Below are 57671 nucleotides of genomic sequence, written 5' to 3' on the forward strand. Positions count from 1 at the left end.
GGTGAATACCCCATACGAGTGGAATTGCGCAGTGGAGATGAGGTTAAAGCCCGCTTCACCAGTAACATCCATGTTGTGGATAAAACCCAGTGGGTATCTTATTTCGAAAAACTGACTGAATTTGCCCAGTCTGAAAGTCGGCTCTGGGGTAGAAATAACCTGACTTATGGCAGCCCTGAGCTGGAAAACATTCTTTCCCGGATTGAAGCTGACAACGGTCGATTCAACGACCTACATATTTACGACATGGACAGTACAGATGAGCTGTTAAATTACCGGGCATCTGAGAACATCAAAGCCTTTGAAACGGCAGCTAACCGGATTGGCGGTATTGGCCATGCACTCAAAGTTCTGGATACATCAGACAGTCACTACACAGACAAACGGAGTCGTCTGATCAACGCGATCCTTAAATCATTTAATGCCTATGCAACTCTGATTCCTGTGCGTGCATTTGATGATTTCAGTCACGATACATCACCCAACGGCATCAGTTTCAGTGATCGCACCCACCAATGGCGATTCACCGACCCAGTCACTCTGCCACTGATACTGGCATTCGATACCCTGTGGAATAATGCTCAGTCAGGTTCGGTTGAAGCAGAACAGTTTCTCTATAACATCCACAACCTCTTCCAGATTGCCTTTGCCCTCCCCTACAAGCACCGCTTTGATCAGGAGTTTGATCCCGCTACCACGCTTTACACCAAGTATTACCTTGAGAAAGATTTAAGTCAGTCTCCAGGCGCCTGGAGTGATGCAAACCGACATCATCGTATTCGCAGCTGGTCTGCCATGGCGGGTCTGTGGAAAGACTATAACCGTCCACTGACCGATAAAATCTGGTGGTATGATGGTTACCAGCCTTTCGCGGATCAAAACACAACCCTGCTCACTAGCTGGAAACCACAAGGGTCATTAAAAGACCTGAAAGCTTGGGTAGACTCCAACACAACCCGGGCGTATACCATTGGTAATGCGGGTCTGTTGCCCGATGGCACCATTTCACACCATACCGGACTTCGTCAGGATATGGCCATGTACGCCTATGGTTATGAATGGCTTTCTACAACGCCTATGAAAGTAGCAGAGCTGCTGAAGGATACTCGATGGAGTGTGAATGGGCAGTCTATTGATAACTCTGCTGAGTTTATTGTGAAAAGCATCAAGCCTGTCATCTATAAGGGGGGACATGATTACCAGACCACAGGACGTTCATTTCTGTCTGACTCCCTTGGCAATTTTGGCAGCGCGAAAGTTGCAAAAGATATTTCCACCATCCTGTCAGGAAAAACTGAAAATACAGTACTTACCTTTGAGCAGGATTTATTGGATTTCCAGACAGCGCTAACCAGCGGTAGCCATGAACTCTCTGGCAGCTACCCTTTCTGGAACAGTGAATTTATCGTTCATCGCAGGGGTGGAATCAACGATGAAGAACCCTGGTACGCATCTTTCAGTGCCCAGTCCATCAGGGTACGGGGCGCAGAAAGTTTTGACGCTGCCCCGGGGTTTCATAATGGCAGTGGTATTCTTCAGGTCAAAGTGGACGGTGATGAATACGACAAAGCTCGTTTTGACTGGGACTGGCATTTACAGCCGGGCTTGACTGAAGAGTGGCGCACAGATGTCATTCCCATGCAGTCTCAGGATGAGAAGAACGGTTTAAGCGATGAAGTTCTGGCAGGTGTCCTCTCCGATGGAAGAAACTCCATTGGCAGTTTTAAATACTCCACTAAAGCCAGCTATGCTTCTGCCAAAGCGGATAAATCCGCATTCTTCTCAGACGCTGGTGTGTTTGCCATGGGTGCCCAGGTTCGGAGAGACCATAAAGATGGAAATTATGCTTCAAATGGTCAAAATCCTATAGTCACCACGATAGACCAGGCCCTATGGAGTGGCACATTGAGCTATGACTTTGGCTCCGGCATCACATCTCACTCTGTGAACAGTAACCTGGATCTCAGCGTTGAAATTACAAAACCAGTCTGGGTACACCAGAATAATAAAGGCTATCTGATCTGGCCTGATTCTGATGGCAGTACAAAGCTGACCATTGTTGCCGGTTCCGCCGTTAATGATACCTACACCAAAGTTAACCGGAGTATTCCTGTGTACTCACTGGTGATTGATCACGGTATTAATCCGGACAGTAGCAGTGATAGCTATCAATACCTGGTACTGCCTAATGTATCTCAGGCAGAAATGCCCGGATTACTGCAGCAGCTCTCAAACCAAAATAAGTTGGAACGCATACAGGAAGACGGCATTTATGGGGCTCACTGGCTGCTCAATGGAGAACAGCTGATACAGTTGGCTTTCCATCAGCAAGGTATCGTAGTGCTTGATGATGGCAAAACCATCAGTGTCGATAAGCCTGCGCTGGTTCAGCTTCAGGAAACTCAGGATAGCTGGGTTGTATCCGTCAGTGACTTATCTCATCACAGCCAGAATAACGACCCTGATCAAAAATCAGATTTCCGTGTACCACTTAAAGAAGGAGAGAATAGAATCAATGTTGAACTGAACTGGCCATTGCAAACTGGCAGCTATCAATATCTGACCAAAGGGTATCAAAACCTCCACTACCCGGGTCAGGATATGTCAGTCAGCACTTCAGCTGATAACAGTCGTATATCCGTTAACCTGCCTGACAGTACGGATGATCAAACTTATGGATTAAAGGAAGAGCTTTTCTCGGGAATGACTGCGACTGTGTCCATTCCAGCTAACTGATAACAACCCTGTCTTGTTGCTAAACAAGGCAGGATTTTTAATCAATCAAAGTTATAGCAAAACATTAAAAAGCCTCATGGCCTATAAGAGACATGAAGCTTTTCAGTATTTAAAAAAGTGTTACCTCTTCATGACTTCTGATGATATGAAGGTTGAACCAACAGTGACAGTACGATTATGCAACATGGTGCTCAGGTTTGATGTGATTCATGTCTGGTGCGGCAGCTGCCTGCTCATAAACTGGCCCTGGCAGCGCCAGTCATTGGGTAAAAACACTATTTAATTAAAGGCCACAAGTTTGAAACCTATAGAAGGTGTCTTTGGAAACGCCCATGGCTTTGCAGGCATGAAATCCATTTTCCAATTGATCCGTCAACTCAAAAAGGACAAGCTTGTTTTTAATGGCAGGATGGTTATTCTGGTACATTGAGGATTACCTTTGGTGTTGTTTTATTGGTGGTACTTTAAACTTAAACCGGTAACCCTCTTCAGATAAGTTTGATCAGATCACTACTTATTCACACTATTGTAGGCCATCATCCGTTCTCAAAAAACTTCCAATAATTCGAAAGAAATAAGAGCAATCCAATTTTGGAGTGGCTTGCTCATAAATTACTTAGTATCTTAACTGTCAAGAATAGCGGCCAAGCCATCATCAGTAACATTCAATAACGCAGCCCCTCTGACACCCCCAGAATCACCAAAGGCAGCCTTGCGAATTGAAGGTATAGGTCTGTTATTTAATGTATATTTTTTTAGTAACTCCGGTAGTTTGTCATAGATTGCATTAAAATTAGACAGCCCTCCTCCAAACACAACGACTTCTGGATCTAGCACGACAAGGAGGCCCGAAATGGACATTGCCAACAATTCCAGGTATTCATTTATATGTATTTGAGCTTTATGATCTCCTTGATAATACCTTCTGGTAATTTCTTCAGCGCTGATAACGTGATCATCACTACTGCTGTATCTGTGGTTGTACAAATCCGCAAAGCCACGCCCTGATAGGTAATGATCCAGACACCCGGTCTGGCCACACCTGCACTTAACCAGCGAAACCGTATTTCCGAGCAGTTCCTGGGCATCGCATGGCAGTCTCATATGACCGACTTCCAGACTTGCTCCATTATGCCCTTCATATAAATCCCCATTGATAACCAGGCCAGCACCAAACCCCGTCCCAAGAATCAAGGCAAGCACTGAAGAAGAAGTTATAAGACTTTTCTCAAAGGATTCAGACAACGCAAAACAGTTTGCATCATTCGCAATTTTGACTGGTCTACCCACAATCTCTTCAAGATCAGCCTGAAGATAACGACCATCAATGCATGGAATGTTATTACAACGAGTAATGCCACCGTGTATTTGTTGACCAGGTAGCCCTATACCGATAGTACCCAGCTCACCCGATTTCAGATCCTGATTGCCGATAAAGTCAGTAATGACTTTTAAGAAAAGAGCATAATCATTTTTTGGTGTCTCCATTCTTTGCACATGAAGTATTTCCATCTTCTGATTAAAAACCGCAAACTCAATTTTGGTTCCTCCGATATCAAAACCATATAATTGAACCATGCTCATTCCCAATAAATCAAAAATACAAAAAAAGCCTGTCATTAAATAATGCAGGCTTCATCTTTATTAATTAGTTGCAGTTGATACGTTAACTTGAGCAACGCGCGCCTTTCTATCAAGAATCAAATAGCCAATAATCAGAACCGTAAGCCCCCCTGACAGATAGGTCATTCTTCCCCATAGTTCATTAGGAATTAATGCCATAAGGGTAATCATACTCCCAGACAGAATCATTAGCTTTCCAATGATGCTTTTCTGTCTTTTATCAAGATTAGTCTGCTCCTCGGATTCATTAACTACAGGAGTTGCCATGTGTTCAAAGAAAGTCTCAACTTCCTCATGACGCTTTTCCGGGAGAGGCTTATAGAACGCCTTTGTTGATACAAAGAAGCCTGAAGTGATAACAACATGTCCAAATACAGCCGCGATCACCTTGATATCTGACCATTCCCGAGCTGTTAACGTATTCAGGCCAAACCATTGCTCAACATCAGCAGGAGTCAACGAAACACCAACAAAGTATGAAACAACACCACCAACTAATAAGGTTGCCCAACCAGACCAGTCAGGTGTGTTCTTAATAAACATACCCAATAATGGAGCAATAGCTATTGGGAAGGCCACCAGCGAAGCTACGGTCATTGTGATATTAAACAGGTCCATATGCTTCAATGAATGCATAAAGAGTGCTACAGCAATAACAATCAGGCCACAAATAGTCGAAACTATCTTAGAAACGGTCATTAGTTCTTTTTCAGACGCCTCTGGACGTAATATTGGCAGGTAAAAACTCCTGACAAAAATACCTGCACTTTTGTTAAGACCTGTATCCATGGATGACATGGTAGCTGAGAATATTGCCGCAACCATCAGCCCCATCATGCCTGCTGGCATATACTCTTTTACAAAGTAAATATAGGCATAATCAACCGCTTTTTTCTCAAATTCCGGATAAATGCTGTATAGATCGACGCCTTCGCTGGCAATAAACCAACTGGGTGTAAACCACATGAACATTCCCAGACACATCAGTATGCAGGCCAGCAAAGCACCTTTCTTAGCACTCTTAGAGTCTTTAGCTGCAAGGTAGCGGTTTGAGTTTGTGATGTTATTCAGTGACATTGTTTGCTGAAAGAACACAGACACACACCAAATGCTGAAGATACTTAAGTAATTCAAATCATTGCCAGATACAAATGATCCGTTGTCGTCCACAGGGAAGTTAGCAACAATCTCACCAATACCTCCCCCCTGAACGCCTGCTACAATAGCGCAGATAACACATACCACCATAATCACGACCATTTGCATGTAGTCAGATGCAATAACAGCCCAGGACCCACCGGTTACCGACATAACCAAAACAACCAAACCAGTGACTATAATGGTCATTTCCATATCAACATCAAAAACGACAGCAATAACAATAGCCAAACCATTTAACCAGATCCCCCCGGAAAGGAGCTGGTTTGGCATTCCACTCCATGTGTATACTTGTTCACTTGCTTTACCAAAACGCATCCGAACACCTTCCATGACGGTTACAATTCGCATTTGGCGGAATTTTTCAGCAAAGAAAACGTAGGCCATATAATAGCCAATTGCATTACCAATAAACATTAAGGTAATTGGGAACCCATCCACATAAGCCTTGCCAGAGGCTCCTGTAAATGTCCAGGCGCTGAACTGCGTCATAAAGGCCGTGGCACCGACCATCCACCACATGGCACCACCACCAGCTCTGAAGTAATCACTGGTGTTATTGTTAAAGGTTCGGAAAATCCACCCTATTGCGACTAGCAACAGGAAGTATCCAAATATAATTGCGGTATTAATATCCATAATTGCTTCCAGATATACAAACAAAGCTCTAGTTAAGATGTATGTGAATGATTAAAACACTTAAGAAACTAATCAGTATCCTTTAGGGTTAATCCCTTTCAATCGGCTTAGATCGAGACCAGTTTTAATGAATCAATCAACACTTAGAATTGAACTTGATCATGGAAACCCAGATATTTTTTATCCAGGGTTCTTATTCTCATTACGTTCTTTTTAATTGAAGGTTTTGAGAAGCTCCATTTTTGACATTTATCTTAAGAACAGTAGTGCCTGAACGATGATCTACATCAATAAGGTATTGATAAGAATTAGATGGTTGCCATTTTCCTTTCAAGGTAATGCTGGCAATGTAATCATCCTTTGCAGGGCCGTGAACTAGCTCCTCAGGCATTCTGGACATATTGTGGTTCCACTTCTTGAGCCTCAGATCAGGGTCAGCGACGGATAATTCGAGACGATCTGACTTTTCGGAAGTCATGGCCATAAGTGGAGTGTCTGTTGCCAGAAGCAATCCGTGGCCAGTCTCTCCTTTGTCAAACAAGGCATAACCGGTTTTATCCAGACTTTCATGATGAACAATGTGCGCCCGCTCATTCTGCTGGATGACCTGGTAACCTTTATGTTTCAAATGGCTCTGGGCAACCTTATAGCTGGACTGTGGCAGGATCAAATATTCATAACTCTGCTTCTCAGGTTTCTTGCCATGGTTGATATAAGCTTTAACTGCAGGCTTTATATGCTCTGAATACGAATCCTTACCTTTATTTTTGGTCTTCAGTTTCAAAGTCCGCTGGTCATCATTCAGATAGTCTACTTTGTATGAGTCAGGAACAACGTAATGGTTTCCTTGCGGATCACCAAATACCCCCCCTTTGAACGTACTCTTAACCTGCGCATTCAACTTATATGGCTTACCGTTGATTGTTGAGTCTTTGCCTCCGGTAACGCTCTGATACAAGGTTGTAATGGTATCAAACCGTTTATCATCATTCGCAATACCTGAACCTAAAGCTACGATTTCATCGCCAAAGAAAAAGTAAGACTTCTTGAACTCAAACGAATCATCCCACAGTGTTTTCTCATCATCCGGCGTTACCGTATCATGGAAGTCCATGGCAAATATGCCACTATTTTTACCGAAGGTAAGTGATCCCAGGTAAGTGTCTTCAGTAAAGCTGCGATGCTTTCCTTCAATATACTTATCTGTAGGCGCAACAATACCGTTAACATTCTCAATTGGCATGGCTTTGGTGGTTGCCCCAGGGACATAAGACCAGTGGAAGCCATTATTCAGATCCATACCACTATCTTTTAAACTAAGAGGGGTTCCCTGACTAAACAGCATAAGTGAGCCAAATGACATATAGCGACCAAAAGTATTCTGATACTTATTACCACTAGCTTCATAATCCCAAACGTACTTACTGGTACCTCTGGCACTCGCCACCCAGCCATCATGCTTATGAGTCAGCAGGCCACCGTAAGGAAAACTGTAGGTACCATCAGCAACCTTTCTGATTTCATTCTTATGCTTTTGATATTCCTGCTCCAGTAGTGAGAGGACTCCAAAAGAGCCATAATAGCTGAGCCCAGGCAGCATGTTTTTATGCAACTCACTCAGATTAGCCATTTCATAAGCACGAGCATAAGCACTACTAAGAGGAGTCTCTTTATCACCATCAATCATGGTCATAAAAGCAAATGCTGGTAGCATGAACCGATCAATACCAGAATTTTGTAGCGGGAATCTACCTGAAGCAGCAGGATGCAATTCAAAATCCGCTGCAATATTGACCTGTCCCATGAGCGTATCTTTCAAACGCTCAATATTTTCTCTTGGTAACTCGAATTTCGTTCCTTCTGTTAACCAGGAGGCCATAGACATAACCGTGATGGCCTGCACACCATAAGCATTCATGTAGGCGCCACGGTGGTGGAAGAGGGTATAGTCGGGCTTGATACCGCCAGCATAACCTGGTGAAAACTCAGTGATATGGGCAAAGTAATCCTTCATCCATCGCATCTGTTTCACTTTACCAGGACCATCTTCCATAACCAGAACACTGATCAGTTTTGCAATCAATGCGCCTCGAATGGCATCAGGGCTTTCACCTTTGGTCTTGTCCAGCTCCGCCAGGCTGCCTATTCTGGTATACCAGCTCAATGAAGTAGCGTGCCGTTCCAGTCGGCCAGTTTCCTGAAGTTCATCTCGCATCAAAAATACTGCAATTGCGTAACCACTAATACGAATCAAATGGTCAATAGTGCCAAGAGCACTGCCTGCAGCCCACCCCTGATCTTCAAAATAATCGAAAAGGTTCAATACCTTCTCAAGTTTTTCAGGTTTGTCAGCGTCACTGGCTAGCTGATAATCCATGGCCAGATAAAAGAAAATATTTTGTGCTACTTCCTGGAAAGTAAAACGCTCATAGGCTCCCTGCTCATCCCGTGATGAAAACAGCGGAACCCCAGTTATTGCGCCATCTTTACGCTGAATTTTCAAAGAGTCATAAAACTTCTGAGCAATCTTGAGACGCTTCTGAAAAGAAGAAGTAAAATCATCTCCCTGCTTTACCTGATCAAAGTCAGTACTTTTGCTGCCCATAATCAGCTGATCAAGACGCTCTGTCATGAGTTTGATATCTTGTAACTCTTCAGTGGTAACTGGTTCTCCACTCTCGTCTTGAATACCGGCTAAAAACTGGTTCCATGGCATTTTAATTTCGTAAGTGTCAACACGATTCTTGTTTTTATTATTAATAAACTGTTCATCAGAATGACGCTTGGAAGAAACGTAATTTACAAACTGCATGAGATCAAAATAGACCTCCCCTTGTTTCATATCCGATGAAGGCTCAATTACCATCGCTTTCAGATCACCTGAACCGGAATAGCCTTTAACCTTGGCATCTTCTTCAAAATGAACCCAGATTGTACGCCAGCCCGTGAAGTCTTGCTTCATGGTAAACTGATACTGGGGGTTATCTTCAAGCGCTTTTGTATCACTACCCACTTTGAAAGTGAGCATGCCTGTCGGATGGGCTTCTTCACGATAAACCCAGAGCTTCAAGCCACCTCGACGAGCAGGAGTGTAATATGCTGGCTCATAGGATTCAGGGCTGCCGCCGGGATACCCCTTAGCTATTTTTATCAGGCCCTCTATATCATCCATCACCAGCCTGCCGTTGTTCTCCCACTTCCACAACAAAGACTGCCTTCCGTCTTTGAAATGTCTTTCAGAAGTCTGAACTTTGCCATTGTGGACATACCAGTTTTTGTACTCACCAGGACTTTCAAAAGACAGGCGCTGGTTAATAATAGCCTCAGTAAGTACACTTGATCCTGCTAATGCAAGGGGCGCAGATAACAATGATGTTATCATCATTGCTGATCGCAATACTCGATTGTTCATTTCATACAACCTGAAAATAAACGACTATTCATTAAATGCAATTTATCCTTGAAATAGTTATACGGAGCTATTTTTAAAACTGATCTACATCAAAAACTTTTTTAAGTCATGAATAGTAAGGATACAGCGGAATTACCATAAAACTGCTGAGAACCTTTTATGATATGTGTATAAGAATCTTTCAACCTGACAGCAGGTTATAATCACTCATAGCGAATAGATCCATTAAAAGAATCAGCATTACTTCCAATTCCAACTATAGTCAACTTATAAAAATCTTAAAATCCTGCCAAATATTATGACCAATAAAAAAGTATGAGATTTATACCTTCTAAATTTTTCAATACTCATACTCCATATCCCACTCATGATGAAAAAAATTAATCTTGTTGTACACAACGCCAAGCTTAACAGTGATGCCATCCATACTAAAAAAATGATAAGAAGGACAATTTTGACCTTATAACTATTACTCTTAGTAATTTTCACTCACATAAAGAAAGAAAAAATTGGCTGTAAATTTCTATAGATAATTTTCATAATGTATAGCTATTTTTTCCATGATCCAAATCAATAAATGATAAAAAATGAGTGAAATAATATACCGATCATCGCATGAAAATAAAACACATCAAAATCGGGTGTTTTTTAAACAAATACAAGATTGATTTTTGAAAAAAATATTCTCATTACCTGAAATAAATCATAAATTGATATACATCAATAATTATAAAAACTTTCCCGATTTTCTGGCAATTAATTTGTTGTATGATGTTTTTCGCTCAGAAAATTATATTAGGATAACCAGCCGTATAGGAAAGCGAAGATAGACTTCCATATTCTTACTACTGACCCCTTACCCATATATGACCTTTAAAAGAAAAACTCTTTCTAGGATCAAAAGATTGCATAGTGGCTGGGAGTAAGAAATAGGATGAAAAAAACTCAACTATCCAAAACTAAGAACCTTTATATATGCGATTTATTCCTCTTAAAGACAATGATTCCGTTGGACAATGGGCGGCTCGCTATATCGTCCAGCGCATCAAACAATTCAATCCTTCAACTGATAAGCCATTTGTACTAGGCTTGCCAACGGGTGGAACCCCAATTTCAACTTACCAAGAGTTAATAAGGCTTCATCATAAAGGTGAGGTCAGTTTTAGTAACATCATTACATTCAATATGGATGAGTACGTCGGCTTACCCACAAATCACCCAGAGTGTTATCGTGTTTTCATGCAGCGACATTTTTTTGATCATGTGAATATTCCTGAACAAAATATAAACTTTTTGAATGGTAATGCCGAAGATCTTGAAGCCGAATGCCAGCGATATGAAGAGGCTATAAAAGGCTATGGAGGCATAGAGCTATTTATGGGGGGCGTTGGTCATGATGGGCACATAGCATTCAATGAGCCAGGTTCATCACTGGCTTCCAGAACAAGACCCAAAATGTTGACAACTGAAACCAGACAAGCTAATGCACGCTTCTTTGATAATGATGTCAATCTCGTTCCTAAACAAGCACTAACTGTGGGAGTAGGCACACTACTAGATGCCCGTGAGTTAATGATCTTGGCAACAGGTGCTGATAAGTGTCGTGCTGTCCGAGCCTCCGTAGAAGGAGCCATCAATCACATGTGGACAATCTCTGCCCTGCAGCTACATCCTAAGTCCATTATGATCTGCGATGCACCTGCTACCCTTGATCTTAAAGTCAGAACCTTACGCTATTTTCAAGATATCGAGCGGGATAATATATAATTCAACATCGAGCTCACTAACATAAGCCCCAAATAAGCTGAAATGACTTCGTCCTATTTGAGGCTTATGTGAGACATAGACAACATTTACAGGGTTGGAATACAGACCATTATGTTGAATTAGCAATATGCCCCCGTCGCCCTTTCATGGCCAAGCCACTGCAAATGATGGAGGCTAAATCTGTTTCTGAATCTTAGATTTTGTTCATTCCTACACCGAAAAAACCGAAATTAATCAGTTAAATAACCTGCGTCTTTTATATAATATCCAGAGCAAGGCGTGATGCGAACAATAAAAGAAGTCTTCATGCTTTGATGCTATATTCTTGCATTTTCCGCCACCTTCCATATACGAAATGAACTAGCAATCCACAAAAAACACCTTCTAATTATTTCACTATTCATTTACTAATCTAAATTAGATCAAAGAAAAAAAATCAAAACTCGAACATTTATTGTACTTCCCACTTCATTTTGAACATTAATTAGGCTGTCTAGCATTATTTTGGTGTTAAATAGCTACAACAACAATGAAAATAACTTAAATCGCTTAATATTTATACACAAATGAATAATAATGTTTTAAAAACATCATTAAAAGATCGTGTAACACCAAAATATGATTCTTATCAAAGAATGAAATAAAAAAAACTGAATAATGCCAAACTTTGAATACCCTACTTAAGCCTATCTTATGACACAGAATCTAGCTTCACTGCCTCCCTGCCCAAGGGAGTTCAATCAGGAAACGTTTGAAACACAACTTTTAAAAGTTATCGCAGCTATCAAGCGCAATATTCCAAGGATTGGTGATCGCCAACCTATGTGGGGAACTCCGGATTTGAAGTGGCAATATTGTCAAGAATGGAATTGGGTTTCAGGGTTTTGGCCTGGCCAATTATGGCTCGCTCATAAAGTGACTTCTGAACAAGTTTTTAAAAATGCAGCGCGTCTTCAAAACAACTACATGAAAAACACGCTGGCTCTTCGAATGGCTCATGATCATGACTTAGGATTTGTTTTTTCCCTGAGCTGCGTGGCGGACTATAAACTGACAGGCAACACCAAGGCGCGGGAGATGGCACTTACTGCGGCAGATAGCCTATTAGGACGTTTCCGCCGTGGCGGTAAATATTTTGTCGCCTGGAATGAAGACATGGAAGTAACCCCGGGTAACGTAACCGGTCGGGTTATCATCGACTCCCTGCAAAATATGGCGTTAATGTTCTGGGCATCTGAAGAAACCGGCAACCCTGTCTATAGAGAATGCGCCATTGGCCATGCGGATACACTATCAAAAACAGTGGTTCGTGAAGACTACACCGTTTACCACACATTTAACTTTGATCCCTTCACCCAACAACCTATAGGTGGTGAAAACTTCCAGGGTTATGCTGACGAATCCTGCTGGTCCAGGGGAATGGCCTGGGCGTTGCACGGATATGCACAGATCTACGAATACTCAAAAGAAGATCGACATCTGAATATCGCAAAAAATATTGCTCGTGTCGTATGTCATCATCTGGAGCATGACCCGGTTCCTGTTTGGGATTACCGCCTGCCCGAAAATGAAACACCATACCGCGACAGCTCTGCCGGCTCCTGCAGTGCTGCCGGACTCTTTCTGATTGCCAAACATTGTGACAATCCGGACGAAGCCGCGCATTTCAGAAAATGGGGGCAATATCTGCTTGGTGGACTTATTGAACGTTGTGACCTGAGTGATAACCCAAATGCGTGGGGACTGCTTGATGAAGGAGCATCATTTGTTCATCGAGGACGTAACCGAAATATGCTTCCATACGGTGATTATTATTACGTGGAAGCACTGATGCGTGCCTGTGGATATCAGAAGTTTTTCTGGTGAACACATTATCTACTCCCAACGTTTTATAGATCATTCACAAACAGCTCACTAAGTTATTGCTTTCGAAACCGGTCAGCCATGCTTCAACATAGTTGAGATTAAGCATGGCTATTATTCGTGCCAATGCAGTGAGATTAACGAGACCATTCTCATGAGTGTTGTAAAAACTCTTGGCAGCGTCATGTTTGCCAGCTTTTTTATGGTCGGATGTACCGCAAGCTCTGTGCCACTCGCTCAAGTGGAAAAAAATGCTATCGACCATACTCAGCAACCAATTCAGCAAGCATCAGCCAAACAAATTCAGGAATTGGAGACTATTTATCGTCGGTATGTAAACTGGACAGTAGGTACTGGAACACTCAGTAAATCTGACCCGCTAGCGCGCATACAGCATGAAACTATGTTGAGCACATTCAACAATATTGAAGAGCAATTTATGGAAGAAGGTGGGGTAGAAGGGTTGGGTAAAATCAGCTTTGACCGCACCAAAGATAAGCAACCCGTTGCACGGTATGTATTTGATACCATTCTGCCATCATTGAGTATGTCCTATGCATACCCTGGGCTGATGGACAGCCCCAACCCCAGATACAGAAACCCTGAAACCGTAGCGACGATTATTGCCATTCTGGATCATATGCATGCAGCCGGATGGAAAAAAGGGGTAGACACAGGCTTTGATTTTGATGAATTAAGAAAGACTGGATTCACTGGTTTTGGCGGAAGTATCAATAATAATATTTCTGGATATTCAAAATCATTGCTATTGCTGAGAGATGAATTGCATCAGGCAGGACGTCTGGAACGTGAGCTGGAAACCCTCGACTGGGTTACCCGGATTTTTTCTCCGGAGCAGGATGGCCGGGGTATGACCCATTTTCAATTCCCCGGATTTAACTCTGACGGGTTTAAATCCATGGTAAGAAATCGACTTTCATACGTTGTCACGCAGTTGCCTGATGATCCCTCTCGTGTGGAAAACATGCAGTTTCTGACCCGCTTTTATAATAAGGCCTACACCATTGCCCCCGGCTGGGCAGATAAAATCAAACCTGATGGTGTTGGTTACCACCACAAGGGTGTTTATGGCAACAGCTACTCTGAGCAAGGCTTGGAAGCTGCAGCTCGAAGTATTTTCTTGTTGCAGGGTACATCTTTCCAGGTCACCGATGAGTCCATAGCCAATGTTAAACTGGGGCTAAAGACCTTCCGCATATACTCCCAGAAGTACGATATGCACCGGGGCATCGCCGGGCGGTTCCCGCACCAACTGGATTCATTAGTTCACCTTCTACCCGCTTATGCCTATTACGGCATGAGCAGTGGTATCAATGATTTGGAAATGAAAGGTATTTTTTCCCGCTTATGGGAGCGTGACTATTTCGAACAAACCGGAATATTGAGCGAAACATTTGACGGTAAGGGACTTGGAGCATTCGGTGAAATAGAAGCCATGCTGGCTCTTGAAAGTGAAAATATTGAACCTGAACCGGCTTTATCCGGGCACTGGGTTTACCCTTACGGAGCCATGAGCATTCATCGCCGTCCTGGCTGGATGGCAGCCGTCAAAGGTTTCAGCCGTTACATTTGGGATTATGAGTCCGGTAAAGGGCAGAATGTTTATGGTGGCAATACCAGCTCTGGGGTTTTGAGGCTTTACACTAAAGGCAGTCCGGTTAATGCCTTTGATAGTGGTTATGGTATTAATGGCTGGGACTGGCACCGCCTGCCCGGTGCCACAACCGTTCGCGTTCCCTATAAAAAATGCATAAAGGTCATAGAAACTGGTCATCAGAATCATTTGTCGGCGGCTTAAGCTCAGAAAATGAAAACGGCATCTACGCCATGGTTTATGACAACCAAGTAGGTAATGTTACGCTTACAGCAAATAAGTCACTGTTTTTCTTTGACGACCAGATCGTCTTGTTGGGTAGTGACATTAACGGTGGTGATGGTCGGCATGAAGTCGCCACCACTCTTTTTCAGACCCGACTACCTTCTGAAGACACTGTCACTTATTTCAACGGTTCACAGCTAATCGGTAAAAAGCCTGTCTTTGAGACAACGCAGAATGAGCCTGTGTGGCTGACTGACAGCGCTGATAATGGCTATTACATTCCACACCCAGTGAACTTAATGGTCCATCGAACAAAACAAACGGCACCTGATGAAAAAGGTAAGGGAAATACCAGCGATTCATATAAAACAGCATGGTTGTCCCATGGGGATAAGGTCAAGTCCGGACATTATGAGTATGTTGTTCTGGTTAACGCTGGAGAAGAGCAAACACGAACATTTGCCCATAATGCCAATAAAATTTACCGCGTGAAACAGCAAGATAAAAAGGCTCATATAGTCGAACATATCGAAAAAGGCATAACTGGCTATGCGTTATTCCAAGCAGGCGAAGATTTTGCATCAGATCTTATTTTGTCCACAGATACCCCTATGCTCGCCATGACCCATAAAACAGCAACAGGTCGTCTGATATTAAGTGTTGTGAATCCTGACCTTGGACTTGCTCCGGGAACAAAACAAATCACTATCGACGACTTAAGGGATGACCCCAAATGGTTATATCGTGATAGCCAAACACCACTGGTCACTATGACGTTGAGTGGTCATTGGCGTAATGCATCAACGACTGGTACCAAAGACATTCAGCTTAAAACCAAAATGATGGAGAATAGGCCTGTTACAGAGCTTACATTCAATACTAAACATGCATTTAGTGTAGACATTGAGCTAGTTCGCCAATAAAACACATAAATTCGGATGCTGGCTGTCTGCTTTTTGGTTCGTGTCACGGCCTTATCAAGAGCAGATACCCAAGCATCCTTATACTCTTCTGTCGATCTGGTTCTTTTCCTCTATTACCACCTTGTCCTGAAGAACATTTAGCCAGTGATGTATTAATGTACAGGTATTGTTTATTGCTCTCCACAAATGTGAGTGGAGAAATGAGCTTTTGCCCGCAGAATATGCACCTGTAATGGCAATGCTTCGAGTTTTTGGATGAGGTACATTAGCCCTCCCTACTTAAAATTAACCATGTTCTATCTTGAGCTGACAGCAGGGTCACAAATGTTCGCCACCCCATATAAAGAAGAACCATGTTACCTAATTAGACTGATGTATCACCAGAATTTCGAGTTATAACCCCCCCCTATATCACAACTAATATTCCACTGGATTTCACGGCTCCAAGTACTCTGTACCACTTGGGGCAGGCTACTCGTTCATGAACTTTTAAAAAGTTCTATAGTCCAATAAAATCCGATGCAACTATAAAGCCAGCCTACCTGCACAGTTCGCCCACAGGACTAACACCATGCTCTCTTCAGATATAGAACTCAGCAGGAACCTTGTCCTTGCCCGCACCCAGAACCCCGCGTGGCGATTACTGGCATCACCACGAGCACCTCTGATGATCAGCTGTTTGAAAACACTGTTTTATCAGGATCATGAAACGGTTTCAGAAGATGCAGCCCTGCATGTTCTTGCCGAAATTCTTGGCCAATTCGCTAACCATGACGAATTTTCCATCGATACTGAAGACTTGCTGTCACTGGCTAAAAAAGAGATGAGAGAGTGGCGTCAACGTAACCTGATCGTTGAACGTGAGGGACAACTGTTTGCGACGGATGCCTTGCAACAGGCCATGCAATTTATTGATGGCATGGATAATCGCATGATGACGTCTACCGCATCCCGTCTGGCTACTGTGCAGAGGGAGATTGATAGCCTGGAAGCAAAACTCAACCCGGATCAAACCAGTCGTGCTAACAACCTGACGCGCAAAATCGAGAGTCTTAAACACGAGCTTGAACAGGTTAACCGTGGAGAATTCAAAGTACTTGAAGGTCCTTCTGCCGTTGAGAATATTCGCGAAGTGTACAACCTGTCCATGACGCTGAAATCCGATTTCCGTCGGGTTGAGGACTCTTACAGGGAAGCAGACAAACAACTTCGCCAAACCATTATCAGTGAACAGCATCACCGGGGTGAAATTGTCGACCGTCTTCTGGATAGCCATGATCACCTGCTCACGACACCGGAAGGACAAGTTTTCCATGGTTTTTACGAGCAACTGAGCCACTCCATTGAACTGGACAATATGAAACATCGATTACGGAACATTCTGTCCAGTCCATCCTGCCGGGAAGCATTGACCCAACAGCAGTCCATGGAATTACGCTGGTTGACATCCAGCCTGGTCAGAGAGTCCGAATATGTTATTCGTGCCCGGGCTCGCAGCGAGCGGGATGTTAAAGGCTTTTTAAAATCAGGTCTGGCAGTAGAGCACCACCGGGTAGGCCAGATGCTTAATGAGATTCTGGAATGCGCGTTAAATCTTGACTGGCACAGTCAGAAATTGCGAAGGAGTCCTGCCCCACTGAAACCATTGGCATTCCCTGTTTCCGGTTTACCCCTGATCGAACGGCTTACCTTTAAGCCCGTTGAGCAGTTAGAATCCCAGAAGCTGGTTCTGTCACAGGAGAGTGTAGACCTGGATGAACTGGATGACGACTTTTGGAATGCTTTTGATGGGCTGGATAGAGAAACACTGATTCGGGAAACCATTGCACTGCTAAAAACCCAGGGCACGCCAATGACGATTGCCCAACTTGCAGAATATCTGCCACCAACTCATGATCTCGAAACACTGGCGCTGTGGTTGAGCATGGCTCGGGAAGCAGGGCTCATTGTTGCAGACGATACGGAACAGCTGGACATTCAGGACAGAGATGGGCAGTGGCTTCGTTTTTACCTACCCAAAACCTACCTGCACACAGAAGCACTGACAACGATTGATTGGGAGTTGTAAACGATGAGCGACGTTTTTGACCAACTGGTGACCTCCGGTGCTGCTCCGTCGTCATCACCTCAGACGACACTGAAAGACTTCTCAGAAATCGAAGAAGTTCAGACAGACAATACACAGACTCAGGACTCTCCCACACTAACGGCAAGAAAAGTAAAACAGGCTGTGCAGGAACTGATGAAATCAGGTTATCTGGAAGCCAGTCGCAAACCTAACCTGTATCAGCAGTCAGTGCTGTCTCAAGAGCAAATCAATCGCATTCTGGAACCACTGGATCTCAGGCTCACCATTGATGATATCCGTGGCCTTGCTTTTCTGGTGGTCAGTGACACATGGCAGGAAGAGGGTTCTGCCGAGAGTGATGAATGGAGTCATCCACTGGTCAGAAGACAGCGAATTACCATGGAGCAATCCCTGTTGATCGCCATATTGCGACAGCAGTACATCGCCCACGAACAGGAGGCAGGTATTGGTGCCACTGATGCGAGGGTTGATATTGATGACTTACTGTCGCAGCTGCAGGTTTATCTCGGAGATATCGGTAGCGATAGCCGTGAGCGTAAACGTCTGGATAATCTGCTTGATAAGCTCGCAAACCATGGGCTTGTTCAGGTAGACGACAAACAGCACACTCTAACCATTCGACCGATCATTACTCATCTGGCGAACCCCGAAAGTCTGCAAACCCTGCTGAACCATTTTAAACATTTGAGCCAGCAGCCAGATGTTGATTCACCTGTTGACCAGCAAGAGGCTGAGCAATAAACCATGAGTAATCATACAGGTCATCAAAATACTCTAACGAATATAACGTCAAAAAGTGATAACGAACGTCAGCTCACCGGAAGCATTGACCTTTTTCAGCCTTCAGAGCTTGCAAATACCGCTTTTGTTCTGAAAGAACTAAGTCTGTACAACTGGGGACCTTTTCAGGGCAACAATCAGGCGACATTTGACCTGGAAGGCACTGCCATTATCGGCCCAACGGGCAGCGGCAAAACAACACTGGTCGATGCCCTGATGACCCTGATCGTTCCTCTGCCAAAATACAATCTGGCCTCTACCGGTGGCCATGAAAGTGACCGAGATCTGATCTCCTACGTGCGGGGTGTCACCGGTGCAGGCAATAACTCCGGCGATAATCACCATATTGCACGTCCGGGGAAAACCATTACTGGTCTGGCAGCCCGATTTGAAAGTCATGACCAGGTTGTGCAAATTGGCGGCCTGTTCTGGATAGATGTGCCGGGCAATGCATCAGCCGATTTAAAGAAACTCTGGCTGTTTACCCAGCGGGAAGACCAGACTCTCGAACATTGGCTAACCCTGTTGCATGAGGGTGGTAAACGCGCCATTAAACAATTTGAACGACACACGACGGATCTAAAGGTTTTTGACAGTAAAAAGTCATACCTGGATAAAATTCAACGATTTTTTGAAGTAGGGACAAATGCCTTCCCTCTACTCAACCGGGCTGCTGGCCTGAAGCAGTTGAACAGTGTTGATGAGATATTCCGGGAGCTGGTTCTGGATGATCGGTCCATGTTTGCCCGCGCCGGAGAAGTCGCCACAGAGTTTGATGACCTGGCCATAATCCACGAAGAGCTTAACACCGCCCGACGTCAACAGAACTCCCTGCAACCGCTGATTTCCTTGAACAAAAACCACCAAAAATTAGGTGAGCAACTTGCCGAGCAGCAGGCGCTCTCCGAAATTATTCCCATCTGGTTTGCCATTGCCGGCCACCAATTGTGGGGGACAAAGGTTAAAGATGTTAAGACTGCAATAGACGACCTGCAGGAAATCATTGTTGCCAGCCAGGAAAAAAAAGATCAGCTGAAAGATCAGGCAGACCGGTTAAACGAAGTATATCTACGTGCAGGCGGAAGCAGCATTGAGTCCCTTCGCAGGGAAATCGGTCAACAGGAAAAACTGACTGCGGATTGTCGCCAGCGTGCCCGGGATTATCAGACGCTGGCTCGTAACCTTGATCTTGACGACACATTATCCTCAAAAATGTTGGCTGCTAACCAGCTGCAAGTCGGGAAGCAGACCTCGGAGTTAGAGGCGAAAGCCAGAGAACAAACGACTAATGTCGATCAACTATCTTTTGAACGCATAACCAGATCACAGGCTCTGGAGCAAGTCACTCAAGAGTACGAAGCGGTCAAAGCCAGACCAGGCTCCAACATCAAAGGGGCTCTGCAAAACTTCCGTAGTGATTTAGCCGAGGCTTTGAGTCTGGAGGAAGACAGCCTGCCTTTTATAGCCGAACTGGTGGAGGTAAAAACAGCAGAAAAGCCCTGGCGCGGAGCCATAGAGCGAGCCATTGGCAGTCATCGTGAACGGATTCTGGTGCCATCGCAACATATGAAAGCGGCACTGAACTGGATCAATAACCGTCATAACCGAGTACATGTGCGCCTGCAGGACGCTATGGCTCCAGCCGCGCAACCGCAGTTTTATAACGATGGATTTACCCGCAAACTTAATTTTAAAGAACATCCGCACCGTGAAGCACTGAAAGCATTACTGGCCAGCATTGACCGACACTGTGTTGAATCACCGGAGCAGTTAAAAGTCACACCCCACGGAATGACCCAGCAAGGTTTGATGTCTGGTGTTAACGGCCGCTATGAAAAGCAGGATCAGCGCTCATTAAACGACAACTGGATGACAGGATTTGACAACAGGGATCGACTGGCCACTCTCGAAGATGAAATCAGGACCTTGCGGCAGGAAGAAAAGACATTCCAGCAGCAATACGACGATGCAAAAAAACGTGAACAAATTACCCGTCAAAAGCTAAATTTATTAGCCCGCTTATCGGAAATCACCTTTGAGGACATTAACCTTCCTGACTATGAAAAAAAATTGCGCGACCTTGAACAACAACTTTCCGCCCTTCTGGCACCGGATTCAGATGCCACCAAAGCCAAAGAAGCACTGGATGTCGTTAAACAGGAAATTAAGCGCATAGAGCACGATATTTATGAGAATATTCAGAAAAAAGGAGAGTCGGCTAACCAACTGAAATCCGCTGAGCAGAAAAGAGAAAAGGCGTTTGCGGTGATTGGCGATGGTCTGAAGGATGAACAGGCACAACTGGCTGACCGACTACTGCCATCACTGTCTGACACCAATCCTGATGACCTTCCCGATAAGGAAAAGCTTTACCAGAATAAAACCATCAGCAGTATCAAAACACTTCAGTCTTCCATAAAGACCGCTGAAGGACAGTTGATCCGACAAATGAATGAAGCCCAGAAACAAGACACTGGCTCCCTGAGTGAAGCCGGTACCGAGTTACGGGATATTCCACAATACCTTGAACGACTGAACACACTGACTAAAGAAGCGTTGCCGGAGAAGCAGAAACGCTTCAAAAACTACCTGAATCAATCCTCTGACCAGGGTGTCACACAATTACTGAATGCGATTGATAATGAAGTCAGTCAGGTGGAAGAGCGTATTGAGGATCTTAATCGAACTCTGCTTCGTGTCGACTTCAAGCCTGGTCAATATCTGCAGTTAAGACCCCAGCGTGTGATCCATGAAAGTTTACGTAATCTGGAGTCGGCTCGTCGTCATTTGCGAGCAGCATCTTTAAAAGAAGACGACGGTGAAAGTCACTATCGCGCACTGGTGAATATGGTCGAACTTTTACGACAAGCAAACGACAATCGCCGAACAGTTGGCGCCCGGGCACTGCTTGACCCTCGATACCGGCTTCAATTCACCGTAGAAGTTTGTGAACGCAACAGTCACTCTGTTATCGAACGACTTAAAGGCTCCCAAAGCGGCAGTGGTGGCGAGAAAGAGATTCTGGCCAGCTATATTCTGACCGCTTCCCTGAGCTATGCACTCTGCCCTGCGGGAGCATCACACCCATTGTTTGGAACTATTGTTCTCGATGAAGCATTCTCAAAGAGCTCGCAGGCCGTTGCTGGTAGAATCATCTCAGCCCTTAATGAATTTGGTCTGCATCCACTCTTTGTCACTCCAAACAAGGAAATCAGACTACTTCGGTCACATACCCGCTCCGCGATTCTGGTACACCGTAAAGGAATGAAAGCAACCCTGACACCTATGCGCTGGGAAACGCTTGAAAAACATGCCAGCAGAAAAAGCCAGATAATTGTTCCAGCGTCCAGTACCTTTACAGAGTCTGAAAACCATGAAATCACCCCATGACATTGCCGATGAGCTGGCCAGGCAGTGGAAGAGTGCTGATACCCGGGAAAAACGGTTACTGATGAAAGACAGTTGGCCTTTAAAAGTCAGCATTGGTAAACCAGCTTCCGGAGACATTAATCATCACCCGGAAAAAATCAGACAGCATTTTCAGCAGTGGCGACAGGTGAATACCGGTGAAGTGATCTGGAATTCTGCCAGCTATCGAGGAATGGCAGAAAGCATCGAGATACCCGGTCACTGGCTTTTATCAAAACCCAGCGAATGGATTGAGGCAAGTCGCTGCAAAACAGTTAAAGATGAATATCAACGCCTGGGCACGATCATTCAACAGACGTCGCCGATTTTTCATCCTTACCTGATACGCCAACGACGCTGGTTTGATAAGCCCGTTAACGAAGTCATCAAGACAACTGAACTGGCTATGCTACTTGAGCCCGGTTTTGCCCAGGGAGTGCCACTCCGTTCCCTGGGACTAGCCAACACCGATACCAAGTTTTTTGAACGAAATGCATCGCTACTGAGGCAGCTTCTGGATATCCGGTTTGACGGTCTTCCCTCCAAACTGGGGCTTGAGGCCTTTCTCAATGCGCCCGAAAGCCATCACTGGCTGTTAATCGCAGACCTTGATGGTTCTTTTCTGCCTTTCCAACAACTCCGTGTCAGGGACTACGAGCTGTCCACAACACCATTGCCAGCTGCCAATATACTGATTGTCGAAAATGAGCAGTGCTTACACTTGATTCCCAGTCTAAAAAATACCATCGCCATTCTTGGAGCCGGACTGAACCTATCCTGGATGAAAGCAAGCTGGCTGCATTCAAAATCCATTGCCTATTGGGGAGACATGGATAGCTGGGGACTCACCATGCTGGCACGAGCTCGGAATCACCAACCTTCGCTATCGGCTCTTTTAATGAATCAATCTGTGTTCGATATGTTTCAGGAAGATAGGGCTGTTGAGGAACCAGTTCCTTCCATCCATGAAGATTGCACAGCACTGAAAGAAGAAGAGCAGCAGTTTTTGAATACTTTACGTGCTCTGAAGAGAGGAAGGCTTGAACAGGAATTTTTAACAGCAGAGGTTGTTCATTCGGAACTCAAACACTGGTGTGACTCGATTCAATAAAAATACAGCCTCAGTGAAATATTCATATCACCTGCTCCCTCTTTGGAGGGACACACTCTAAACTTGAGGAATAAACATAAAAAGCCAAGCTTCACAGTTTTTTGACTAAAATTTGTTCACAAGCAGTTACGCCTGTGGATGAGTATGTTGTATCAATGGTGATCTATTTTTATGCTACGAAACGATATGGGCTTAATCTCTACTGCTACAATAGCTCCTATTCAAGCTATCGTAATCTTGGGGTGCAATTTGTATCAGAAAGCCCTCAGCCATAATCGATAAAATTTAAAAGCCCATATATTTCAATAAGTTAGACAATTAAAATATTTTTTGTCAATCTATAGCGGAAAACAGGATGCTTTTTGCCAAACTATTTTGAAAATTCAGCATTTCTCATAAAAAACAAGAAATCGTAACCTATTGATTTAAAAGAATATATTTTCACCCCCTTTGTCATTCTTTTTTGGAAATATCAGCCTATGAACTTATTTTTAAACCCTTTCTATGGAACTTTTCATGGAACAGAACAGGGAGAGCTTATTTATAGCACTTACATTTAAATTTGAACGCCCCCCCCTTTTTCTGGTCATAGATATCAGTATCTAATCTCTGGTATTGGTCAGGAAAGCCCATGCGTAATAAGAAATACTTACTTTTAACCACCATATCCTTTGTCCTTTTTGCAATCAGTTTGTTTTCTATCGCAGAAGCACCACCAGACTCAGAAATATCTGCTGACTGGATAGAAACACCGGAAAAGACACAAACTGATACCGAATCTGATGATTTTGATTCCCTGAAGGTAGAAGAAGAGTTTCAACCTCAAGAAACAATAAAAAAAACAGTGGGCTACAGAGTAAACCGGGAACAGCTATCCGAACGTTACCCCTATGCTTTGATGAGTTATTTAGCAGAAATGGACTCTATTCTGGATTCTGAGAAGCAGGAGAGGCAACTGTTTGTACTTTTCAGGCTTGCTTATCTTGGAGAGAAAGGCTTTCAGTTAATTGCAGACCCAGACGCCATTCCTGAAAAGTGGCGGCCTCACTTTATCGCTACTCGCGAACAAACAGTCAAAGCGGGTAAGAAAAGTCATCAGATAGTCGGCCAGGCCAGCATCCCCAACTCGAATATAAAAATCAGAGTCTTTAAACAGACAGAAGACCCATTGTCAGAATCCCACACCGAAAATAAAATTATTCTTGCACTGTCCGGTGAAAAGTCGAATGAAGCTCTTCAGTGCCTCGTGTCTGAACCAAAGCCCTCCCCTCAAGCCAGCAAGCCTTCTTGTTCCCAAGCAGAAAAGCAACTGCAGGAAATCACTGACCTCGCCGCATCTCTCAAAGAAATGTATCCCTACCATTCTATGGAAATAACCGGCTACTCTTATAGTGGAGCGATTGTTCAAGTCGTCATGTCAACTGCCACCTTTATTGATCAGGCATATATTTTCAATAGCTATGGCGTCCATCCAAGCTGGATAGAAACCATGCCTGAAGAGGGATTCGGTAAAATCCATCACTCGTATGTTGAAGGCAGCTTCCTGCATGGACAGGACTACAATTTATTCAGCCGATACTCTAGATGGGGACTACCCAAGAATAAGGTTATCGTTCCAGGCATGAAGATTGCCTCCAGTGGACAGGAATCTCACATCAGGCAAATCTATAAACTAAATCATCATGATAGCTGGCTGGATGCCTTCTATAACTTTGCAACCAATATCTGGATTTTGCATTCAAAAGAGGCCGTTCTAAGGGTATTTGAAGCTAATCTAAACCTTGATTTCCCTTGGTAATAAGTAATGAGCCCCATTGACCAGGCAAGACGGGCGACGCAGGGTGTGGTGGCTCCATATTCAATACAGCATCAGTACTTATGCGTAATCAAACCCAAAGGATCGCAAATGATTGACGTCATACGCCGTTGCTGTCTACTCACGTGGAATACACGACACAGCTCTCGCTTTGCATAACGTAATTCATGGGGCTGGTCACATGCCTGGTTATGCCCTCTGGCAGTGAACATCAGTAATTAAGTAGCCACATGAAAGGCCTTACTTAGCTATCGATCACAACAGCAGCCCTTGTACAGTGATAGATTCTTAATCCGTACAATCGTGATAGCTTAAGCTGTTCATAACGGTATCTTCGCTATAATTTCCTTCAATAGCCTCACCACACTTCAATGAATAATGCCCGGATTGAAGACATCTTTTACTCTTTTCTGCATGCTCTTTACTGAATCAGTCATTTGTAATCCTACATCTTTCACAGAAAACAATAACATCAAGGTGATCACCCAAACCTCTCTGGCCATTATTGGCAGCCCTATTCACTCTAGTGGTTTCACCCATTTTCCTTATACAAACCCAAACGCCCCAAAAGGAGGCGCATTAACGCTTGCACAAATTGGCAGCTTTGACAGCCTGAATCAATACGCGACCAAGGGACACCCGCCTGATTACCTTTTCAGTATCTACGACCGTCTGATGACTCGCTCCCTTGATGAACCTTACGCCCTTTACCCCCAATTAGCGTTGAACGTTGAGTACCCTGATGATCTCTCATGGGTCGCATTCAACATAAACCCTTCTGCTTATTTCCATGATGGCAACCCCATAACAGCAGACGACGTTATGTTTACTATTCAAACACTTAAACGGCATGGAGCGCCATTTTTTCGAAGAATGTTGAAGTATCTTGCAGCAGTGAAAGTCACCAGTAAATACCGAGTACAATTTGATATGGAACCCAGTAGCCGAACCATAAAGGCCATTGCCTTACTGGCCTATTTACCGGTATTACCCAGACACTTCTGGAAAGATAAAAATTTTGAGCAAAGTGCGCTGAACATTCCCTTGGGTAGTGGCCCAATGAGAATTTCAAAGGTGATTCCCGGCAAGTCTATCACCTACCAGAAAGTTGAAAACTATTGGGGAAAAAATCTTCCCGTGAATCAGGGCCTACATAACTTTGATCAGATTCGTATCGACTATTATCGAGATAACCATACAGCGCTGGAAGCGTTTGCAGCCGGAGCCTATGATCTCAGAATTGAGGGAGATGCACGGAACTGGCATCAGAAATATAATTTTCCCTCTATAAAAAAAGGGGAGATTATCAAAGAGAGCATTAATCTTAACCATCCTCACGGAATGAACGCATTGGTTTTCAACACTCGAAAACCTCTATTTCAGGATCGAAACGTTCGACTCGCTCTCAACCTTTTGTTCAACTTCGAATGGACCAATAGGAACCTGCTTCACTCTGAATATTTACGCACTAACAGTTTTTTTGTGAATACCCCAATGGCCGCCTCAGAGATACTAACCGAAGGAGAGTTGAAGCTGTTGTTTAAGCATAAAGCCGTTCTACCTGAGGAGCTTTTTCAAAATATTTTCCGTCAACCAGAGTCAAGTCAAAATGGTCAAAACCGGAGGAATAAATCCAAAGCGTTACAACTTTTGAGCGAAGCCGGCTGGCAATTAAATAAAGGGGAAATGCGGCACAAAACAAGTGGTCAACCATTGGCTTTTGAACTGCTGCTCCCGTCAACATCCTCCGAGCGTTACTTCATTCCCTACCGCAAAACGTTATCTGAGCTGGGCATTAAAATGACCGTCCTGAGCATTGATCAAAGCCTATTCCGCAAAAGAGCGCACCAGTTTGATTTTGATATGATTGACTGGTATTTCTGGCACTCATCATTTCCTGGTATTGAGCAGCACCACTCTTGGAGCAGCCAGGCAGCCGACGAACCTGGCAGCAACAATTTGGCAGGCATCAAGCATCCAGTGGTTGATGAACTACTGGCAAGATTCAATCATGTTCGCCACTATCAAGAGAGCATAGATATCTGCAAAGCCATCGACCGGATATTACTCTGGTATAACTATGTCATTCCCAAATGGCACAAAAACAACGTACTGGTGGCCTATAAAAAGCACCTTAAACATCCGGATATAGACAACCTGAACTGGTTCAATGTCAGCCTGTGGTGGCTCGAAAATGAGATATTTTCATCAACAGGTAAGCCCTGATCAGAAATACTGTCTATAGTTTCATAACTTTCTGTTCGGTTAAGCTTATGAAGCTTCTTATCAACCGTTACCAGCCAGAATATTCACTGGCTTCATCGCTACTGGTATCAAAATCCAATTTATATGTGACAGTTAAACACAGCTCTTTTCCTACCGCCTTCCAATACTCAACAATTAATGCATTAGTGCAGGGTTATTTTGATGGCAGTTTGTCATTTGCAGAGCTATCACAAAAGGGGGATGTCAAACTTGGGATTATCGATGGTCTTGATTGTGAAATGATTGCTCTGGGTGGAGCAGATTACCGAATCGACCACCAAGGTCTCGCACAGAGCACTTCAATATTGGAAAAGATGCCAGCAGTCATTCCATTTCAACCCAGAATCTTATTAGCATTACCAGAAGGTTTTTCTTACCTGCAGCTACAGCAAGTCCTCGATAAAAGCCTCCTGAACAATAATCATATTCAGCCCATTCGTATTAATGGCCATTTTTATGATTTAAAAGTCAGAAGCGGCCTGAAGCAAGCACCACCATATCTACCTCCCGTGGATATTATTAAAACCGATAGGATTATATTCAAACATCAAGATACAGAAGGAACTCTGGTTGGATTCAAAACACCTGATTATATGAATAACCTGAATGTACCCAGCTATCATTTTCATTTCATTAATAACCCAAGGAAGTTTGGCGGGCATGCTCTGAACCTCAAAGCATCCAATGGTGATACTCATATAGCAAGTGCTCATCAACTGAAATTGAGGCTGCCCAATGATCCAGCTTTCAATCAACTAAACCTAAGCAGGGATCAATTAGAAGATTTAGAAATTGTAGAGAAGGGGCACTAAGAATGAGAGATTACTTTAGCCTTTTATTGCCCTTTTGGGCTCTGATTGCCAGCGTATTTGGCTATTATTTCAGCCCAGAACTGGTTTCATTCAAAAGTGCCTTGATCCCATTAATAGCCGTTATCATGTTTGCTATGGGGTTAACCATCACTACCCAGGATCTAAAGACATCCCTCAGGGAACCACAGGCATTACTCATTGGTGTTCTGCTTCAATTCCTGCTTATGCCTGCTCTCGCCTGGTCCATCTGCCTCCTGTTTGAGCTCCCCAGAGACATGCTTATTGGTATGATTCTGGTGGGAACAGCCCCTGGAGGAACTTCATCCAATGTGCTTACGTATCTTGCAGGTGGTCGTGTCGCGCTATCAGTCAGCATGACAACGGTATCAACTCTGGCTTCCGTCATCATGACACCCTGGATTACCACCCTATATTTACAAGAGGTTATCAAAGTTGATCAGAGCGCTATGCTGGTCAGTATTGCCCAAATGATCATCGTTCCGGTTCTGGCTGGAATGTTCCTCAAGGCCAAACTGCCAACAATTGTGGCAAAAGCGTTACCAATGCTCCCGAAGATTGCAGTCCTTGGTATCGCAGCAGCCATTTGTCTTGTGGTCGCCATGAATGCCCGCGCATTAACATCCCTGGGTATTTTGACGCTATGTGCGGTGGTTTTACATAATCTGTCAGGACTGATGGCAGGGTACGCTCTCGCCCGCGCGATGGGACAAGACAAAATCACCGCCAGAACCATTGCCATAGAAGTTGGCACCCAGAACAGTGGTGTGGCATCAGCTCTTGCGGTAAAGCACTTTTCAACACTGGCAGCAATCCCTTCTGCCCTGTTCAGTATCATTCAAAATATTATTGGGACAGGGCTGGCCAGTTTCTGGTCAAACCAGCCATCTCCTGACTCAGAGGGCAAAAACCGCTTGACCAACGACAACTGAAGTGTAGAATCCCAAGCAATTTGCCAACCAGACAGCTTTTATCCGTCGGCAAAGCTGACTCTTTTACCAATAAGAGTTAACCTAAAAGAAACTCAGTAACAAAGGGCTCCGATGAAACTGCGCTTACACATTAACCGTCAGTCAATCGAAAGAGAAAACAATGTCCTTATTATTGGTTTCGATTTAACCAAATCATCTGTATTTCAAAAAAAGCCCCTTAAGTCAGGGGCTTTTTTTTGACTTAAGAACGACCAAAGGCGACAGGTAATACCCCCATGGGAAACAGGTTCTTTAACAGGAACATTATCTCCATAGCCGACCTTACCCGGGAAGATATGGAGCAGATTCTTGAAGTGGCTGCTGAACTTAAGCAAACGCCACGCCCCGGTCTATTGAAAGGCAAAGTAATTGCCAGCTGCTTCTTTGAGGCGTCGACCCGAACCCGGCTTTCATTTGAAACGGCCGTTCAACGATTGGGAGGAACCCTGATTGGTTTTGCAGATGGTGGGAATACTTCTGCCAAAAAAGGAGAAACACTGGCAGACTCCATCAAAATCATCAGTTCATATACCGATGCGGTCGTTATGCGCCACCCTCAGGAAGGCTCAGCCCGTTTAGCCTCCGAGTTCGCCTGTGTTCCTGTCATTAATGGTGGTGACGGTTCAAATCAGCACCCAACCCAGACACTGCTAGACCTGTTCAGTATCAGGGAGTGCCAGGGACGACTGGACAACCTGAAAGTTACTTTTGTCGGTGATCTCAAGTACGGCAGAACCGTACACTCGCTGACACAGGCTCTGACACATTTTAATGCTGAATTTAATTTTATTGCGCCGAATGCTTTAGCCATGCCGGACTATATCCTGCAGGAACTTGATGAAAAAGGCATTCGCTGGCGCCGGGCTGAAAGCATTGAAGAGGTCGTTGCGGATACAGACATTATTTACATGACCCGGGTTCAAAAAGAACGATTTGATGAAACTGAGTATAAGCACATTGCCTCCAACTATGTGCTGACGAACGAAACCCTGAAAGAGGCACCCGCACACCTGAAAGTTCTGCACCCTCTCCCAAGGGTGGATGAGATTGCTGTAGAAGTCGATCAAACACCTCACGCCTACTACTTTGAGCAGGCACGAAATGGGGTTTTTGCCCGCCAGGCACTGCTGGCACTGATTCTGAATGAAACCTTGTGAGGAATGGATCGATGAGTAACAAACTTCAGGTTGAAGCCATCTGCCAGGGGACTGTCATCGACCATATCCCGGCTGGTCAAGGCGTTAAAATCCTCGACCGCCTTCATCTGCTGAACGGTGAAGCACGTATTACCGTGGGTTTTAATCTTCCCAGTAAAGCCCGGGGCTTCAAAGACATCATTAAGGTTGAAGGTCGGATGTTTACCGAGCAGGAGGCCAATGAACTGGCACTGTTTGCTCCCAGCGCAACCATCAATGTCATTGATGACTACCGGGTGGTCGATAAATTTACAATGGCCATTCCAAAGACGCTAAGAGCTGCGTTTGCCTGCCCCAACTCTAACTGCATCACTCATAATGAGCCGGTAGAGAGCTTCTTTTATCTGCGCCAGAAAAGCAGTGATATACAGCTAAAGTGTCACTATTGTGAAAAGTCCTTCAGCAAAGAAATTGTTGCAGAGCTTCGATAACAGAAAGAAAAAGGGCGCAAAGTCATTGATGACAAGCGCCCTTTTAAAGTCTACTGATACTCCAACGGGTAGAAGTAATATGACAATGACAGGCCTCAGAACGAAGTATCTGTTTCAAAAGCGCGCCATACAAGCTCCTCTCCATTGACATTGTAAGTCAAACCACTTTGTTGTTTTCTGATCTGATTCAGGCTTGTATTTGTAGCTTTAAACCTTGGTTCCTGCCTCTGATTTTCCTGAGCACAGAGAGCGGAAAGCCTTAGCCCATTCTTATCCTTCTTATGGGCTTCAACAGAAGCATTAAGGCCTGCAACCTGATCATTAACGAAAGCATTGTACTGTTGAATATCTGCGTTTTTTCTGAACTCAGTCTGCACTCGCTTTTCTGGTTTTACCGGAGAGTAATTGAAAGCATCATTCTTCTCAGTCATAGGCTGAAGTTCAGAACGATATTCTAACACAGGCATACATCTGTATCTCACATCCTCCGTGAAATCAAACCCGCTTCGCAGAGTATCGTTCCAACAAGCGTCATACCAATGCAATTTTTCCCCTCTGGGTGAATGCTCCCACCTGCTGGGAACTCGAGATTCCAGCGTATGATCTTCTAACCAACCCTTATATCCTTTATGCTCAGAAACTCTCTCAAGATAAGTACGTCGATGTGGCTGCGACAAACGATCAGTATTCTCTCTAGCCAATGTCTCTTGTCCAGACACAAGAGTAGAAGTTTTTTTGCAATCAGTACTCATATCATCTGGACGTGATTCAAAAAGCGGATCAAACTGTGACAGCAGTGCACGGATTGACTCTGAAGTCGAGTGAGTTGACGCTACAAGAGGCTCCTTGAGTGTATTTTTCAACTCTGGAAGATCAGTCTCAACATTTTCTTCATCATCACATAGCGTTTCCCTGCTGCTGCATAACGTTTCACGGCTACTAGAAGCAGAGACTCTGGATTCTGTCTCTGCATCATCTTCACTGGGAATGCCTGATAAGCTAGATACCATTGAGGAGTTGTTGGATTCTGAAGTTGTACTTAGACAGTACGTACTGTCTTCAGCTGAAGAGTCTGATAGAGAAGAAAAAGAGCCAGAGCCCGGCTGGTACTCTGTATTCTGCAACCATTGGTCGAAGCCCTCTCCAAGTCTCAGCGGGTCAAAGTTCCCTCTAAGCCTCAGCACAAGGTGCAAGGTGGACTGTTCCGCAGAAAACTGTAAAGGTAAGCCCATACCTTCAATAGGTGAATCAATACTGGCCATTGGCATTGGGGTGACAACACGGTCAGTTTTCAATTCACGAGCATTATAAAAATCAGGCTCAGCAGCCCTCGGACCGACTTGCTCAGTTAACCCTTGCCCATCAAGCTCGCCGGACTGAGCACTTTGCACAGAGCAATCTTCGGAGAACGAACCAGCCAAGCTTCGAACCTCAAGCTTCCCATGTTCTTCATAGACTTCGATCCACGACGCAATCCGACCTCCATCTCCCCCTTGATCTTCCAAACTGGCAACAGAAGATGAAGGTGTTACGGTGGGTAGCTGATCCTCAGGGATCGATCTTTCCAGATGCCCCATTGCAGGTGAAGCGAAAGAAGAGTGTTCAGTAACTTCAGCTTTCGAAACAAGCGGTTCTGGGGCATCGTCTGCAAAATCAAGATTCTGGCTAAACGAATCTGCCTGAGAGCTGACAAGATCATTGGACTCATAAACTACTTGCTGCTCATCCATTTCGTTTAGAGGGGCATTTTCAGTGGCAATGCTCAAAGGCTCTAGAACTTCAGGTACATCAGTAACAATTGCTTCAATTTCAGTGCTCTTACCAACATCACCTGAAATAGCCCCACACAAATCATATGAATCAGTGTCAATCAATACATCATCATCGCTCTCAAACATCTCATCATTAGAGTCAAGCTCAAAATCTGAAAGCCTAACACTCTTATCGAGCTCACCTTCTGGCTTATCTATGGCTCTGCCTGTATCAGAAGACAGAGCAACTGTTGACAGCTCAGGGGCTGATGAACCTGCCTCGAGGGATAGTTGATCATCACTTACCTCAATATGAGACTCACCAAGATTACCCGAATAAGGCTCAGGATCATCCTTTTTAACAACTGCCCCAATTTCAATGGAGGTTAAACACTCCATCCGAGCTCCATAAACACCTTGACCTTCCAAACTGTCAACAGAAGATGAAGGTGTCACGATGGATAGCTGATCCTCAGGGATCGGTCTTTCCAGATGCTCCATTGCAGGAGCAGCAAAAGAAGAGTGTTCAGTAACTTCAGATTTCAAAAAAAGCGGTTCTGCAGCATCGTATTCAGAATCAAGATTCTGGCTAACTGAACCTGCCTGAGAGCGGACTAGCTCATTAGATTCATGCACCATCTGCTGCTCATCCAGCTCGTTTAGAGGCGCATTATCACTACCAATGCCCAAAGGTTCCACAACTGCAGGTCCATCAGTAACAACTGTTTCAACGTCAGGGCTCTTACCAACACCACCAGAAACAACCCCACAAAAATCATATGAACCAGTGTCAATCAATACATCATCATCGCTCTCAGACATCTCATCATTAGAATTAAGCTCAAAACCTGAAAGCCTAACACTCCTATCGTGCTCACCTTTTGGCAGAAGTGGCAAAGGCAACTGAAGCTCAGGACCGTCTAAAACCGCGCCTGTATCAGAAAGCATAGGAGCTATTGGCAATTCAGGATCAGATGAACCTGGTTCGAGGAATGATTGCTCATCCCCTAGATCAATATAAGACCCAACAAGGCTACCTGAATCAGACTCAGGATAATCAGCCTGTACAACTGTATCCATTTCAGCAGAGTCTAAATATCTCGGATCATCTGGACTATCAGATACAATGCTATCAAATGGTTGCCTTGAATCAGAAGAAATTGAAGCGCTTGTTTCTTGAGAAACATCAGGTATCTGTGTACCTAAAAGAATAGGTTTCAGGATAATACTGCCATCCTTTTTTGCACCTTTTTCTTCATCAATGCAATACTTATCAGATGGGTAAGTACCTTCAAAGATTATATCGAAGTCGTCTTCTTCCACTACATATATACAGATATTTCCGTTAGCATCAGTCTGAACGCCACTTGAGGGCTCGGAACTTTCACTCAGAGAAAGTTTATCTTGAGCTTGATCAGATACGCTACATACCCGAGCATCTAAACCAGAGTTTGAAGATGAGACTTCTAATGAAGGTGAACTTGAATCAGGATTTTTCAGCTTTAGTTTAGGGTTATGTGCCTCTACACTAACCCCATTAATCTTTGTTTTTTCCGAACCATTTGGGCTTCCATCATCATTACTTCTAGGAACGGATGCCTCCTCATAAGCACCGTTAACTAAATCTTTTACGACTACTCCTGAAAGACCGCCACCTTCACTTCCTGACGCCTGCATAAACTCTCTCCTGCAACTTATAGTTTTTAAAAAATGGATGATCCAAAAATGTCCACGATTAAAACTAGACCGTCATCCTAATTAGAGAGTTCCCGATGACTATTTAAAACCTGATCAAACAAATGTTTGAAACAGGGTGACAAAAAAATTCCTTCCCGGGAGCTAATCCCCCCCACCAATGTCTAATTTCCAAATAATAAATATCTAACTATTATTTAATTTTCAGGCAGTTAGAGGGTGATAACAATGAGTTCTTGTCCGTTATCTAACTTTATCGGTAATCGCTGTATGCCAGACCCTGTACAACCAGAGTCTTTTGCAGCCAAAAACCAGAAGTTTGCTGAAGAAGCGAGCTTTTTCGCTTCTATTTTCAAGCATCACTCAGTTAGACCGGTGCCTGACCCCGCTTTGATATTAGTTCTTAACAAGCTATGGCTTGAAAGGAAAAAAAGAAAAGTTACCAAGAAAGGTAAGTCAGAGCAGTTGTGGCTGCGCAAAAAACCAGAGGATGAGCCATGTGACGAGATGGATAGGTACGAGGAAGTTTGACCAGCCACCGATGTCATTTTCCTCTGACTGACCCATTTTCAAACGCCGTGTCTGAGCGTCCACCCACCAGGCAGGTTTTTGCCTGGTGGAAAGACACTATTTTATTGATTCCAGCCATTCCGTACAGTCCGTTTGATTTGTCCATTACATCGGCGCGATAATACGCTTAACATTAACCGTGAGAATCCGGAAAAATTTTCAGGACACTTTCACGCAGTACCGTCTCCCACTCTCATTATTTTTAAGGTGGCAGCGTTACATACCAGCTAACTTCTTCCTCGCCCATCTCTGCGACGACCAGGATAAAGATTGTATCCTTCATAGCTGGCTCACCCGGCTTTCAACAAGTAAAGCTATTTTTCAGGACTGAAAGGAACGAGAGTAAGGCATTGAGTGGTTTTCTAGGATTTTTTAAGAAGAGAAGTGCAAGTAAAGACTCATCCCCGGCCGAAAAGGGTAAAAAAGAGTCTTCTGGCAACAAAAAACCGGCTCCACGTTCCAGGAACAGCAGCCAGAACAAATCATCAAAGCGCCCAAAACAGACGGGCAACAGAAAGTCAGCCCGCCAGATTCAGGCCGTGGAAAACTGGAGTATTGGCCAGTTTCAGGTAGCTGCAGACCCTGAAAAGACGCGTTTTCATGATTTTGAACTACCCAGTGAGCTGATGCATGCGATTGCTGATCAGGGCTTTAAGTACTGCACACCTATCCAGGCAGAAGTTCTGGGGAGTACCCTGACAGGCCGCGATGCTATTGGCAAGGCTCAAACCGGGACAGGTAAGACCGCAGCGTTCCTGATCAGCACTATTAAGCAGCTAGTTGACACCCCTGCGCCTGACAGCCGCTATCTGGGTGAGCCTCGCGTCGTCATTATCGCGCCTACCCGCGAGCTGGCCCTGCAAATTGGCAATGATGCTGAGGCCCTGACGAAATACCTGCCTCTTCATGTTGTCACTGTTGTGGGCGGTATGGATTATGAGAAGCAACGAAAACGCATCAGTGAAAACTATGTTGATATTCTCGTTGCGACGCCTGGGCGTCTTCTGGACTATTGTGAGCGAAAAGACCTGTTTCTGGATCTTGTTGAAATCATGGTTATTGATGAAGCTGACCGGATGCTGGACATGGGCTTTATCCCACAGGTCCGCCGTATCATTCGAATGACTCCCAGGCCCGGAGACCGGCAAACGCTGTTGTTCTCGGCTACCTTTACTGATGACGTACTGCGACTTGGTGAGCAGTGGACCTGGAACCCGGTAAAAGTGGAAATAGAGCCTGACAGCGTGGCTACTGATACCGTGGAGCAAAAGGTATACATCCTCTCTTCTGAACAGAAGTTTCCTCTCCTGGTTAACCTGATCAACCACCACCAGCTGGAAAAGGTCATTGTATTTACTAATCGCAGGGATCAAACGCGAAAACTGACAGAAAAGCTGCAAAGAATTGGCATCAAGGCAGATCAAATCTCTGGTGAAGTTCCCCAGAACAAACGCTTGAGAACTTTGGAAAACTTCCGGTCTGGAAAAATTTCCGTACTGGTAGCTACCGATGTCGCTGGCCGGGGAATACACATTGACGGAATCAGTCATGTCATTAACTACAACCTGCCTGAAGCTCCGGATGATTATATACATCGGATAGGCAGAACTGGCAGGGCTGGGGCAAGTGGTGTCAGCATTAGCTTTGCCTGTGAAGATGACTCATTTCTTATTCCTGACCTGGAAGCCCTGCTGGGAGATAAACTGAAGAAAGACTACCCACCGGAAGAGCTGCTGGTTGATCCCCGAAAAGCCAAGCGTTCTTAAGCTTCTGCTGCAGGCGGACTGTATATATCCGCCTGCAGAAATACGCTAAACCATTAATAAAGAAAAGAAATAAAAAATCAAAGACTAGTAAATCTTTTATAAAAAAAGGCGATATAACTTTTTAAGTCTAGAAGTAAAAGGCTTTAATTTAAACCCTTTTGGAGGACAAAATTTTTTTTTTATTCTTCATCGAAATTTAACCTTGCCGGATTAAATCTTTTCGATAAGAATCAAATATGAGTGAACCCAAAAACAGACAAGGGAGCTGCCTATGGGACATGCCTTGGAAACCAGGCCAATAAACTCACCCACCACTACCACCTACATTTTGGACAGTAATGTCCTGATTCATGACCCCAACTCGATTCTAAATTTTGAAGAACATCAGGTACTGATCCCCATCACTGTGCTGGAAGAACTGGACAAACTCAAGAACGGAAAGCAAACCATTGCGGCTGACTGTCGTCAGGCCATTCGACTGATCGATAATATTCTCGGTATAGCGACACCTGCAGAAATAGAGCAGGGTGTGCCCATCCAGAGAAATAACGAAAATGAAACGTCCGGCACCCTGTCTATCATGATGAGCCATGCCGACGATAAGATAGCGACGCTACCCAGCAGCAATAACGACAACCAGATAATTAACGATATCTGTCAGTACCAGAAATCCCGCCCGGACCGGCAATTCATTCTGGTCACCAAAGATATTAACATGCGACTGAAAGCCAGAGGCTGCGGTATTCTCACAGAAGATTACCACAGTGATCAGCTAGTCAGCGATATAGGTCTGCTCACCAAAGGCTATCTTCACTACGAAGATAACTTCTGGGATCGCGTTAATGAAGTCAAAACGGCTCAGTGTGATAGCCAAACCATCCATACAATAGCCAAGAGTGAACTTTCTGAAGAGCTTTACCTCAACAAATTCCTATTAGACGACCAAGGATTTGTAGCAAAAGTGGTCGACATAACAGACGACCATGTAAGCCTTCAACACTACAGCAGAGAAAGCTTGATGAATCAGGAGGTATGGGGCTTAAAGCCACTAAACATCCATCAGGCCATGGCATTAAACTTGTTACTGGATCCCGATGTACATCTCGTCAACCTGAACGGTGCTGCAGGCTCAGGTAAAACAATTCTGGCTCTGGCAGCAGCCATCGAGATGACAATTGCCAGCAAACAATACCGAAGAATTATTGCCACTCGTTCGACACAGGGACTGGATGAAGATATAGGCTTCCTTCCGGGCACAGAAGCAGAAAAGATGGAACCGTGGCTGGGCGCCATCACGGATAACCTTGAAGCATTGCATAATGATGATGAGTCAACCAATAGCAGTGTGGAATATATCCTTGATCGAGTACCGCTCCATTTCAAATCCCTGAATTACATTCGAGGAAGGAGCTTCCAGCAAAGCCTGATCATCATTGATGAGTGCCAAAACCTGACACCTCATCAAATCAAAACCATCATCACCCGTGCTGGGGTTGGCAGTAAGGTTATCTGTCTGGGCAACCTTGCTCAGATTGATACGCCCTATCTGGCAGCTACCAGCTCCGGTTTAACTTATATGACTGAACGCCTGAAGCATTTCCCCCATGGAGGTTCAATGCAGCTTCAGGGAGTACCCAGGTCACCTCTGGCAGCTTATGCCGAAGCTCATCTTTAATTAACTCACCTTCTCCATATACAAAGCCCCGGAGTTTAATAGCCGGGGTTTTCTGTTTTTCCTGTAATGGTTACAGGCACCTGAGAGAAGAAACTGATAAGCTGAGATTGTGGTACGGCAAAACAAAACATAGATAGTCAATCACTCTTTTCCTCCGGGTGTCTTCCATGTTCACCAAAAAGCTTGAACTTGACGACTTCATGAATGGCCTTGCTCGCAGAAACCCCAATGAACCTGAGTTTCACCAAGCCGTCCGTGAGGTCGCTGAAAGCGTTATTCCATATATAAACCATCACCAGAAATATATTGATGCTCGAATCCTTGAACGAATGACAGAACCTGACCGCATTATAATTTTCAGGGTCTGCTGGGAAGACGACGACGGTCATATACGTGTCAACCGTGGATACCGGGTTCAATTTAATAACGCCATTGGCCCTTATAAAGGCGGCCTTCGATTTACCAGCAACCTTTCACTGGATACCCTTAAATTCCTTGGCTTTGAACAAACATTCAAGAACAGCCTGACGACTCTCCCCCTTGGCTCTGCCAAAGGTGGAGCCGATTTCAACCCAAAAGGAAAAAGTGACCGGGAAGTCATGCGCTTCTGCCAGTCCTTCATGACGGAACTACACAAACATATTGGCGCCCATACCGATGTACCTGCAGGCGATATTGGCGTTGGTGCACGGGAAATCAGCTATATGTTTGGTCAGTACAAACGCCTTCAGAATGAATTTCGCAGCGTCCTGACGGGTAAAGAATTAGCCTATGGCGGTAGCTTGATTCGCAAAGAAGCAACAGGCTATGGCACTGTTTTTTTTACTCGAGAAATGCTCAAGGCTCATCAGAAGGAGCTGGAAGGCAAACGCTGCATTGTATCCGGGTCTGGTAATGTCGCACTCTATACAGCCCAAAAAGTCATGCAGCTGGGCGCTACCGTCATTGCCATGTCAGATTCCGGCGGCAGCTTCCTGATTCCTTCCGGAATGACTCAAGAACACCTTAACCATCTGATTGACTTGAAGGAAAAGCAACGTGGGCGAATCAGTGAATTCGCCGAGCATTTTGACTGTGATTACTACCCCGATAAAAAGGTATGGGACTTTCCCTGCGATATTGCATTCGCCTGCGCCACTCAAAACGAGCTGGAGCTCAATGACGCTAAAGAACTAGTGAAGAATGGCTGTATTGCCCTGGCAGAGGGTGCCAATATGCCAACAACGATGGAAGCCAGTCACTATTTAAGAGAGGCAGGAATTCTGTTTGCTCCGGCCAAAGCAGCTAATGCCGGTGGTGTGGCAGTGTCAGGGCTGGAAATGTCTCAAAACAGCATGCGTCTCTCCTGGCCGCTGGAAGAGCTGGAAAAGCGTCTGGAAGACATCATGTTCAAGATCCACCAGCAGAGTAAAAGATATGGTCAGCAATCTGATAACACTATTGACTATATCCGTGGCGCTAATATTGCCGGCTTTACAAAAGTCGCCGATGCGATGCTGTCCTATGGTTTTGTTTAACCAGGCTGCCTGATATTCCACCATGTCCCGAATCTGCGCTAACACTGCCAGCAGATAGCTAATATGACTATGGGAGTGGCTGACATTCAAGGTCACTCTCAAACCAGCCTCTCCCCTATGTGACTCAGCGTTGCCCTGAGCTGTAAAACTGCCGAAGGCCTTAACTACAAGTGCCTCAAACACCTACTGTGATTCGAAAGATACAAAGTATCTCTACCAAAGCAGGAGGCCATTCCGAAATTAGCCATATGGCCAAAATTTGGTCGACCGATCACATGACTAACTGAGTTCCCTCTAAGCGATTTATTGAATTAATAGAGTAATCCTTGTCTCAGATTGAAAGTAATCACCTCCTGCGTATCTGCTCCCTTCAGCATTAGAGCGCCTAAGGAAACCAAGTCTCAGTTCAAACAGAACTGAGAAGAATTTACTAATATCGTCTAGATTTAACGGGTTTAGTAAGGAGTATGATGATGAAATCAGGTATATATCTTCTTCTTCTGATGGTGGTATTACTGATTACCGGATTATCCATTGAGGCAGCGAAACGGGTTCCCCCATCCATTGCCGAAGGCTCAAACCCAGACAAACATGTTAGCTTTGCTGGTACATGGAAAAATCAGCGTGGCTCTCTGCTAACACTACAGAGTGCAGGCAGTGATCTTCTCAAAGGTTACTTCACTACAGCAGTAGCCAATACTCAGGCCTGTATTGGCAAGGAAGTACCAGTTCAGGCTGTCCATAATAGCAACTCTTTTGCACTGAGCTTGAGCATGAAGAGCTGCGGATCCCCTGTCACTATCGCGATCAGTGGATTGTTGCGAAAATCAGAAACCCGTGGAGAACCTGACAAAATCGATACAATGGCGCTCATTCAGTGGCATGGTCAGGAAACATGGAAATCAAGAGTTATTACCAACGATACATTCATGAGGGTGAGTGAATAAAAAGAATCTGCTTTCATTGATAGCTGTTATCAATGGTGATGATAGGCGTTATTAACTCTCTTAACGCTATTAAAGGAACGCTCCCTGATCTACTATTGTCATCATACAATTATCTCCAGCTTGAATAATCAGGGAGTGTTTGATGCTGCTCATTATTTCTCCGGCCAAAACCCTGGACTACGAAACGCCACCCAGCACAAAAAAGTTTACGCAACCAGATTTTCTCAGCCACTCAGCTCTTCTGATCAAGGAACTCAACGAGTTAAGTCCAGCAGATATTGGCCGTTTGATGAGCATCAGCGACAAGCTATCTCAACTTAACGCGGCCCGCTTTCAAGCCTGGTCCACCCCATTCAACATGGATAACGCCAAACAGGCCATATTGGCTTTTAAAGGTGATGTATACACAGGTCTTGATGCAGAAACGCTGAATGAAAAGCAACTGTCATTTGCACAGCGGCACCTGAGAATACTTTCTGGCCTTTACGGTCTTTTGCGCCCACTGGATCTTATGCAAGCCTACCGTCTGGAGATGGGTACACGGTTTGCCAACCAGCGTGGGAAGGACCTTTATCAGTTCTGGGGAAACATCATCACTGAGCAGCTGAATAAGGAGCTATCCAATCAGAAAAATCAGGTATTGATTAACCTGGCATCTAACGAATATTTTAAGTCAGTTCAACCAAAGCAAATTAAAGGGCAGATTATTACCCCTGTATTCAAAGACTGGAAAAATGGGCAATACAAAATCATCAGTTTCTATGCCAAAAAGGCTCGAGGCCTTATGTGCCGTTATGTCATCGACCATAACATTGACCAGCCAGAAAAACTGAAAGATTTTGACTACGAAGGCTACGCCTTCAATGAAGCGATGTCCTCAGATAAAGAATGGGTATTCACCCGTGAGGAACAGAATTAAACCCGCTTTCAATAAACTGTCTGCAACTGCAGCTCCCGCTTTCTGGTGTACAGAAAGCGGATCATGTCATAGCTGAAAGGCGACTCAAAGTCTTCATAGGTAAACTGAATTTCTGACCGATAATTGATGCCATAGATGGCAAAGACAGCAGGGTCAGAATAATAGTGTTCTGGCACAGTCAGAAAATTAACCGTATCCTGAACAAGGATATCACCAGTCAAGCCGAAGGTATCGCGCACATTGCTTGGTCCAAGTACCGGTAACATCAGATACGGCCCTGCCCCAACCCCATAACGAGCCAGAGTCATACCAAAATCATTACGCTGGTAGCTCAGCCCTGCAGCTTCAGCTGGATCAAAAAAACCTAAAATACCAACCGTTGTATTGAGCACAAGGCGAGTACCTGAGCGCAAAGCAGCGCGAGCCCGCAATTGCATCAGGCTGTTCAGCGTATTGGGAACATCCTGCATATTCTGAAAAAAATTAGACACACCTTTTCGGATAAAAGAAGGAACAGTGACTCGATAGAGGTTTAGCACTGGCTTAAGAAAATAACGATCGAGTCCTGAGTTGAAACCGAAGAAAAGGCGATTCACCGGCTCAAGGGGGTCATAAACATCAAGGAATGCCAACCGCCTTATATCACTTCTAGCCCCGTCTCCATGCTCCTCATAATACTCTAACTGGTCCATAGGATTGGAATACGGTATTCGATCCTGCGCATAACTTGAAAATACACAAAAAGAAAGAAACAGGAAGAAACTACGCATCTGGGAATTGCCCTGTTTTTATAAAACCAACCATATCCTGCACATTTGCGGAAAACTGAAGGTTACCCATATGACCGCCATAAGGATAAATTTTTGCGCGCTGACCGAATGTGTCGTAAATAAAGGACAATCCCTCCTGATCAATAATCAGATCATCCGCATTATGCATCACACCAATATTTTTGGATTTTTTCAGCCATCGCTCTAAAACAGGCAAACTGCTTTGCAGAAAAGCATCTTTTCTTGTCAGCAAAGAGTCACCCTGCTGTCTGCGATGGAGGTTGAGCGACGGTAACAGCAAACGTTCAAGGTATTGTTGGAAATTCCAGTGCATCGACCGGTGAAAAAAAGGTGTTCGGCTTTCGGTCACAGTGATCGGCTGCCCTTCAGGGACAATCAGCCCAGTCCGATTCATAATATCTGCAGTAAACACCATGGATGCGATAGAGAACCGAAAGGCAACACCAATCAGCAGTGCCAACTCTCCATCACTCATCGTTTCAACTTCCCTACCGATGACTTCTTTAAGGCTGTCATCAACATCAAGATGATTGTTCTTCCGAAAGTACTCCGCTAACTGATCGAAGAAGCGATTGAACAACTCCGTTGTATCATCAACACCCTGAACCTTGACTCTTGTGAGCTGATCCAGATTCTGAATTGACCGTTCGAGATAAACCGGTGGGTTAATCAATAATATTCGCTGAAAGCCAATGACCTCTTTCCTGTCATCCAGGGCCCCAACGAAGGCTGCATCAAGTGCTCCCAGGCTATAACCAGCGAGATATATATCGTTAATCACCAGCCGTTGATTAAACTGTTCAATTCGTTTCAGACTGGCTTGCATCAATCGGTAAAGATCACTGGCATCCTGTCTGGAAATACCCGGCAAGTGGGTATTAGAGGCATTAACCATAAAATCTGAGCTGGTTGGAGACGATAGCTGGACAACATGAAAACCAGCCCTGTAGAAAACCCGTTTTAAAAACTCAACCTTACTGGCATTAAAGCGAGCACCAGTACCAGCGACAAGAAAAATAAGGGGCGCTGGCCTGTTCTGCCAGGCAAACCTGACAGTCGCTCTTCGAGAGTTTGAAAATGCTGAAGGTATTGGACCAGTAGCCAGTGGATGGTATATCTTCAGATTAATTTCATTGATCGCAGGACCCGATAAATCCGGCCACAGGTGTTCTGGCGTCCCCATCACGGTGGATAGAAAAGGATTCTGAATTGGGTACTGATAGGATGCCCCGGAGCATAGGGTATAAAGGCAAAAAAGCACCAACAACCCTGCTCGGAAATGTATCATTTGGTTTTACTCTACGCTTGCATTAAAAGATTCAAGCATAGAGCAAGATTCAGCTTTTCTCTGACTCGAGACCTTAAAAAGCAATCAACGCAACATCGAAGGCGAGTCAATCCAAAAGTAGACAGACCAGCTGTCTCTAAACAAACCCGGAGTACTCTGCTTCCTTAAAGAGCCGCGAACCTGACCTTCGAACAGGTATTGAGTTTCTTCTCCACGGCCCTCTAGGACACCTTGTTCCTCATACCAGCCACTGGGGTTTTCACCAAGACATTGATTGATAAAACCCTGAGCCTGCTGATATACCTGCTGCGCCGTTTCCTGATCAGGATAAGCCTCATTGCAGACATAGCTGTATTTATCACCCCATTGCCATACCTGACAGCTGTTTTCTATCAGCTGATATCGGCTCTCCCAGAGAGTGATCTTGTTTTTATAAGACGGTCGATAACGAATGCTCTCAAAGTTATTATTGCTTTTACTGAACAGGGTAGAAAGCGACTGACAATCTGCCTGACCTGCTTCAGATGAGGGGCTTGTTGTTGATGAATCTTTTGTAGCGAGTGAACTACAACCAGAAAGCAAAGCCATCAAAAAGCTCATAAAAACGAACTGTTTTCCCACATGCTTTCCAGAAACAGTCTTCCAAAACATTCTTTCTCCTCCTTAGAGCAAGCCAAAGTAGTGCTTACGATCGTTAGAAGAGTATAGGGAGGGAAGGAGAAAATAAATAAAAAATGCCGGTATGCTGAAAAAGCAGACCGGCATTTCTGATTTACTTAGATAAACAGATATTCTGCTTAACTTACACTAATGTCAGAACTTATAGTTTAGCTGTGCACCAATGATATGGGATCCACTGCTATAGCTGCCTGTAATGGTTCCCAGGGCAGGACTTGGATCATTTGGACCATCATACTTCTGCTCAGTAATAGCTCCATCCTGAAGTTTCACGTAAGCATAGGCTAAGTCAACGGACATATTTTCAGCAGCTTTCCAGTTTGCACCAAGGGTAAACCAGTTGCGGTTTGCATCCGGGGAGCGAACAGTTCTGTTCTCATCATTCACTGGAGATTCATCGAACATATAACCTGCACGCAATAACCATTGGTCATCCAACTGATATGAAGTGCCCAGAGACAGAGCCCAAGTGTCGGTCCAGTTCATCGGGACATAATACTCAGAAGATGAATCCTGAGCGTTCATCACGTTGAATTCCTCAAACCGGCTCCAGCGTGTCCAAGTCACATCAGCCATGACCGTCCATTGCTCATCAATTTTGTGAGTAACACTGGCCATCAGCTTTTCAGGCATAGTAATACTTAACTCTACACCCTTGACTCCATTTGGCACTAAACCAGGAAGAGGAGAGTTCTCAATGGTGTAATCACCTTCCAGAGTGAAGTCCAGCTTTGAGTGGTAGGCCAGACCAAGAGAGGTTTTTTCAGACACATTCCAAAGTGCACCAATATTCCATGCAATGGTATTATCATCACCTTCAATGGTTGCATCAGCATTAAATGGACGGCTAGTCAGCTCACCTTTTACATGAGAGCCAATCAGACCAAAGCCTACAGCAAAATCATCAGTGAACTTGTAAGACATCGTTCCCTGAAGGTTTATTACCTGCACGCTTGTCTTATCACCAAATCCAGCGCCAATCCAGTCATTAGCATAATCAAGTTCAATACCATATGGAGCATAGCCAGCCAGACCAAAACTCCACTTCTCATCAACTGGCATTACAAAATAGCCAAAAGGAACGAAAGATGTTTTCTGGAAGTCTTTGGTAGAACCATCACCACGGGTTGTATGAGTACCAGTAAACTCACCACCTTCCAAAATAACATCCGCACCCGCAGAAATCTGACGACCATCTACAAAACTAATACCCGCAGGGTTAGTTGCAGAAATAGATGCATCAATGGCGTTTGAAGCACGGCCAGCAAAGCCAGTACCCAGATAGCTGGCAGACTGTTCATTGATACCGTAACCGGCGGCCTGAACAAAAGAAACCTGAGATGCCAGTGCAATAGCAGTGGCGAGAATGACCTTGCGGCTGAGCTGAAACTGCATAATACCCTCAAACCTGTGTGATTCTGATGAGCCTTCATCAGAAGCGCATTAGGCGCTTGTATAAAATTTGCTGGCGATCATACAGAGGCTTTTTAGACAATTCTGTTATATTTTTGTTTCAGAATAAGAAAGGTAAGTAACCACCAACAAATAACCTGCGGGTAAAAATAGACATTAACCCGCATTCTGGCAGCAGACTTACAAACTCACATACAATGCCTAATCCGCCGCCCGTTTAGTAGCTACTGCGTAACTGCTAGTGATTCAACACCTGCCCCAGAAATTTACGGGTTCGATCTGAACGGGGGTTGCTGAAAAACGCTTCCGGTGGTGCCTGCTCAATAATCTGACCTTCATCCATAAAGATCACTCGATCTGCCACCGTCCGGGCAAAACCCATTTCGTGGGTGACGCAAAGCATAGTCATCCCTTCTTGGGCCAGCTCGATCATGACATCCAGCACCTCTTTGATCATCTCCGGATCAAGTGCAGAAGTCGGCTCATCAAACAGCATCACTTCCGGGTTCATACAAAGGCTTCGGGCGATGGCTACGCGCTGTTGCTGTCCACCTGAAAGCTGACCGGGGTATTTATTGGCCTGATCAGGAATCCTTACTCGCTCCAAATACTCCATTGCCACCTTCTCTGCATCCTTCCTAGACTGCTTACGAACCCAGATCGGTGCCAGGGTGCAGTTCTCCAAAATGGTAAGGTGTGGAAACAGATTGAACTGCTGGAACACCATCCCGACTTCACGACGGATGGTTTCTATATTTTTCAGATCATTGGTCAGACGGGTTCCGTCTACCACAATACTGCCTTCCTGATGCTCCTCAAGACAGTTGATACAACGAATCAATGTTGATTTACCCGAGCCCGATGGGCCACAGATGACTATCTTCTCACCCTTACTGACGTTCAGATTGATATCCCGAAGAACATGAAACTGCCCGTACCATTTATTCAAACCACTGATTTCAATCAGAGTGGATTGGTCGATTCCAGACTCATGCTGAATATTAAACTCAGCCTGCTCATCTTTTTTAATTGAATCTTTTATAGCCGAGCGATCAAGTAATTCGTCCATAAGATTAGCGCCCTTGATGTAATTGTTGTTCGAGTCGCTGGCTGTACTTTGACATGCCATAACAGAAGATCCAGAAAACAAATCCGGCAAACAAATAGCCTTCTACCGAGTTACCCAGCCAGGCAGGATCATTCAACCCCGCTTGAATAATGGCCAGTAAATCAAACAGGCCAATCACCAGCACCAGACTGGTGTCTTTAAACAAAGCAATAAAGGTATTTACAACGCCGGGGATCACCAGCCTCATAGCCTGTGGCAGGATAATCATGATCATTCCCTGCCAGTAGCTAAGCCCGAGGCTATTGAACGCTTCAAACTGACCTTTGGGAATGGCCTGTAATCCTCCGCGAACCACTTCCGCCATATAGGCTGACTGGAACAGAATGATGCCAATAAGTGCCCTGAGTAACTTATCAAATACAACTTCTTCAGGAACAAACAACGGCAGCATAACCGACGCCATAAACAGTACGGTTATCAGTGGAACACCACGCCACAACTCAATGTAGGCAGTACACAACGACCGGATCACTGGCATATTTGATCGGCGTCCCAGGGCAAGCAGAACTCCAAAGGGTAATGACGCAATCATTCCACACAAGGCCAGCAGAAGCGTCAACATTAAACCGCCCCATTGATGTGTCTCTACTTTTTCCAGGCCTGGAAGATCACCGTAAAGGAGAAACCAGGAAACAAACGGCATTAACAGTAAGCTATACCCCAGCACCCACTGTTTACCCGGTGTCCCCTTTAACGATAGCCAGAGAACAAGCACCGCTAATTGCGCAAAAAAGAGATTTGGCCGCCATTGATGTTCTGCGGGATAAAACCCGTAGATAAACTGATCTAACCTGGCAGTGACAAAAGCCCAGCAGGCACCCTCCCGGTTACAGGCATTGCTATCAACGCCAAACCAGGTCGCATCCACCAACGCCCACTGCACCAAAGGAGGAATGGATAAAAAAAGACCATACACGATCAGCAACGTCGCTACGGTACTTAAAGTACTTGCAAACAGATTATTCCTGATCCATGCCAATACACCAACAGCCATGACCGGTGGTTCTCGGGCAGGAATCATTTTTAGTTCGTGATTCATCATGATTCTATTCTCCCACCCTTTATCGCTCTATCAGCGCCATGCGCTTGTTATAGGTATTCATTAACAGGGAAACCGTTAAGCTAATGGTGAGATAAACGGCCATGGTCATAGCAATCACTTCGACTGCCTGCCCAGTCTGGTTCAGCGTAGTTCCAGCAAAAACGCTCACCAGATCGGGATAACCGATGGCGGTTGCCAGTGAAGAGTTTTTTGCCAGATTCAAATATTGATTGGTCAAAGGCGGAATAATGACCCTCATCGCTTGAGGAATCACGACCAGTGATAATACCTTTCCAGGCTTTAACCCCAATGATGCGGCGGCTTCTTTCTGGCCCTTCTGCACAGACTCTATGCCTGACCTCACCACTTCTGCAATAAAAGCAGCGGTATAGATCGTCAGAGCCAGTAACAAGGCACCTAATTCAGGGATAATCGCAATACCACCACGGAAGTTAAATCCTTTTAACGCTGGGGTATCCAAGGTCAGAGTTGCTCCAGAAAGCCCCCATACTACAGCCGGAATGCCCAATAACAGTGCAGTCATCCATAAAGATGCACCAGGAATGGGCTTTCCGGTATCAAGTCTTCTCATACGGTTTTTCAGCCTGAAGAGTAAAGTCAGGCCAATGGCAACCAGAACACTGACCATTACAGGCAGAAGCCCCTGTTCAATAATAGGCTTGGGTAGAAAGAGACCGCGTAAGTTTAAAAATATCGAGTCCCATAGTGCATAACTCTGTCGGGGGTGGGGTAATGCAGCCAGAACAGAGAAATACCAGAAAAGAATTTGCAGCAATAATGGAATATTACGGAAAGTCTCAATGAAAACAGAAGCCAGTCTGGCTAATAACCAGTTAGAAGAGAGACGGGCAATACCCACCAGAAAACCAAGAATGGTGGCAAAGAAAATACCCAAGCCTGAGACCAATAAGGTGTTGAGTATGCCGACCACAAAGGTTCGGCCATAACTGTGTGATTCGTCGTATTCAACCAGAGACTGAATAATACCAAAGCCAGCCTCTTGAGAGAGAAAATCGAAACCGGTACTGATCCCTCTGTGCTCGAGGTTGTGCATAGTATTACTGATCACCCAAATAGCCAGCATGACAATGATCAGTACCACAGCTCCCTGCATTAAAAGGGGTCTGAATGAAGCATCACGCCAGAGCCTCAGAAGTTCTCGTAAAAAGCGCGGCGTTGAATTGGCTTTATGGGATACGTGCTTAGGATCAGTCACGACATAACGTCCCTTTTCTTATTTTTGCCAAAAGAGGAAAAGCCCTCACTCCAGTGCTTAGCACAGGAATATCGAATCATCGACAGACTCAATACTTAAGGCCAGATAAAGCACTCCTGCACAAAGCACAGGAGTGGGATGATTACAGAATCAACGGAAAGGAGGAGCGTAAAGAATACCGCCATCGTTCCAGAGTGCATTGAGACCTCGCTCAATCTGCAGCGGAGACTCAGCGCCTACATTACGATTAAAGATCTCTTCGTAGTTCCCTACCTGCTCAATAATACGGAGTGACCAGTCATCATCAAGAGCAAGCCCTTTACCTTTAGGGCCATCAATACCCAGCAGGCGACGAATATTAGGATCAGAAGACGCCTTTTGCGCTTTTATGTTGTCAGAGTTAAGCCCCAGTTCTTCACCATTAATCATGGCGGCCAGGCTCCACTTAACAATATTGAACCATTGGTCATCACCCTGACGAACAACAGGCCCGAGAGGTTCCTTCGAAATCACTTCCGGCAGAACAACTGCAGAGTCAGGCTTAGACAGGCGAACCCTCAAAGCATACAGCTGAGATTGATCGGAAGTCAGTACATCACAGCGGCCAGCATCAAAGCCTTTTGCAGTACCATCGGAGGTATCAAATACCACCGGCTGATATTCCATATTATTAGCACGGAAATAGTCGGCAAGGTTCAGTTCACTGGTCGTGCCGGACTGAATGCAAATGGAAGCACCGTCCAACTCTTTAGCACTCTTCACACCCAAGTCTTTTTTCACCATGAAACCCTGACCATCATAGTAAGAGACACCGGTAAAGTTGAGACCAAGAGATGCATCACGGGTCAGCGTCCAGGTAGTATTTCTGGAAAGCACATCAATCTCACCCGACTGAAGCGCGGTGAAACGTTCTTTTGCTGTAAGCGGAACAAATTTAACCTTGCTGGCATCTTTCAATGTTGCCGCAGCCACTGCACGGCATACATCAACATCCAGACCACTCCATTGCCCCTTGTCATCAGGGTTGCTGAAACCGGGAAGGCCGGTACTGACACCACAGGAGAGATAACCTTTTTCTTTAACCGATTCCAGAGTAGCCGAAGCACTGGCCACCTGAGCCAGACCAGCTGCCGCAAATGCGCCCAGCACCGCAGCTGTTTTCAGACTTTTCAGCATGAGAACCATCCTTCATGTTGTTGTTATTTTTTTCAGCACGCAACTTTTCAGTACAATCCATCTGCAATCCTTGGCGTGCTTTTAACTCATGGCTTATCAACCATACCTGCAAGGAAAAGCTCTAGCAACCATCAGGCCAGCCTTACCTATTCAAACCTTACAAAGAAAGTCCAACTGGGACTTACCGTAGCGACTATCAGTTGTGTTAAACTGCCGTCCACTTCGATAACCACCCAGCGATAAGTCTTCAAATGTCTCAAAGAATCAGCGAACACTACAAGGCCATTATTGAGTCCGTTGGTGAAGATATTCACCGCGAAGGTCTTAGAGATACGCCGCTTCGAGCTGCCAAAGCAATGCAGTACCTGACCAAAGGCTACACTCAGACACTGGACGAAATCGTTAATGGTGCCGTGTTTGAGTCTGACATCAGTGAAATGGTGGTGATCAAGGACATTGAACTGTATTCCATGTGTGAGCATCACATGCTGCCGTTCATTGGTAAGTGCCATATTGGCTATGTACCCAGAGGCAAGGTACTGGGCTTGTCCAAATTTGCCCGCATTGTCGATATGTATGCCCGACGCCTGCAGATTCAAGAAAACATGACTAAGCAGATCGCCGACGCCATCATGGAAGTGACCGATGCCAAAGGTGTCGCAGTGGTGATTGAGGCACAGCATATGTGCATGATGATGCGCGGTGTAGAAAAGCAGAACTCATCCATGACCTCTTCGGTAATGAGAGGTCTGATGAAAGATAATCAGCCTACCCGGGAAGAATTTCTGAGATTTATTCGATAACCTGAGTCCCCACAACTGGGATCAGTTCTGTAACAGGCTGGATGAGATCGACTTCACTATCCTCATTCAGCCCCTTGATCTCTCCAAAATTATTATTAAACCCACCCCTTTTTCTTTCATACAGAACCTGATCTGTGACATCAACAAAACTATGCTTTTTATTTAGAAACCTGACAATACCAGCAGCATGAGCCCTACCAATAATAACTACCATATCCGAATCATCAGGCCTCAGACTAAAAGTTTCAACTATATTTCGAGCCATCAATTCATCACGATAATCCATCATCCAGTGAAATACAGGAAAAATATAAGGTGAAACCCCTGATGTTAATTCACCAAACAGACCATAAGTAGCTCCTTTATAGCTAAGATAAATAGACTGAAACTCTAAATAATTAGATACAACATAGACGGTCCAACCCAAATAAATCAAAGGGGAGCTTGGTAGCGAATTAAGATAAGTTGAAAAAGTTGTAGAAGAGGCTCCTGACAAACCTATTAAGATCATAGCAGGAAGATAGCTGACATTTGCAGCTGTTACCATATCACTTCCTCCAGCCTCCAGCATAACATTTACTTTATCAGCCATCTGAGGATTATCTGGAGTAACGGTTACTGAGCCATCTTTTTCATAACACTGAATAAAATACCCTTTACCTATTACCGAGCAATCATCAACTGAATAGCCTCTGCTTATACTGGAAATTAAAGTAACGATCTGGTGTTGTAGAAAAAGTCGAAAACGGTTCAAAGGTTCTATCGTCGATGCAGCTAAAGGAGTTTTAAAAACAAATCCTTCAAAGCCTCGCAGGGATGAAAGTGATAATAGTTCACTCTCCCTGCTTGCTGCCATTTCAGACTTCACAAAGTTCTGTCCAAACAGAACAACTGCTCTAAAAATGCCATCAACTTCTCCATACAAAACACGCACATGATAATCATCAGTCCCTGAGTACTTTAATAACTGAATACGATCATCTCCAATAACGTTAACCGTATCGGAAACTGATGCATGAGCTTGTAGCACGCCCATGAGAACAAATAAAATTAAAAATGCTCTTAACGCATATATAATATTCATTGCGGCAATTAAAACCATTGTTCAAATGAGTGAAACATACCTGTTTAGACAGCTTATTTTTTAAATATATCCTGCCAACGGTTTAAAAAACATATAGTTTATTTCTACAAAAAAATAAAAAGTAAATAATAAAAACTTAGCACGATGATCACATTGAAAAATACATGAAGAAGACATAAAAAAACCAGCATACGCTGGTTTTTTTAAGCAGGCGCTTTTTAACTCCAGTCCAGAATTACTTTTCCAGACTGCCCTGACCCCATGATTTCAAATCCCTTCTCAAAATCATCAACCGGAAAACGGTGAGTAATTACCGGAGAGATATCAAGGCCAGACTGCAGCATGCTGGTCATCTTGTACCAGGTTTCAAACATCTCTCGACCATAAATACCTTTGATCACCAGACCTTTGAAAATCACCTGATTCCAGTCAATCACCGTATCACTGGCAGGAATACCCAACAGTGCAACTTTGCCACCGTGATTCATATTTTCCAGCATCTGCTCAAATGCACGACCATTACCAGACATCTCAAGGCCCACATCAAAACCTTCAACCATGCCCAACTCAGCCATCACATCTGTAAGCTCGGTGTTGGCAACATTGACCGCACGGCTGGCCCCCATCTTAAGGGCAAGATCCAGTCGGTATTCATTTACATCGGTGATAACAACGTTACGGGCCCCCACATGCTTACAGATCGCTACTGCCATAATACCAATAGGGCCAGCACCAGTAATCAGGACATCCTCACCCACCAGATCAAAAGAGAGCGCGGTGTGTACGGCATTACCAAACGGATCGAAAATCGAAGCCAGCTCATCACTGATGTCATCCGGAATAGGGAAAGCATTCACCGCAGGAATTACCAGGTATTCGGCAAAGGCTCCATCGCGATTAACGCCCACACCCACTGTAAAGTTACAGAGGTGACGACGACCGGCACGGCAGTTACGACAATGACCGCAGGTGATATGTCCTTCACCGGATACTCGCTGGCCGATATCAAAGCCGCGAACGCCTTCTCCCATGTCTACGATTTCACCGACAAACTCATGCCCAACGTGCATGCCCACAGGAATGGTCTTTTGCGACCATTCATCCCAGTGGTAGATATGCATATCAGTACCGCAAATAGCGGTCTTGCGAATCTTGATCAGTACATCGTTGTAACCCACTTCTGGCTTGGGATGGTCTTCCATCCAGATTCCGGGTTCTGCTTTGCTTTTGGCTAATGTCTTCACAGTTTCAGTTTTCTCAATGGGCTCACTATTCAGAATAGCAAGCCTTCTTTTAGTAATATCAGTTGATTACGCCAAGTTCTCGGCCAACCTTAGCGAAGGCGGCAATAGCTTTTTCCAGATGCTCTCTGCTATGGGCTGCAGACATCTGAGTACGAATTCTTGCCTGTCCTTTAGGTACCACAGGGAAAGAGAAACCAACCACATAGATGCCCTCTTCCAGCATACGCTCGGCAAACTTCCCGGCAAGAGAAGCATCGCCCAGCATCACTGGAACGATAGGGTGATCGGCACCGGCCAGAGTAAATCCAAGCCTGGTCATTTCTGAACGGAAGTATTCTGCGTTGTCACGCACTTTCTGGCGGAGTTCACCGCCTGAGGCCAGCATATCAAATACCTTGATAGAAGCGGCAGCAATACTGGGAGCCAGAGTATTAGAGAACAGGTAAGGACGTGAACGGTTACGCAACCAGTCAATTACTTCCTTCTTACCCGTGGTATAACCACCAGACGCACCACCCAGTGCTTTACCCAAGGTTCCGGTAAGAATATCCACACGCCCCATCACACCACAGAACTCGGGTGTTCCAGCACCTTTTTCACCAATAAAACCAGTGGCATGGCAATCATCAACCATGACCAGGGCACCGTATTTATCCGCCAGGTCGCAGACTCCCTTGAGGTTGGCAATAACACCATCCATTGAGAAAACGCCATCGGTAGCTATCAGTTTGGTTTTGGCGCCTGCCGCATCAGCAGCCTGTAACTGCGCTTCCAGATCAGCCATATCGTTATTGGCATAACGAAAACGCTTGGCTTTGGACAAACGGACACCATCAATAATACTGGCGTGATTCAGGGAATCACTGATAATGGCATCATCAGGACCCAGAATGGTTTCAAAAAGGCCGCCATTGGCATCAAAGCAGGAAGGGTAAAGAATGGTGTCTTCCATACCCAGAAACTCGGAGATACGGGCTTCCAGATCTTTATGAATGGTCTGAGTGCCACAGATAAAACGAACAGAGGCCATACCATAGCCATACTGATCCAGCCCCTGCTTACCCGCTTCAATCAGCTCTGGTGCATTGGCCAAACCCAGATAGTTATTGGCACAGAAGTTAAGTACTTCTTCACCTGTCGTCACCTTGATTTCAGCCTGCTGCTGGGAGCTGATCACCCGCTCTCTCTTATACAGCCCTTCCTGCTTCAGTTCATCCAGCTGCCTGCGCAGCCCTTCATAAAAATCGGCCTTCATTGTGGCTCCTGTTTCAGTATTAACGCCCCGTCTCTGAGCATCCGCAAGTTAACAGCCTCTCCGGCCACCTGAAGATAAACCCCCTTCAAGTACAACCAGAACTACTGAAAATCCCAATAACAAGGGCATAATTGCGGTTAAATCAAAGGCTGTCAGACCAATGTATACGGCTTATTTGCCATCAGCCTGATTATTGTAGATGATTGAACCAATAGTGGATCAGTAAGGCGCCCCATTGAACAGGCATTTGTACGTATTATCATCAAAATGTGCAGATGGATCTGTATAAGCATACACTTTATTGACAGGCTCACTGCTGTAATCTGACACTTGGTCTAAAACAGGATAACACTCCTCCCTTATCTTTATGGATTTGATCACTTTTTTAGAAAGTATAAACGTTGCTTAAACCTTAACTTTTTACAATAGTAATAGTTCGTTGCATCAAGCAGTGTTTATAGTTGAAGAAAATCAGTTAAAGATAAAAAATCCAAAAAGCTATCACTAGCAGTAAGTAGCTTTTAATTTTATATAAATATCAATAATTGAACTTATACAATAAAAAATCATCTAACTAAAAGTGGCTTACATATTAAAAATATTTCCAAACCTGAAGCCAGGATATTTGCAACATATAAGAGTTAAAAAATTGAAGACAGAAGTAACAACTCCAGAAGTTAAAGGCACATGGACCCATGAGCCAGCGCACACTTCTCATCAACCACCAGTTTCATGCCCGGAAGAATTAAACCTGTCAGGAAAATTTGCTTCATCTCTCCGTTCATGCACGCGGTGTGGAGATGAGGCAACGAGGCAAAAGATTGCCAGAGATTCCCTGCTCTTGTCAAAAACAACATTTGATTACTGCCTACTAGACCGAGAGTTACTTACAGTTACTGTTACACCTCTTCTCGTGGCACAGGTAAAGAAAGATCTTTATATTGAAAAGGTTCTCAACCTAGCAGAGACAGCTTCAAAAGAGGCAATGCAAGCAATAACCATAAGTTCTACTGGACTAAAGGCAACAAAGTTTAATATTCATCCAGATAGGCTATCGATTTATCAGAAAACATCCTTAAGTGATGCTGAAGCACTAAAAGCCAAAGTTCATGGAAAAGGAAAACTCCAAATGGGTGCCGATCTCCAGCAAGCACTGGAAGAAGCTAAAGGAAGAAAAAAAGAAATTCTTCTTAAACAATGGCAGCAGGCCATTAAAAGACAAAAAGAAATTGGATGGAAAGAGATGCACACTATCCAAAAAGATGCCATCAATTACAAAATGGGAAATTGTGAAGTACAAGCGGTAATGGCTATTAATAATTTCAACAAAGGACTAACCCCCCGTGAAATACCTGTCTTCAAAATAGAAGCCAGAACTTGCAATGACTTATTTATTGGAGAAGAGCATGTTGTAGGGGTGGTATCAATTTACCCCACATCAGGGAATCGACTAATAGCGCGATTTGTCATGGATCCTTGGTCAGGCCATTGCTTGCCTATTAAAGAGGTAGCATCATGTCACCCAAAAGTAAGATTAAACCCTGATTACCAATAGATAGAATATTCGAAGAAAAGCATTTATCTCTCTCTTACACCAGTTACTTCATACTTTCATGAAGCAGCTGGGTATGAGAAGAGTAAAAAATGGCAGCTATTCAGCAACCATTGCCCCAGCACAGCCATTTCTAAAGACTTTGATCTCTGATAAATCCAGCCATAAAAAGCACTGGCAACAAACACCAGCCCCATATAAGGCAGGCTTGCTGGGTAGTGAGCAATACTGTGTATAAGTGCTGGTAGAATAATGGCTACCGCTGTTCCCCAGCCATCACCACCCAAGTGACGGATCAGCATGCTTTGTAAAAAACCTCGGAGGAGCGCACCTTCCGCAAGCGATGTAATCAGCAGATTATTAAGCAGAAACAACCAGGCAATTTCTGGCCAGGCTGGCTGCCAGCGGATAAATCCAGTAGAAAGTGCCAGCCCAATCACCACCACCAGCATTAAGCCGATAGGCAATAACGCAAGGCTTGATGCCTGATGCCATTGACGCCCAGTCTGTAACAGAGAAAACGCGATAGGTTGCTTAGGGTTCATAAAGAATAGCAACACCGCCAGAGCAGGCCATGGTTTATCCGCATTCAGATAAAGAGTAAACGGAGTTGACCCTACTTTGACTGGCTCATCATTCCAGACCAGCACATTATGAAACCCGGGAGCAAAATGCTTTTCGAGTAAAACCGCTGCGGCTAGAAACAGAAAACCCGTAAATAGCCAGCGAAGCCATACCGCCTGAACCATAGACAGTCGCCATGCCGAAACCATCATGATAATAATCAGTGGCAGAGCTTCGAAAGTAATGACATCCAGTCCGTAGCCAACCGCAAAAGAGATAGCAGCTAAAAGCCAGGTCGTATATCGAGGCAGACACCAGCAACTCACCAGTGTCAGCATCAGCAAGACAGGAACAACGCTTTGAGCAGGAAGATACATTGGATTCAGCGACTCGGTCTGGAACGAAGCAGCGTCCCGGCCAGGGACGCTGTATTTCTGATTCCAACAACTATAGTCGCTTTTGGGGAAGAGTTTCTGTGAAGGCCTGCTCGATCAGAGAACTATTCAGAAACGGTTAATGAAGCGACAATTTTATCAACCACTGAGTCTGCAGTTGTTCGTTCAACAGTAGACTCCTCTGCCGCAATCAAAACAGCCACTTCAGCCTTTGCTAAAACCTCAGCCTTCAATATGCATTGCTCATCATCATCATTAATAACAAATGGATAGTAACCACGATCAAACAGCTGTCGCTCAATAAACTCGGCCTGCTGTTTGG

Annotated in this window: 40 protein-coding genes (2 of these 40 only partly in view); 23 read left to right on the forward strand and 17 right to left on the reverse strand. The window is 44.7% G+C overall.

Translation table 11 applies throughout. The annotated features are described in order from the left end of the window. Positions 1-2736 carry the 3' portion of a polysaccharide lyase family 8 super-sandwich domain-containing protein gene (locus GV64_RS20660; protein ID WP_020581693.1) on the forward strand. It extends 657 nt beyond the left edge of the window, so only the last 2736 of its 3393 coding nucleotides appear in the window; its start codon lies beyond the left edge, outside the window; the stop codon is at positions 2734-2736. Between the two features lie 624 nt (positions 2737-3360). Here the strand turns inward: GV64_RS20660 and GV64_RS20665 are convergent. The 3 genes from GV64_RS20665 to GV64_RS20675 form a co-directional block, all read right to left on the reverse strand. Beyond that, the gene (locus GV64_RS20665) at positions 3361-4314 is read right to left on the reverse strand and encodes an ROK family protein (protein ID WP_033402813.1); all 954 of its coding nucleotides are present in this window, start codon (positions 4312-4314) and stop codon (positions 3361-3363) included. Positions 4315-4380: 66 nt separating this feature from the next. Next, on the reverse strand, positions 4381-6156 hold the full coding sequence (locus GV64_RS20670) for a sodium:solute symporter family transporter (protein ID WP_020581697.1): 1776 nt from the start codon (positions 6154-6156) through the stop codon (positions 4381-4383). Positions 6157-6358: 202 nt separating this feature from the next. Beyond that, positions 6359-9568, reverse strand: a complete 3210-nt coding sequence (locus tag GV64_RS20675) for a chondroitinase family polysaccharide lyase (RefSeq protein WP_034844424.1) — start codon at positions 9566-9568, stop codon at positions 6359-6361. A gap of 975 nt (positions 9569-10543) precedes the next feature. Here GV64_RS20675 and nagB point away from each other — a divergent pair. The 14 genes from nagB (at position 10544) to pyrI (ending at position 30858) form a co-directional block, all read left to right on the forward strand. Continuing rightward, the gene (gene nagB, locus GV64_RS20680) at positions 10544-11335 is read left to right on the forward strand and encodes a glucosamine-6-phosphate deaminase (RefSeq protein ID WP_020581699.1); all 792 of its coding nucleotides are present in this window, start codon (positions 10544-10546) and stop codon (positions 11333-11335) included. A gap of 693 nt (positions 11336-12028) precedes the next feature. Next, a complete protein-coding gene (locus GV64_RS20685) occupies positions 12029-13201 on the forward strand; it encodes a glycoside hydrolase family 88 protein (protein ID WP_026258140.1) in 1173 nt (390 codons plus the stop codon). Positions 13202-13352: 151 nt separating this feature from the next. Then, complete coding sequence (locus tag GV64_RS26155; RefSeq protein ID WP_026258141.1) at positions 13353-15017, forward strand: chondroitinase family polysaccharide lyase; 1665 nt, start codon at positions 13353-13355, stop codon at positions 15015-15017. Beyond that, complete coding sequence (locus GV64_RS26160; RefSeq protein ID WP_269078672.1) at positions 14966-15961, forward strand: polysaccharide lyase family 8 super-sandwich domain-containing protein; 996 nt, start codon at positions 14966-14968, stop codon at positions 15959-15961. The genes GV64_RS26155 and GV64_RS26160 overlap by 52 nt, the downstream gene beginning before the upstream one ends. 571 nt (positions 15962-16532) lie before the next feature. Further along, a complete protein-coding gene (locus tag GV64_RS20700) occupies positions 16533-18029 on the forward strand; it encodes a DUF3375 domain-containing protein (protein ID WP_020581702.1) in 1497 nt (498 codons plus the stop codon). A 3-nt stretch (positions 18030-18032) separates the two neighbouring features. Next, positions 18033-18791, forward strand: coding sequence for a DUF4194 domain-containing protein (locus GV64_RS20705; RefSeq protein WP_034844426.1), 759 nt, complete (start codon positions 18033-18035; stop codon positions 18789-18791). A 3-nt stretch (positions 18792-18794) separates the two neighbouring features. Then, the gene (locus tag GV64_RS20710) at positions 18795-22220 is read left to right on the forward strand and encodes an ATP-binding protein (RefSeq protein ID WP_020581704.1); all 3426 of its coding nucleotides are present in this window, start codon (positions 18795-18797) and stop codon (positions 22218-22220) included. Further along, entirely contained in the window at positions 22204-23349 is a 1146-nt protein-coding gene (locus GV64_RS20715; protein WP_020581705.1) for a Wadjet anti-phage system protein JetD domain-containing protein, read from the forward strand. Before GV64_RS20710 ends, GV64_RS20715 begins: the two co-directional genes overlap by 17 nt. A gap of 631 nt (positions 23350-23980) precedes the next feature. After that, positions 23981-25147 (forward strand): hypothetical protein, encoded by a 1167-nt coding sequence (locus tag GV64_RS20720; protein ID WP_020581707.1) that lies wholly within the window; start codon positions 23981-23983, stop codon positions 25145-25147. A 495-nt stretch (positions 25148-25642) separates the two neighbouring features. Then, on the forward strand, positions 25643-27391 hold the full coding sequence (locus GV64_RS20725) for an extracellular solute-binding protein (protein ID WP_157236946.1): 1749 nt from the start codon (positions 25643-25645) through the stop codon (positions 27389-27391). A gap of 47 nt (positions 27392-27438) precedes the next feature. Next, the gene (locus tag GV64_RS20730) at positions 27439-28242 is read left to right on the forward strand and encodes an acetolactate decarboxylase (protein ID WP_020581709.1); all 804 of its coding nucleotides are present in this window, start codon (positions 27439-27441) and stop codon (positions 28240-28242) included. A gap of 2 nt (positions 28243-28244) precedes the next feature. After that, complete coding sequence (locus tag GV64_RS20735; protein WP_020581710.1) at positions 28245-29192, forward strand: bile acid:sodium symporter family protein; 948 nt, start codon at positions 28245-28247, stop codon at positions 29190-29192. A gap of 275 nt (positions 29193-29467) precedes the next feature. After that, positions 29468-30388 (forward strand): aspartate carbamoyltransferase, encoded by a 921-nt coding sequence (gene pyrB, locus GV64_RS20740; RefSeq protein ID WP_020581712.1) that lies wholly within the window; start codon positions 29468-29470, stop codon positions 30386-30388. An 11-nt stretch (positions 30389-30399) separates the two neighbouring features. After that, positions 30400-30858: an aspartate carbamoyltransferase regulatory subunit gene (pyrI, locus tag GV64_RS20745; RefSeq protein ID WP_020581713.1), complete on the forward strand. Its 459-nt coding sequence runs from the start codon at positions 30400-30402 to the stop codon at positions 30856-30858. A gap of 95 nt (positions 30859-30953) precedes the next feature. On the opposite strand, the gene GV64_RS20750 is transcribed toward pyrI, so the two are convergent. Next, positions 30954-34286 carry a hypothetical protein gene (locus tag GV64_RS20750; RefSeq protein WP_020581714.1) on the reverse strand — a complete coding sequence of 1111 codons (3333 nt, stop codon included), beginning with the start codon at positions 34284-34286 and terminating at the stop codon, positions 30954-30956. A gap of 246 nt (positions 34287-34532) precedes the next feature. Here GV64_RS20750 and GV64_RS20755 point away from each other — a divergent pair, with 246 nt between their 5' ends. From GV64_RS20755 to yaaA, 6 genes are all read left to right on the forward strand, one after another. Beyond that, the gene (locus tag GV64_RS20755; protein ID WP_020581715.1) at positions 34533-34835 is read left to right on the forward strand and encodes a hypothetical protein; all 303 of its coding nucleotides are present in this window, start codon (positions 34533-34535) and stop codon (positions 34833-34835) included. Between the two features lie 389 nt (positions 34836-35224). Beyond that, positions 35225-36640: an ATP-dependent RNA helicase RhlB gene (gene rhlB / locus GV64_RS20760; RefSeq protein ID WP_020581716.1), complete on the forward strand. Its 1416-nt coding sequence runs from the start codon at positions 35225-35227 to the stop codon at positions 36638-36640. Between the two features lie 271 nt (positions 36641-36911). Further along, positions 36912-38315, forward strand: coding sequence for a PhoH family protein (locus tag GV64_RS20765; protein WP_020581717.1), 1404 nt, complete (start codon positions 36912-36914; stop codon positions 38313-38315). Between the two features lie 167 nt (positions 38316-38482). Beyond that, the gene (gene gdhA, locus GV64_RS20770) at positions 38483-39832 is read left to right on the forward strand and encodes an NADP-specific glutamate dehydrogenase (RefSeq protein ID WP_020581718.1); all 1350 of its coding nucleotides are present in this window, start codon (positions 38483-38485) and stop codon (positions 39830-39832) included. A gap of 473 nt (positions 39833-40305) precedes the next feature. Continuing rightward, the gene (locus GV64_RS20775; RefSeq protein WP_020581719.1) at positions 40306-40779 is read left to right on the forward strand and encodes an avidin/streptavidin family protein; all 474 of its coding nucleotides are present in this window, start codon (positions 40306-40308) and stop codon (positions 40777-40779) included. Positions 40780-40921: 142 nt separating this feature from the next. After that, positions 40922-41698 carry a peroxide stress protein YaaA gene (gene yaaA, locus GV64_RS20780; protein ID WP_020581720.1) on the forward strand — a complete coding sequence of 259 codons (777 nt, stop codon included), beginning with the start codon at positions 40922-40924 and terminating at the stop codon, positions 41696-41698. An 8-nt stretch (positions 41699-41706) separates the two neighbouring features. Here the strand turns inward: yaaA and GV64_RS20785 are convergent, their stop codons facing one another. From GV64_RS20785 to GV64_RS20820, 8 genes are all read right to left on the reverse strand, one after another. Continuing rightward, the gene (locus tag GV64_RS20785) at positions 41707-42468 is read right to left on the reverse strand and encodes an MlaA family lipoprotein (protein ID WP_081622070.1); all 762 of its coding nucleotides are present in this window, start codon (positions 42466-42468) and stop codon (positions 41707-41709) included. Then, entirely contained in the window at positions 42461-43777 is a 1317-nt protein-coding gene (locus tag GV64_RS20790) for a serine/threonine protein kinase (protein ID WP_152554139.1), read from the reverse strand. Before GV64_RS20790 ends, GV64_RS20785 begins: the two co-directional genes overlap by 8 nt. An 84-nt stretch (positions 43778-43861) precedes the next feature. Beyond that, positions 43862-44428: a hypothetical protein gene (locus GV64_RS20795; protein ID WP_020581723.1), complete on the reverse strand. Its 567-nt coding sequence runs from the start codon at positions 44426-44428 to the stop codon at positions 43862-43864. 162 nt (positions 44429-44590) lie between these two features. Continuing rightward, a complete protein-coding gene (locus tag GV64_RS20800; protein WP_020581724.1) occupies positions 44591-45850 on the reverse strand; it encodes an OmpP1/FadL family transporter in 1260 nt (419 codons plus the stop codon). Positions 45851-46106: 256 nt separating this feature from the next. Further along, entirely contained in the window at positions 46107-46997 is an 891-nt protein-coding gene (locus GV64_RS20805; protein WP_282706013.1) for an amino acid ABC transporter ATP-binding protein, read from the reverse strand. Further along, positions 46942-48036 carry an amino acid ABC transporter permease gene (locus GV64_RS20810; RefSeq protein WP_026258145.1) on the reverse strand — a complete coding sequence of 365 codons (1095 nt, stop codon included), beginning with the start codon at positions 48034-48036 and terminating at the stop codon, positions 46942-46944. Before GV64_RS20810 ends, GV64_RS20805 begins: the two co-directional genes overlap by 56 nt. A gap of 22 nt (positions 48037-48058) precedes the next feature. Then, the gene (locus GV64_RS20815) at positions 48059-49213 is read right to left on the reverse strand and encodes an amino acid ABC transporter permease (RefSeq protein ID WP_407919930.1); all 1155 of its coding nucleotides are present in this window, start codon (positions 49211-49213) and stop codon (positions 48059-48061) included. Between the two features lie 213 nt (positions 49214-49426). Continuing rightward, positions 49427-50452, reverse strand: a complete 1026-nt coding sequence (locus GV64_RS20820; protein WP_020581728.1) for an amino acid ABC transporter substrate-binding protein — start codon at positions 50450-50452, stop codon at positions 49427-49429. A 251-nt stretch (positions 50453-50703) separates the two neighbouring features. On the opposite strand from GV64_RS20820, the gene folE reads away from it, so the two are divergent. Next, entirely contained in the window at positions 50704-51255 is a 552-nt protein-coding gene (gene folE / locus GV64_RS20825) for a GTP cyclohydrolase I FolE (protein WP_020581729.1), read from the forward strand. Here folE and GV64_RS20830 read toward each other — a convergent pair. The 3 genes from GV64_RS20830 to GV64_RS20840 form a co-directional block, all read right to left on the reverse strand. Then, the gene (locus GV64_RS20830) at positions 51245-52339 is read right to left on the reverse strand and encodes a TraB/GumN family protein (protein WP_152554140.1); all 1095 of its coding nucleotides are present in this window, start codon (positions 52337-52339) and stop codon (positions 51245-51247) included. The two genes, folE and GV64_RS20830, sit on opposite strands and share 11 nt — an antisense overlap. Positions 52340-52557: 218 nt before the next feature. Then, complete coding sequence (tdh, locus tag GV64_RS20835; protein ID WP_026258147.1) at positions 52558-53583, reverse strand: L-threonine 3-dehydrogenase; 1026 nt, start codon at positions 53581-53583, stop codon at positions 52558-52560. Positions 53584-53641: 58 nt separating this feature from the next. Then, on the reverse strand, positions 53642-54838 hold the full coding sequence (locus tag GV64_RS20840) for a glycine C-acetyltransferase (RefSeq protein ID WP_020581732.1): 1197 nt from the start codon (positions 54836-54838) through the stop codon (positions 53642-53644). Positions 54839-55463: 625 nt separating this feature from the next. On the opposite strand from GV64_RS20840, the gene GV64_RS20845 reads away from it, so the two are divergent. Further along, positions 55464-56393 carry a hypothetical protein gene (locus tag GV64_RS20845; protein ID WP_152554141.1) on the forward strand — a complete coding sequence of 310 codons (930 nt, stop codon included), beginning with the start codon at positions 55464-55466 and terminating at the stop codon, positions 56391-56393. Between the two features lie 56 nt (positions 56394-56449). Here GV64_RS20845 and GV64_RS20850 read toward each other — a convergent pair whose 3' ends face one another. Together GV64_RS20850 and cysN are read right to left on the reverse strand one after the other, a co-directional pair. Further along, on the reverse strand, positions 56450-57331 hold the full coding sequence (locus tag GV64_RS20850; protein WP_020581734.1) for a CPBP family intramembrane glutamic endopeptidase: 882 nt from the start codon (positions 57329-57331) through the stop codon (positions 56450-56452). Between the two features lie 122 nt (positions 57332-57453). Next, positions 57454-57671 carry the 3' end of a sulfate adenylyltransferase subunit CysN gene (gene cysN, locus GV64_RS20855; protein ID WP_020581735.1) on the reverse strand. Its footprint extends 1384 nt past the window's final position, so 218 of the gene's 1602 nt are visible here — the last part of the coding sequence; the start codon falls outside the window, past its right edge; its stop codon occupies positions 57454-57456.

The organism is Endozoicomonas elysicola, from assembly GCF_000710775.1.
In the GTDB taxonomy this organism is placed as follows: domain Bacteria; phylum Pseudomonadota; class Gammaproteobacteria; order Pseudomonadales; family Endozoicomonadaceae; genus Endozoicomonas; species Endozoicomonas elysicola.

What these genes read in the sequence shown, in the direction of transcription:
- GV64_RS20775 (WP_020581719.1), top strand. Translation starts at nt 40,306, where the DNA reads ATGAAATCAGGTATATATCTTCTTCTTCTGATGGTGGTATTACTGATT.
- GV64_RS20730 (WP_020581709.1), top strand. Translation starts at nt 27,439, where the DNA reads ATGAAGCTTCTTATCAACCGTTACCAGCCAGAATATTCACTGGCTTCA.
- GV64_RS20735 (WP_020581710.1), top strand. Translation starts at nt 28,245, where the DNA reads ATGAGAGATTACTTTAGCCTTTTATTGCCCTTTTGGGCTCTGATTGCC.
- pyrB (WP_020581712.1), top strand. Translation starts at nt 29,468, where the DNA reads ATGGGAAACAGGTTCTTTAACAGGAACATTATCTCCATAGCCGACCTT.
- GV64_RS20830 (WP_152554140.1), bottom strand. Translation starts at nt 52,339, where the DNA reads ATGAATATTATATATGCGTTAAGAGCATTTTTAATTTTATTTGTTCTC.
- GV64_RS20785 (WP_081622070.1), bottom strand. Translation starts at nt 42,468, where the DNA reads ATGCGTAGTTTCTTCCTGTTTCTTTCTTTTTGTGTATTTTCAAGTTAT.
- GV64_RS20710 (WP_020581704.1), top strand. Translation starts at nt 18,795, where the DNA reads ATGAGTAATCATACAGGTCATCAAAATACTCTAACGAATATAACGTCA.
- folE (WP_020581729.1), top strand. Translation starts at nt 50,704, where the DNA reads ATGTCTCAAAGAATCAGCGAACACTACAAGGCCATTATTGAGTCCGTT.
- gdhA (WP_020581718.1), top strand. Translation starts at nt 38,483, where the DNA reads ATGTTCACCAAAAAGCTTGAACTTGACGACTTCATGAATGGCCTTGCT.
- GV64_RS26160 (WP_269078672.1), top strand. Translation starts at nt 14,966, where the DNA reads ATGCATAAAGGTCATAGAAACTGGTCATCAGAATCATTTGTCGGCGGC.
- GV64_RS20685 (WP_026258140.1), top strand. Translation starts at nt 12,029, where the DNA reads ATGACACAGAATCTAGCTTCACTGCCTCCCTGCCCAAGGGAGTTCAAT.
- GV64_RS20850 (WP_020581734.1), bottom strand. Translation starts at nt 57,331, where the DNA reads ATGTATCTTCCTGCTCAAAGCGTTGTTCCTGTCTTGCTGATGCTGACA.
- GV64_RS20700 (WP_020581702.1), top strand. Translation starts at nt 16,533, where the DNA reads ATGCTCTCTTCAGATATAGAACTCAGCAGGAACCTTGTCCTTGCCCGC.
- GV64_RS20665 (WP_033402813.1), bottom strand. Translation starts at nt 4,314, where the DNA reads ATGGTTCAATTATATGGTTTTGATATCGGAGGAACCAAAATTGAGTTT.
- GV64_RS20765 (WP_020581717.1), top strand. Translation starts at nt 36,912, where the DNA reads ATGGGACATGCCTTGGAAACCAGGCCAATAAACTCACCCACCACTACC.
- GV64_RS20715 (WP_020581705.1), top strand. Translation starts at nt 22,204, where the DNA reads ATGAAATCACCCCATGACATTGCCGATGAGCTGGCCAGGCAGTGGAAG.
- GV64_RS20790 (WP_152554139.1), bottom strand. Translation starts at nt 43,777, where the DNA reads ATGATACATTTCCGAGCAGGGTTGTTGGTGCTTTTTTGCCTTTATACC.
- GV64_RS20800 (WP_020581724.1), bottom strand. Translation starts at nt 45,850, where the DNA reads ATGCAGTTTCAGCTCAGCCGCAAGGTCATTCTCGCCACTGCTATTGCA.
- GV64_RS20795 (WP_020581723.1), bottom strand. Translation starts at nt 44,428, where the DNA reads ATGTTTTGGAAGACTGTTTCTGGAAAGCATGTGGGAAAACAGTTCGTT.
- GV64_RS20820 (WP_020581728.1), bottom strand. Translation starts at nt 50,452, where the DNA reads ATGCTGAAAAGTCTGAAAACAGCTGCGGTGCTGGGCGCATTTGCGGCA.
- GV64_RS20840 (WP_020581732.1), bottom strand. Translation starts at nt 54,838, where the DNA reads ATGAAGGCCGATTTTTATGAAGGGCTGCGCAGGCAGCTGGATGAACTG.
- GV64_RS20675 (WP_034844424.1), bottom strand. Translation starts at nt 9,568, where the DNA reads ATGAACAATCGAGTATTGCGATCAGCAATGATGATAACATCATTGTTA.
- GV64_RS20810 (WP_026258145.1), bottom strand. Translation starts at nt 48,036, where the DNA reads ATGAATCACGAACTAAAAATGATTCCTGCCCGAGAACCACCGGTCATG.
- yaaA (WP_020581720.1), top strand. Translation starts at nt 40,922, where the DNA reads ATGCTGCTCATTATTTCTCCGGCCAAAACCCTGGACTACGAAACGCCA.
- pyrI (WP_020581713.1), top strand. Translation starts at nt 30,400, where the DNA reads ATGAGTAACAAACTTCAGGTTGAAGCCATCTGCCAGGGGACTGTCATC.
- GV64_RS26155 (WP_026258141.1), top strand. Translation starts at nt 13,353, where the DNA reads ATGAGTGTTGTAAAAACTCTTGGCAGCGTCATGTTTGCCAGCTTTTTT.
- nagB (WP_020581699.1), top strand. Translation starts at nt 10,544, where the DNA reads ATGCGATTTATTCCTCTTAAAGACAATGATTCCGTTGGACAATGGGCG.
- GV64_RS20720 (WP_020581707.1), top strand. Translation starts at nt 23,981, where the DNA reads ATGCGTAATAAGAAATACTTACTTTTAACCACCATATCCTTTGTCCTT.
- GV64_RS20705 (WP_034844426.1), top strand. Translation starts at nt 18,033, where the DNA reads ATGAGCGACGTTTTTGACCAACTGGTGACCTCCGGTGCTGCTCCGTCG.
- GV64_RS20755 (WP_020581715.1), top strand. Translation starts at nt 34,533, where the DNA reads ATGAGTTCTTGTCCGTTATCTAACTTTATCGGTAATCGCTGTATGCCA.
- GV64_RS20670 (WP_020581697.1), bottom strand. Translation starts at nt 6,156, where the DNA reads ATGGATATTAATACCGCAATTATATTTGGATACTTCCTGTTGCTAGTC.
- GV64_RS20805 (WP_282706013.1), bottom strand. Translation starts at nt 46,997, where the DNA reads ATGGCATGTCAAAGTACAGCCAGCGACTCGAACAACAATTACATCAAG.
- GV64_RS20750 (WP_020581714.1), bottom strand. Translation starts at nt 34,286, where the DNA reads ATGCAGGCGTCAGGAAGTGAAGGTGGCGGTCTTTCAGGAGTAGTCGTA.